Raw genomic sequence first — 56,467 nt, 5'->3', positions numbered from 1 at the left:
CGATGGAGGAGATCCCCGTGCCATCGAACACGTACGACCTGGCCTATTCCTATAACGTTGTTGAACATGTCGTCAATGAGACTTCGTTTCTCGCCAAAACGATCGAGGTGCTCAAACCCGGCGGCGTGTATTGGTCTATGTCGCCTAACGCGAGGCACCCTTTCACTGTCATCGTGCGGATCATGCAGGCACTTGGGATAAAGTATCTCTACCGTCGGTCAATCGCCCCTCAGGCAAACGATTATCCCGCCTATTACCGGCTTTGCAACGCTGCAAAAGTGCTAAAAGCAATCGAAAAGCTCGATCTTCCGGTATCGAAAATCGACTTCTTTCTGATCCCAAACGTCCAATGGGATACGTTTTTTCCGCGTCGACTTCGCTTCATTGCCCACTTGATAGACCGCGTCGTTGTTCTTAACGCGCCTTCGATGTCAAACATTTTCATGTTTCGCGTGGAGAAAATGGATGCCGGGCCGCGCGAAGTGGGGTCGATATGACCCGCTCCTGTTCCATGACTTCTACGATTCGCCCCTCCCTCACGCATATCACCGGGTCCGCGGCATCGAAGAACCGGTCGTCGTGCGACACGGCGATCACCGTCTTGCCGGGGCGCTTGAGCGCCGGCAGGAACTCCCGATAGTTGTCCGCCCGCAAGCGATATTCAGACGGCGCACTTCGAACGTCGTGTGCCATGGTCTGCGCGCAGAGCGGCCCGCTCAAGGCACCAGGCTTCCGTATGGTTTTGGCCGGGCGCAGTGTTGTACACCGCAAGCGAGGCGGCACTGCGCGGCTTCAAGGTCGTGGTCCCGACCGATGGCATGTCGAGCAAGGACCCGTTCGGTGAACTCCCGGCTGCGTGGATTCTCGCCAATGCGCCGGGAAGCGTGTCCAGAAACGTTACGCTGACCCGCTCGGGCATGATCAAAGTTCCGCAGTAGGCGATTCTTCATCGGCAAGCGTAGCGAGCGCGAGGCGCAGGGATGACGTGAGTTGTGCCTCCGTCTGAGCGGACTGCCGAACTTTCGGCGCGCCGCAACGAGCCTGATCTCGACGGTTGCGTTTCTACCGTTTACCGACGAGCGTTGCGGGGCCGTTTATTTATATTCGCCGCGCATGGTTCCGATTTATTTTTCGAAAGCGACAGGCTGATTTCTGATAGAAAGGTATACGTAAGGATTGAGCGAAGCCGCCACCTTCAATGGAGCCTCGACCCATGAATCTTCCGAAACGTATGCTCGTTGCCAATGTCGCCTGGGCGCAGGAAATCGCCCGGCGCGATCCGCAATTCTTCAGCACGCTTGCCACAGGGCAAAAGCCCCAGGTGCTCTGGATCGGCTGCTCCGACAGCCGCGTACCCGCCGAAAGCGTCACGCACTGCGCGCCCGGAGATTTGTTCGTTCACCGCAATATCGCGAACCTTTTCCATCCCGACGACGACAACAACATGAGCGTGCTCGAATACGCGGTGCATGTGCTGCGGGTCGTGCACATCATCGTTTGCGGGCACTACGGATGCGGCGGCGTACGCGCCTCGCTGCTGCCGCCCGCCGACGCCCTGCCCCACGTGAACCGTCGCATCAAGCCGCTTTGCGCGCTCGCGCAAACGCACCGCTCGACGCTGGCGCGCCTGCCGTCGGAAGAGGCGCGCGTCAACCGCCTGGCCGAACTGAACGTGATCGAACAGGTGCGCCTGCTGCGCGAGCATCCCCTCGTGCGCAACGCCGCAACTGTGCCGCTCGTGCACGGGTGGATCTTTTCGCTCAACGACGGCCAACTGCGCGAACTCGCGTCGGGCTACGACGTTGAAACAGCGAAGGCCACCGTCGCGGCCTGAGCAAATCCATTCTGCATTGTGCAGCCCACGCACGCTTGAGGCGCAGGCCTCAAGTCGCGCGTCAGGACCGCCGCCATCGAATCCTCTACCTTCCTTTTCTACCCGCATCCATCATGACTTCGAGAGCTTCCCTGTCCGCGCTCGCGCGTGACCTCGCCGCCGGCACCGTCGTCTTTCTCGTCGCACTGCCGCTATGCCTCGGCATTACAAGGGCTTCCGGCGCGGAGCCGTTGGCCGGGCTCGTTTCCGGCATTGTCGGCGGCATCGTCGTCGCCGCGCTCAGCGGCTCGCGCCTGAGCGTGAGCGGCCCCGCCGCCGGGCTCGTCGTGATCGTCGTGGATGGCATCGCGCGCCTCGGCAGTTTCTCTGCATTCCTGATTGCCGTGCTGCTGTCGGGTGTGCTGCAGTTCGGTTTCGGCATGCTCAAAGCCGGTCGCCTCGCCTCGTATGTGCCCACGCCCGTCATCAAGGGCATGCTCGCCGCAATCGGCCTGCTGCTGGTCATCAAGCAGGTTCCGCTCGCACTCGGACTGACCTCGGGCAACGGGACCGGGTCTCTGACCCACGCGCTTGAGTCGATCTCACCCGTCGTATGCGCGGTCACCGCGATCTCGCTCGCCATTCTTGCGGGTTGGGAAACGCGCGCATTGCGACGCTTCGCGCTTGTCCGGCTCGTGCCCGCACCGCTCGTCGTCGTGCTAGCGGGCGTGAGCGCGACGCTGGTCTGTGGCTCGCCCGGCACGGCGTTCGCATTGCCGGTCGAACAACGCGTGGCACTACCTGCTATCGAATCGTTCGCGGCTCTGGGCAACGCCCTGCAGTTCGGCGAGTTCGAGCTGAGCTTCGCCCGCCTGGTCGACCCGGAGATCTGGATCGTCGCCCTGACGCTCGCCGTCGTGGCCAGTCTCGAGACGCTGCTGAGCCTCGAAGCCGTCGAGCAGATCGACCCGCAGCGGCGCGCCGCGCCGCCCAACCGCGAACTCAAGGCGCAAGGGGTCGGCAATATCGTCGCCGGCGCCATCGGCGGCCTGCCCATCACTTCGGTCATCGTGCGCAGCTCGGCAAACGTGCACGCCGGCGCGCAAAGCCGGCTCTCCGCGATCGTGCACGGCGTGCTGCTGCTCGTCAGCGTGTTTGCGCTCACCGACGCGATCAACATGATTCCGCTCGCGAGTCTTGCGGCCATCCTCATTCACACCGGCATCAAGCTCGCCAAACCTTCCTTGTTCATCGCGCTCGCGAAGCAGGGCGCGGCACCGTTCGCGCCATTCATCGTTACGATCGCCAGCGTGCTCGCCACCGACCTGCTCACCGGAATCATGCTCGGCGTGCTGTGCAGCGCGGGGCTCGCGCTGTGGGCGAATCTGCATCGGCCGATCGCGCTCGCGCGGCACGACGATCATTTCCTGGTTTCCTTTCGCAAGGATGTGTCATTCCTCGGCAAGGTGCCGCTCAAGCAGATGCTCGCTCACATCCCGGATCGCGCGACGGTGATCGTCGACACCTCGCGCGCCGACTACATCGATCACGACGTGCGTGAACTGCTCGATCGTTTCATCGCCGATGCGCCGCTGCGGTCGATCGCGGTGGAGGTACGTCATGCAGCCGCCGTGCTACCGCCGGCAACTCGCGCAGGCGCCTGAGCGCTCGCCCGGTCAGCCTCTACCAGAGGTGCCACCCGATCGCGCCGCAAGGCGGCAAGCGCTGGCCGATGCGAAACGCGCGAGTCGGCTGCCGGCCATGAAGCGCCAGTCACAGAAGGGTCCGGCCGGACCTTCAAACGTCGGCCGCCGACGGGAACGGCCACCCATCCGCCCTTGCCGACCTGGCACGGAATAGTCCATCGATCCCCCGCCGGACAAGACATTGCGCCTTTTTGTTACGTTTTTGCGACAGTCTATTTTTTTTCGTTTCTTGAGTTTGCAGGAGGTGCCGTATCCTCCGGCGCGCAGTAACAGATAAACCAATCCAAAAGATACTCAGGGACACTGAATTACAGATGAAGAACAGCACCATCAAGGCAACGGTTATCGCTGTTGCCGCTTTCGCCGCATCCTCGGCAGCAATGGCACAGTCGTCGGTCACCCTGTACGGCATGCTGGACGCAGGTATCAGCTACACCTCGAACGTTAATGGCCACTCGCTGGTCGCCCTCGTTGGCGGTGCCTCTGGTTCGAACAAGTGGGGCCTCCAGGGTCAGGAAGACCTCGGCGGCGGCCTCAAGGCGGTCTTCAAGCTCGAAAATGGTTTCAACATTGCCAACGGCGGCATCGGCGGCCAGGGCCCCATTGGCTCCTCGCGTTCGCTGTTCAACCGCCAGGCCTACGTAGGCCTCACGTCGGACCAGTACGGTACCCTGCGTATGGGTCGCCAGATCGACGCCGTGACGGAAATGGTTCAGGGCTTGACGGGCGACGCCGTTTCGGCGTCGACGTTCTCGACCCCGGGCGACGTGGACAACAACGACAACACGACGAACCAGAACAACGCCGTCAAGTACATTTCGCCGATTTTCCACGGCTTCCAGGCTGAAGGCGCGTACTCGTTCGGCGGCGTTGCCGGTGCGATGGGTTCGGGTCAATCGTGGTCGGTGGCTGCAGACTACGCTCAAGGTGGTCTGACGGTCGCCGGCGGCTACTTCCATGCCGCAAACCAGGGTGAGAACGGCTGGCAGAACGCAACGGCGCAACCGTCGTTCGGCGGTGCGCTGGGCTATCCGAGTTCGGGTTACTACGGTGGCAATGCGTTCAAGAGCGCGGGCATCGCTCAAATCGCCGGCCAATACCAGTTCGGTCCGTACACGGCCGGCCTGCGCTACTCGAACGCTCAATATGAAGGCAACGACGGCCAGGAATCGATCCACTTCAACGTAGTGGGTGCCCTTCTGCAGTACCAGGCAACCCCGGCGCTGTCGCTGGCTGCTGGATACACGTACGTCTACGGCTCGGCAGCCACGCCTGCACAAGCCGCTGAGGGCCGCACGATGGCTTCGATCAACCAGGCGTCGCTGGGTGCTACGTACGCGCTGTCGAAGCTCACCTCGGTATACGTGATGGGTGCCTACGTTCACGCGCAGGGCGCTCAGGCTTCGGCTGCAGACTTCGGCAACACGGCATCGGGCGGCAACCAGGTTCAAGCCAACATCGGCATGTACCACCGGTTCTAATAGCAGGTTCAGAAGCCCGGGGGAATGGATGCATTACCCCGGGCCAGGAAAAGCCGCGCTAGTAAATTGCACCCCAAATATTGGACATTGATCCAGTCTTTGGGGTGTTTTTCATTAACCGTCTGGGTTTCCTGGACACGTCGCTTTGTTAGTGTCCGGCCTTTCATGAGCTTTCGGCCGTCGGCCGAAGGCTGTATGGTCGGGAAGACTCGCCCGGAGTCAAGCCGGGAGCACCGCCTGCAACAGGTCCAGCGAACGCTGCATTGTCCCGATTCGAATGACAGAACCGTCTACCGGGTCGCGGCAAAGTTTTTCTTCTTGTCACTGAAACTTTATCTCCTTTGTCGGCGCACAGGAAAACGTGAAGAATGACGTGAGCGCGAGAACAATCTTCACCGCCCCTTCATGACATGACTGCGATGGGCTCTCGCGCATGTGACACATATGTTCACTTTCCACGTTGAATTTTGGACGTAGCCATGCGAACCCCTCGTATCGCCGTCGTCGGAGGCGGCCTGAGCGGCCTCTACGCGGCGTTCCTCCTGCAACAGCAAGGCATCGGTGACTATGTCCTCTTCGAGGCGCGCGAGACGACCGGAGGCCGCATCCTCTCCACTGCTGGTCAGGAGACTGCCGCGAATGGAAGCATCAACGGCCTGGACCGCTTCGACCTCGGTCCGACCTGGTTCTGGCCTGATATTCAGCCTGAACTCGATAGCGTGATCCGCGACCTCGGTATCGCCCGCTTCGAGCAGTACCAGACTGGTGACATGCTGGTAGAGCGCTCGCACGACCAGGCTCCCGTGCGCGTGCACGGCTACACGAATGAGCCGGTCTCGATGCGTCTTGTCGGCGGCATGGCGGCATTGACGGACGCACTCGCAGCCGAACTAGATGAAAAATCAGTCATCACTGGCGAGGCAGTGCGTGGTCTCCGGCTTGGCGCACACGATATCGAGGTTCACAGCGAGGACTCCGCAGGCCTTGCCAGAACAACCTGCGTTGACCATGTGCTGCTGGCGTTGCCCCCGCGTCTGGCCGAGGCCACCGTCAGGTTCGAGCCGCCCCTGCCTGCGGCGGTCGCGCAGCAATGGGGCGGAACGCCCACCTGGATGGCACCTCACGCAAAGTATGTTGCAACCTACGCAGCCCCGTTCTGGCGCGAAATGGGGCTTTCAGGCGAGGCCCGAAGCGCCCGTGGACCGCTCGGCGAGATACATGATGCGTCCATGGAGGGAGGCAGCGCCGCGCTCTTCGGATTCTTCGGCGTGCCCGCCAATATCCGCGGGAATGTGCCAGAGGCTGTCTTGCGCGCTCATTGCCGCTCGCAGCTGGCGCGGCTCTTCGGGCCGCTCGCAGCAACGCCTGAGGCGGAATTCATCAAGGACTGGACACGCGACTCTTACACCGCTACGGGCGACGACTTCGATGGCTCATCGCCGCATCTCGGTGTAGCGCCGGTCAATGCCCCACCGGGCCCCTGGCAAGATTATGTGACCGGCATCGCGAGCGAATGGTCCCGGCAATTCCCTGGATACGTCGCAGGTGCCATCGAGGCGGCGCGCTTCGGCGTCGAAGCCCTGGCTGCGCGATATCACCGAACTTTCAAGTAACGAAGGCGGGTTCCGGTTAGACCGTCGCGCTCTCGCGATACGTCTATCTGCTGTCCGGAAAACCCAACGGACCTGGAGAAGCCATCATGAAAGCTGTCTATCGTGCGGTTCAAATCACGCGGCCGGGTGTACTGGAACTGGTCGAGCGGAAGACCCCTGTTCCGGGCGATGGCCAGGTGTTGATCGCTGTCGAGGCATGTGGTGTCTGCGGTGCGGACGCGCGCGACATCGAGAACGCGAGCGCGACTTCGCCGCACCCGCGAGTACCGGGGCATGAAGTCGTCGGCCGCATCGTCGCGATGGGAGCAAACACGCCTTCCATCTGGCAACCAGGCCAGCGTGTGGGAGTGGGTCGACTTGGTGGTCACTGCAACGAGTGCCCGCAGTGCCGTCAGGGCAATTTCCAGCTCTGCCAGAACCAACCGGTTTTGGGCGCGACCTGCGATGGCGGTTATGCCGAGATGATGCTGGCACGTAGTACCGGCCTGGTATCCATTCCAGACGAGCTTGCCTCGGAGGAAGCCGCGCCCATACTGTGCGCCGGCATTGCCACCTTCAATGCGCTCAAAAAGTGTGGCGCAGAGGCCGGCGATACAGTCGCCATCCTCGGCATCGGGGGCCTTGGACACATGGCATTGCAGTACGCGCGCCGCATGGGATTCAAGGTCGTCGCAGTCGGGCGCGGCACCGGGATTGCAGAGGATGCCAAATCATTGGGTGCACACATCTACATCGACAACAATGAGGAAGATGCCGCGGCAGGACTCATGTCCATGGGCGGAGCGCGCGCTATCGTCACCACGGTCAGTCACGCCGATACCGTTTCGAAATTGTGCGGGGGCCTGGCGCCCCGGGGCCGCCTGGTTTTGCTGGGCGCAGGCAAAGACCCGTTGCCGGTATCGACCGCCTCGTTCGTAGGCGGCGAGCGCAGCGTGATGGGTTCACTTACCGGCTCGCCTTATGAAAGTGAGAAGGCGCTCGATTTCAGCGTGCTAACCGGGGCTCGTCCGATGATCGAAGTCATGCCGCTCGAAAGGGCCAATGAGGCCTATCAACGGATGCGGTCTGGCGACGTCAAATTCCGGATGGTGCTCACGATGTCGCGTTGAAGCGCCGCGTCAGGCGCGGATGTTTCGTCCGACGTTGACGCCCATTTCCTGTGCCAATGCCAGGAAGCCGGCAATATACGCGACATCTTCTTCGCCTCGGCGGACCCCAAGATTGATGCTCTTGGTGATGCCGCGCTCTCCGAGTCGCACCGTCCGGATGGGAAGACCCTCGCCCTCCTCTACGACGAGCCAGTCGGGGAGTACGGCAATGCCGCGCCCGGCAGCAACAAGTTGCAGCATCAGATCGGTTTGTTCAGCCGTCCGGTGAAACTTCGGCTTGCAATGAGCGGGCACGAGAAACCGTGTGTACACATCGAGCCGCTCCTTGCTCACGGGAACGGTGATGAGTTCCTCTTCGAGCAGGTCCTTTGGCAAGGCATAGTCGCGCGTAGCCAGCGGGTGCGCTTGCGGCAGAACCAGCACCAACTCGTAGTCAATTACCGGAGAAAAGACGATGTCCGGCACGTCGATGGGGTCGGGCGTAATCAACAGGTCGATTTCGAAACCAAGAAGCGCAGCAACACCGTCAAATCGAAATGCCGTGCGCACGTCGAAATCGACATCGGGCCAGGCGGCGAGATAGTGGGGAGTCAGTCTCGCCAACCACTTCTGGCACGGATGGCATTCCATGCCTACGCGCAACGCCCCCTGCCTGCCTTCGGCAAAATCAACGAGTGTGCGCTCCGCGTGCTCCATCTGGGGTAGCACGCGTTCCGCGAGGGCAAGCAGATATTCGCCCGCATGGGTAAAGCGCAGACCCCGGCCGTTCTTCGTCCACAACTTGACGCCGTGCCGCTCTTCGAACTTCCGGACCATGTGGGAGAGCGCCGATTGCGTGACGTTCAACCGTTCCGCGGCGGCAGTCACACTGCCAAGACGCTCCACTTCCATGACGATCGAGAGGTATTGGAGGTCCAACATCGCCTGTCTCCATTCTCCAGACGCGTGCGGTTCGTACAGAGCACCGCCACGTCGAGTGCATCACTTCGCTTACTGCGACAAACTGGTGCTTCGCGATGTCAGCGCAAAGGCGGCCAAACCAAACATCGGCCCCGGCACGAGAAGCCAGGTCGCATCGAGCCCGGCGCGCTCTAACAGGGTCGTCGTTGCTGCAATCGATACCACCGTAATGGCAAAGCCGATCGAATTCTGTATGGCGAGCGCGCTTCCCACAAGGACCGGCGGGCAGGCTCTCGCGGCGAGCGCTGAAAATTGGGGCGAGTCAGCAATAACGGAAGCGCCCCACACCATGAGCACCACAACGATGACCTCTGGAGACAGGTAGCGCCAACCCAGGGCGAAGGTCAGCCCGCAGAGCCCCGAAATGGCGAGTGCCCCGATGGCCACCCGCGCGCTGCCAATGTGTCGCGACAGGACGCCGCCAATCAGGGAGCCCAACGCGCCAATGCCGATCACGATGAACGACATGCCGGAAACGCCGACGCCCGGAAAATGCGCATGTAGCGACGTTCTGGCAACCAGCAGTGGAACCGCAGTCCAAAACGCATACAACTCCCACATGTGACCGAAGTATCCGAGCGTTGCGGCTCGAAACCGTCGAATCCGGAATGCCTCAAGGACGCCAGGCTGATGCGTTCCGCCTGCATCGGTTGTGCTCGCGTGGCGAGGCCTGAAGGCAGCGTGTGGACCGTCTCCCAGTGCACCGATAATCAATGCCCCGCCGAGCGCCAATATCGACGAGGCGGAAATGATGAGTGGCCACGGAAAGCCCGTTCCCATCACACGCATGGCATGAGGCAGCGCCGTGCCGAGCGTGAGCATCGCAACCAGTTGCGCCAGTGCCTGCCCCGTGCGGTCCGGCGCCCACCCCACGATCAGCTTCATTCCCATCGGGTAGATACCGGCCAGGCAGACGCCTACGCCGAACCGGAAGATGGCTCCGCTAACGAGGCCGGTTGACAGCCATGCAAAGCAGAAGTTAAACAGCGCGCCCGATATTGCGCTGCAAACGAAAATCCTGCTCGCACGAAAGCGGTCTGCCGCCCCGCTCAACGAGATGAAGAGCGTGCCGAGAATGAATCCACCTTGCACGGCATTCGTCAGCCAACCGATATCGGCCGCACTGGCGTGCCAGACTCGCATCAGGTCGGCCGCGGTGCTGTTGGCGCTGAACCACAGCGCGGTTCCGAAGAGTTGTGCGATGGAGATTGCCGCAACCGGACCTACGCCATCGACGAGGAGTCTTCGCAGCCCCGTTGTTTTCACTGATACGCTCGAACTCATTGCCCTTCCAATGTCGCGTTTGCGATTCCGACTTCAGATGCCGATTGCTCACGATCGGCACCTGTTGACTCGTCACTTACGCGGTGCAGAGCTGATTGAGCCAAAGCGTGTCTCGCGGGGACGGCCGGCGATGCAAGCGCTTGTCGAGGAGCGCGCGTGCTTTTGCGGCCTCGCCGCTACGCATCAGCGAGACTAGCAGCGTGTCTTCCACAATCTCGCGCTGGGCACCGCTTCCGCCGATGCGGACAACGTCTCCCGCAACGGGTTCGAGGATAGCCGCGCAACGCCCGTAGTCTTCCTCGGCGAATGCGAGCGCAGCGCGGCAAATCGCCGGAACGACAGACCCGGCGGGAAGGTTTCCCGCCTCGACAAGCCCGACGAGCGCATCGACGCGCCGTTCAAGCGCCACCTTGTCTCCTGTCGCGGCGGCAACCAATGCCATATGGAAATCCGCAAACGGGAATCCTGCCTGTTTGAAATACCCCGAGGCATAGGTCGCCGCGGCGTCCCACATGCCCGCCGGAACCGTGTGGCCGTACACCTGCATGCGCCAAAGGAAGGACGACGTGTCGCTGACGACATTAACAGGCACACCTAACGATACCGACGGCGCCACGTGCTCGTTATAGACTTCGAGCGCGCGGCCGGTATCGCCGCGCTCCAACGCGATGAGCGCGGCATGCCACGCAATGTGACTATGCAAAATGCCGCTCTTGTCGTATTCGGGCAACCAGCCGGTAATCACGACTTCCGCTTCGTCGTTCGCACCGGCCTCATACAGCACGTGCGCGACGGCATGCGCGGCGTTCACATTGTGGCGGCGCACTTCGAGCGAGCGCTGCGTCAGGGAGCGACCCAACTGAACGTTGCCGTTCTCGCCGTGTGCCCAACCCCGATAGTTGAGGAACCACCAGTCGTCGGCATCGAAGTGTCGCGCGTGATGCTCGCAGAGGTCGACACGCGCCTGGTTGTGATTGGCCATTCCCGAGAACGCAAAGAGACCAAATGCCCCCAGCGGCAACGACAGGATGACGATGTCGCGCGGCCACCGGTCCGTGTGCGCCAATGCCCCGGCAAGCGCCCTCGGTGCCTGCCCGTTGATCGCGAAAGACAGGACTTGTACGTGGCTGCGCTCGCGTTCCGTCCCGTTGCGAGCCACAAGGTCCATCGCCTTCGCAATCTTTGCGCGCGCCTCGGTCACTTCCGCACGAATGGCGTGTAAACGCGCCCGTGCGGCATAGGCGAGTGCGAAATCCTGGTCGGCGGCAATCGCCTCATCGAGCGTCTGCGCGGCGCCGGGCCACAACGACAGAAGAAGGTCGATACCAGCCTGATAGCGCTCGGCCGCAAGGTCGGAGGTCGTCGAGAGCGGCAGGCTGTAGCGGTCGAGGCGAGACATAGAACGGGTGACTCCAGTGGCAATCGCGAGCTTCCGGGCGCAGGCAGCCTGATGCGGCGCCGGCTCGGTGCTCCGGTACGGGGAAACACAATTAGATCAATTTTTCCCGTGTCGGTATCTCGATGAATCGACAAGATGTATAGAATATCTGTCAACCGGAAGTTCTGATATGCCTTGGGAAACAATCGAAGCCCCTGCTGGTGTCACGCCCCCGGCGCCGCTGAAAGTGCGCGCCCAGTCCATCCCTGCACGCCATTTCTTTCCCGAGCATTCGCACCAGTGGCATCAAATGGTCTATGCGATATCCGGGGCGCTAACGGTGATATCGGAGGCCGGTTCGCTGGTCATTTCGCCGGAACAGGCCGTATGGTTGCCGACCGGCCTGCGCCATCGAGTCGGTTCGCTGCTTGGCGCCGAGTTTCGCAGTCTGTGGATCGCCGATGACACCGGGGGAGCCCTGTCGGCAGGCGGTCCACGCGTCTTCGCGGTTTCGCCGCTGCTGAAAGCCCTCATCATGGAGGCGACAGAGATAGAGGGGCAGGCGGACGATGATGGATACGCGGGCCGCATCACTCGTCTCATTCTTGACCAGCTTCGACGCGCTCGCCCGCTCCCTGCAGCGCTGCCGTGGCCGCGCGACGGCGCGTTGACGATAGTTTGCGAAGCGCTTTACACCGACCCGGCGGACGAGCGCGGCCCGGAAGAATGGGGGCAAGTTTTGGGGATGTCGGCGCGCACGCTTGCGCGGCACTTTGCTGCGGAAACCGGCATGAGCCTGCGCTCGTGGCGGCGGCGGATGCGCTTGTTCAGGGCGATTGAATTGCTGAGCTCAGGGATGGGCGTGACGCGAACGGCGATGGAACTCGGCTATGGTTCGACGTCCGCGTTCGTGTACGCGTTTCGCCTCGAGATGGGGAGCAGCCCGCAGCTCTATATGCGTGGCCGCAATGACGAGTTGGCCGGTCGGGATTCGCCTTAAGCGGGCGTTTCCGTGAAATGCAAAAAAGGAACGGTTTGCCACAGTATTCTGTGGCACACCGCCCTTGCCTCATCAAGCAGGCATATCCTTCGGTTCGCTGCCTTCGACCACGACGCTGGCACGGGTTGCGTCCTTCCTCACATAGAACTTGTAGGCGACAAAGACGACGAAGACCCATACCGCCGACACGACCAGCGAAATTCGCATGTCAGGCAGGATTGCGATCCCAATCAATACGGCAGCGAGAAAAGTCAGCGCGATGTAATTGCTGTAGGGATAGAAAGGCATCTTGTACGTAATCTGGCTCTCCTCCCCTTTGCGCATCTTGCTCTTACGGAAGCCCATATGGCTGATCACGATTGAGCCCCACGCACAGACGAGCGCAAACACGGTCACCGAGGAGAACAGTTCGAAGGCCTGCTCCGGCATGATGTAGTTCAGCAGTACGCCTGCGAACATCGTTGCGAAGACCATCAGAATGGCGCGATGCGGAACCTTGCGGCTATTCGTGACACCCAGAAACGCCGGCGCATTCTTCTGCAGGGAAAGGTTGTAGAAGGTCCGGCTGTTGGTAAACACGCTCGCATTGACTGCAGACAGCACCGCCATGATGACGACCAGGTTCATGATGCTCGCCGCCGCGGGAATCCCGATTTTCGTGAACACTTCGACGAACGGACTCCCCTTGGTGGTCAACGAGGTCCACGGAAAAACCATCAGCAAAACAGCGATGGCCCCGACATAGAAAATCAGCAGACGCCAGAACGTTGCATTGACGGCCTTGGGCATCGTCGTTTTGACGTCTTTCGCTTCCCCCGCGGCAAGGCCCAGATTCTCGACCCCACCGAACGCAAAGGCGACCATCACGATTGCCAGAAACGTTCCCCCTGCCCCCTTCGGAAAGAAGCCGCCGTGATCCACGAGGTTACGGTAGCCGATCGGGACCCCATGATTGCCGATGCCGAAGGCGACCATGCCCACGCCGAAAACAATCATCGCCACGATGGCCACAACCTTGACCAGCGCGAACCAGAATTCGGCCTCGCCATATATTTTCACGCCGATGATGTTGACCAGAAACATCAGCGATACCGCGGCACCCGCCGTCACCCAGATGGGTATCGCCGGGAACCAGAAGTGCACATAATTCCCGAGCGCATTCAGATCCGCCGCGCTCGTTGCGAGCAGAAAAATAAACGCATTCCAGCCGTTGAGAAACCCTGCAAACCGATGGATGTAGCGGTTCGAGTAGGAGACGTACGAACCGGACACCGGCTCCTCCACCGCCATCTCGCCGAGTGCCCGCATCACGAAGTAGATCGCAATGGCCGCCAGCAGGTACACCAGGAGAATTGCCGGACCTGCCGTCTTGATTGCCCACGAAGACCCGTAAAACAACCCGGTCCCAATGGCGCCTCCGATGGCAATCATCTGAATATGCCGGTTTTTCAGGTCTCTTTTCAGGTCTTCCTGCTCGTATGTCTGCATCCTGTTTTCGTTGCTCATGTCGTCTCCAGTAAGTGAGCGTATGTTTTTATTGTTAGGAGTGGGTAAACCGTTCGGCATGTCGCCAGCAGGCGCAGACCATCGTGCTCCTGCGCGCGCTCTTTTTCGTTTATCAATTCGTATTACTGATCATATAGAGGACGGAGACCAAAACAGCTCACCGGCCTACCTCTGAATATTCAGAGCCCGCTCAATGCGTTGGTCAAGCGGCGGATTGCCTCATCAATGGTAGAACGCGGGCAACCGAGGTTCGCGCGCATATACCCATGCCCTTCGATGCCGAACTTCTGGCCTTTGTCGAACCAGAGCCGGGCTTCGGTCAGCATGAATTTGTTCAACACGTCCGCGTCCATGCCCAGCCCGCGGCAGTCCATCCACGCGAGGTAGAGCGAGTCGGCCGGAAGGACTTCGATCTTCGAAGTGATGCTATGCACCGCGTTGCGAAAGTGGGCATGGTTTTCGCGAAGGTAGACCAGCAACTCCTCCAGCCATGCTTCGCCATGGGAATAGGCGGCTTCCGCCGCAACCATTCCGAGCGTATTCACCGACTGGTACATGTTCCTGTCAAACTGTCGACGCAGCGCTTCGCGCCGGCCGCGGTTGGGAACGACCAGATTTGCGCTTTGCAGGCCCGGCAAATTAAAAGTTTTGCTCGGTGCCGTGCAGGTGATGCTGTTGTCAGCGAACGCTTCACCAAGAGAGGCGAACGGGATATGCTTCTTGAGAGGATTGGTGACGAGGTCCTGGTGAATCTCGTCGGCAACGACGAGAACGTCATGGCGCCGACAAATTTCCCCCATCGCCCGCAGTTCACCTTCCGACCAGACATTGCCTGTCGGGTTATGCGGGTTGCTCAGAATGAAAAGCCGCGTATTGTCCTTGATCGCGGCTTCGAATGCAGTCTCGTTGAAGCGGTAGGCCGTTCCCGCGCGCTCGAGTGGCGCATAGGCGAGATGCCGCCCATTCAGCAGGACATCTTCATGGAAGTGAGCGTAGACCGGTGGCTGAATCAGCACCGTGTCGCCTGGTGACGAGAATGCCTGAATGGCATTCTTGAGCGCCGTAATGATGCCGCTAGACTGCAGCACCCAATCCGCGGGGACTTCCCAGCCAAAGCGTCTTGCCTGCCAGCTGGTTACAGCGTTGACGTAGCTCTCAGTCGCTCCGCAGGAGTAGCCGAACACACCAAACTCGACGGCTTCGTGAAGCGCGTCGACAACGGCTTGAGGGGCTCTGAAATCCATATCGGCCACCCACATTGGCAACGGGTTCGCCGCGTACTCATCGGCCGCAAGGAGCCGCTCCCCGAACGCCCATTTGAGTGAGTTCGATTGCTTCCGGTCGACGATCTCGTCGAAGATCGACCGGGTCCTCCCTGCTGACGCACCGCTGCCCGGCAACTCCTGATGAATCTTCATGGTAGCTTCCACTCGCAATAGAACGGCGCAGACCGACGCCGTGATTTCGTATTGCGAGTAGAGTAGCAGCGCGAAATTATGAGCAACAATGGTATGTTCTCATGGAGCCGTGAGCACAGCTCATGGATGCCGCGGCACGTGGCCGGGTCATGAGTTTCAGACTCCGAGCGCCACGAGGAAGCGAGAAACCATGTTGTATGCAGCGACCGTGGCGACTGCCTCCACCGTCTTCGTCTCGCCCAGACGCGCCTTTAAGTCCTCGATGATGTCGGCGTCAACCGTTACGTCGCGGGTGGACCGGTCGGTGAGATTGATCAGGGCCAACTCGGTTTCGCTGAACAACATGCGGTCAACCACCAGTGCCTTGACCGCCTCGCTTTTCTCATGAGTGCCGCCTGCCGCCAGATAGGCCGGGTAGTGCACGCCCCATTCGAATTCGGCACCATTGAGAACCGCCACCCGAAGCATGATCAGTTCGCGATAGTGCAGTTCGAGAGCGAATTCGGCCCGGACCCTACGAAGGAGCTCATTCCAGCCCGTCGCGAGCGGGACGCTTTTCAGAAGCACTCGATCAATACCGATTAGCTCACGGGTAGGCCGACGCGCGCGCATGGCCGCAACCAACTCGTCGGGGGCTGAGTCCCCGTCCTGCCATGGCACAACACGGACACTGCTACTCATAGACATCTCCTGCGAAGAATACGCACTAGCCTGCTAAACCCAACCCCGGCTACGTCGAAAACGTTGTGGCCTCGCGCAGACAGGTCGTGTCGAGGCCAGATACCCGCCCCTGTCCCAGGTAGACGGGACGATCGGGGCGCATGTCGCGGGGATTGTTGGCTATGCAGTCGCTCGGTACAACTGCTTTATTCTTTTCAGGAGGCAAAGAAAATCTTTCAAGAAGCCCGAGTGCTTCAATCAGCGATTCGATCAAGAGGCTTGCAAAAGAACGCGCGTTACCCGCAGCAGAGCTAGATAACAAGCAGCATTCGTCAACTCCGGAGCATGCTCCAACACGATCAGGCGCGCACCTCGATCCGGTTGACCACACCTCCCACGGTGTCCAGACACCACGCATCCATCTCTGCCTGGCGCCTCTCCGCTTCGGTCGCTACACACCCCGCGAGCGTGATCCGCTTGCCCTGCACGTCGATTGTGATTTGTTCAGCGTGAACGCGCGGATCGGATTCGAGCACGAGAGCAAGGGCCTCGTGAATCTCTTCGTCGCCGTCCGCTTCGGCCGGCACCAATTCCAGCAGATTCGCCACGTCCCGGCACCCGCCGACCCACCACGCGATCACACTTGCGAGCCGTCGATGCGACAGGCTCATCACCTGGCCCGTCAACGTCACGACGCCACCTTCCACGGTCACCTCCACAACGCCGCCGCCCTCCTCGCCGGCCTGGTCCATGGTGCCACGCAGCATTTCGAGCTGGTCTTTCACGCGCGCGCATATCACGCAGTTGCGGAACTCCACCGTCTGCAGAATCCGTTCGCAGATTCGCGTGCGCAACTCGCCGTCGCCAATCGGCGGCACAGCGCTGACGCGCAACTGGTCAATGAGCGCTTCGCCGTCGCTGTAAGTCCGGGCCAGCTGAATCAGCCGCTTCTTGGACGCAACGTCCGGCACTTCGCCTGCAACCGTCAAGGCACCGCTCTCGCGGCTGATATGAATGGGGGAATTGTGGAGCTTCAGGTGCGATTCGTGTTCGAACGCCGCCATCACCTGCTTGAGGATCGCATCAGGGCGTTGCATGATCTGCCTCGCGCAAAGGGGGACGAAGCAGCACTCTCCCTGCCCCGCAGTCTAAAACGTGTCACGCGAGGCGGGCGCTGCCCAGTTCATTATAGTTATTGCGCCCCCCCTTCCCCTCAGCGTTGCACGGCTGATCAAACGTCGAAGTAGAAATAAAACTCCCACGGATGCGGGCGCAGCCTGATCGCGTCGATCTCACGCTTGCGCTTGTACTCGAGCCACGTGTCGATGACATCTTCAGTGAAGACATCGCCTCTGCGCAGAAACTCGTTGTCGGCCTCGAGCGCATTCAGCGATTCGTCGAGCGAACCCGGCACCTGACGGACGTCCTTCGCTTTCTCGGGCGGCAGGTCGTAAATATTGACGTCAAGCGGATCGCCCGGGTCTGTCCTGTTTTCGATGCCGTCGAGCCCGGCCATCAGCATTGCTGAGAAGGCGAGGTACGCATTGGCCGACGGATCGGGACACCGGAACTCGACGCGCCGCGCGTTCGGCGAATCGGAGTACATCGGAATGCGCGCGGCCGCCGAGCGGTTGCGTTGCGACATCGCCAGATTCACCGGCGCTTCATATCCGGGCACGAGACGCTTGTAGGAGTTCGTAGTCGGCGCGCAGAACGCCATCAGCGCTGGCGCATGCTTCAGCAGGCCGCCGATATACCATCGACACATGGCAGACGTGAGCGCCCAGCCATGCGCATCGTAGAACAGATTCTCGTCGTCCTTCCACAGGCTTTGGTGGCAGTGCATGCCGCTCGCGTTGTCGGCGAAGAGCGGCTTCGGCATAAACGTCGCTACCTTGCCGTGCTGGCGCGCGACGTTCTTGCAGATGTACTTATAGATCATGACGTTGTCGGCCATCCTCGTAAGCGTGGAAAACCGCATGTCGATTTCGTTCTGTCCCGCTGTCGCCACCTCGTGGTGATGCACTTCCACCTGCACGCCGGCCTGCTGAAGCAACAACACGATCGTCGAGCGGATATCCTGCAGGGTATCGTGCGGCGGCGCCGGAAAATACCCTTCCTTGAAGCGAGGCTTGTAACCGAGGTTGCCGCCGCCATACGCTCCTTCGTCGCGGCCCGAATTCCAGTCCCCTTCGGCAGATTCGACATAGAAGTAGCCGCTATGGGCATCCTGGCCAAAGCGGATCGAATCGAATATGAAGAACTCGAGCTCGGGCCCGAAGTAGCATGTCGTCGCAATGCCGGTCTGCTTCAGGTAGGCCTCGGCCTTCTTCGCGATGTAGCGCGGGTCGCGCGAGTACGGCTGATGCAGCACGGGATCGATCACGTCGCAGATCATCGAGAGTGTGGGCGTTTCGCTCACAGGATCGATGAACGTGGTCGTGGGATCCGGCTTGAGAAGCATGTCGGATTCCTGAATTTCCTGAAATCCGCGAATCGACGAACCGTCGAAGCCGATCCCGTTGGCAAAGAGGTCTTCGTGCACCTCGGGCAGCGTGATCGAAAAGTGCTGCCAGAGACCGGGCAGATCCGTGAATTTGAGGTCGACGATCTGAATCCCGTGTTCGCGCAGTAGCTCGATAACCTGCTGCGGGTTATCAGGCCGCGCGACACGATAACTGCCGGGGTCGACGGATACGTCGAACGCCGATCCACCTCGTGGACTGGCCATGGGGACTCTCCCTGCGCAGCTACTGATCGTGTGCGAGCGCTTCGAGACGGGCGTAGCCTGCGTCTTTCGCCGCGCGCTCCGTGGCGAAGGGTTCTTCGGCGACGAGCGAGCGCCGCACTTCGCGCGCATCGAAGTCGACGAGCGAGATAACCCACACCCAGCCGCCGATCTGTTCGGCCGTCTGCACGAATGCGCGCACGTTGCCTTTGTCCTTGGTGTTCATTTGACCTCCTCAAGAGATAAACCCAAAAGGGAACATGGGTGACGCCAGGCGTGAGGGGCTGCCTACGCCGGGACCAGGCCCCTTTGCTTCAGCCAGTCCAGATTGAAAAGGCGGGAGCGGTACAACTCGCCGCCGTCGCACAGCAGTGTGACGATCGTATGCCCCGGCCCCATCTCCCGGGCAAGCCTGACGGCAGCCGCGACGTTGATGCCAGTCGAACCGCCGACATAGAGCCCTTCTTCGCGCAACAAGCGGTAGACCATGGTGACGCATGACTGGTCATCGACCTGGTAAGCGTCATCGATCGGCGTGCCTTCGAGGTTCGCAGTCAGGCGGCTGGAGCCGATCCCTTCGGTAATCGAGTTGCCTTCCGCGTGAATCTCGCCCGTCTTCACGTAGCTGTACAAACCGCTGCCGTACGGGTCGGCGAGCACGATCCACACATCCCGGTTCTTCTCCTTCAGGAAGCGGGCCACCCCGGCGAGGGTGCCGCCAGTCCCGGTGGCGCTGACGAACGCATCGACCGTGCCAGCGGTATCGCGCCAGATTTCAGGGCCGGTGGTTTCGTAGTGAGCCTTGCGATTGGCGAGGTTGTCGAACTGGTTCGCCCAGATCGCGTCGCCCAGTTCCTGCGCGAGCCTTCCCGCGATCTTCTGGTAGTTGTTCGGGTCCTTGTATGGGGCAGCCGGTACCGGGTGGACTTCCGCGCCCAGGACGCGCAACAGTTCCATTTTCGCGGGAGACTGCGTCTCGGGAATAACGATGACGCAGTGATAGCCGCGCGCCGCGCAAATATGGGCAAGGCCAATGCCGGTATTGCCCGCAGTGCCCTCCACCACCGTGCCGCCGGGCCGGAGTTCGCCACGCTGCTCGGCGTCCTGAATAATGGACAGCGCGGCCCGGTCCTTCACCGAACCACCCGGGTTCATGAATTCGGCCTTGCCGAGAATCTCGCAGCCGGTTTCGTCGCTGAGCCGCGCGAGCCTGATGAGCGGCGTGTCGCCTACGCACCCGACAAAACCCGTCCGAACATGCATACCTCCCCCCGTAATCGCAGGCCTGGCAACAGGCCACTCTCACACTGGAAGGATAGGCAAAGATCCGACGCACTTCCCGAGGTTTGATCCGCAGTCGGTGAAGGTGACCTTGAAGTGGATACACAGGCTCACCTGCAAGAAGCTTGCCAATATTTTGGGCGCGCCGATCACCGCCCGGTCAGCAGTCGAAGGATTTTCTGCACGATGCGTTCGTGCAACTCGAGCGCCTCACCGAGCGTGCTTGCGCCAAAGCTCTCGTTGTCTTTTCGCGCTTCCATTCCGGCGATGCGCGTCACGAAGAGCGCGGGCTCGCCAGCCCGTGCGTCAGCCACACCGCGAAATCGCGTCGTGACCGTCACGCCCGACGCTTCGAGCAGCGTGCGGCGAAAGATCAATTCGTTCTCGGCCATCCAGCGCGACCACTCGCTGCGGTCGCACATCTCAACAGGCCTGTTCTTCGCATCGAGGATGTAGAAGCGTTCGCACTGGGGCGGGACCGGGCGGGATCTCATCTATTCTGATCCGGAGGGTGTGAGCAGAAAGTCGATCGCCTCCCGCCACCAGCTAGCGTCGACGTGGCCAGGCCAGTCGTTATGCTCGGCCGCCTGCACGATCCACAGTCGCTTCGGACCGGGCAGCGCGTCGTAGAGCGCTTCGCCCAGGCGTGGCGGTACGATGCTGTCGCGTTCGGCAACCACGACGAGAACCGGGCGGCCGAAGCCGGCCAGGTGGGCCACGCTGTCGTATCGGTCATGCATCAGCCACTTCACGGGCGCCCATGAGTAGTGAAAAGCGGCGACGTGCAGGAGCGTATCCCACGGTGTGATGAGCATCAGGCCGGCGATCGTGTCGCGTTCGCGCGCGCCGGCGGCGGCGGCGGCCACGCCTGCCCCGAGCGATTCCCCGATGACCAGCACAGGCGCGCCGTAGAGGCGATGCGCAAGCTCGATGGTCTCTTGCGCATCGGCGACCAGGCGTTGTTCATCGGGCGTGCCCTCGCGTGGCCCATAGCCCGGATATTCGGCGAGGATCGTGCGCAGTCCCAGCCGGTTGAGCGCGGCGGCGTAGAAGGCGCGGTGTCCTGCGTGCCCCGCGTTGCCGTGAAAAACAATGGCGGTGCCGCTCGCGGTTCCGGGCGGTTCGGCGGCGAGCCCCCGCAACGCCTCCATCGTCGGCCAGGCCGCGAGTCGATCGGAAACGACGTCCTCGACTACGGCCTTCTCGGGAAAGTAGAGAAAACGTTCCTGCAACATGGCGAAGCCTGTCAAAAGGTTCGGCGCGCGAAGGCGCGCCTCAGCACGATTCCCGTGAACGATGCGCCGGTCAGGGTCTGGCCGCAAGCCGGACTGCCCGATCGTTCGTCTGGAGCACGTGGATCAGGCGATGCGCCGTGAAGCGGCCCCATGCGGCATACTCGAGTCCACGATACCCAAAGGCCCAAAGACATGGTTGCCGACCTCGCACACTCCTGGTTGACGTTCAGCGCGCCTGTAAGCGCTGCCAAGGCCGCCGGCCGCCCGCTTGTCGCGCTGGAATCGAGCATCATCGCTCACGGCATGCCCTATCCGGAGAATATTCGCACTGCGCGCGAAGTGGAGGCGCTGGTCCGCGCGATGGGAGCTGAACCGGCAACGATCGCACTGATCGGGGGGCGAATCCACATCGGGCTCGCTGACGACGAGCTGGAACGGCTTGGCCGCTCGGACCATGTGCACAAGGTCAGCCGCCGCGACCTGCCGGCCGTACTGGCCGGCGGCGGGCTCGGCGCCACGACGGTGGCTGGCACGATGATATGTGCCGCGCTGGCCGGCATCGAGGTCTTCGTCACCGGAGGCATTGGCGGCGTGCACCGGGGCGCGCAGGAAACCTTCGACATCTCGGCCGACCTGCAGGAATTAGCAAAGACCTCGGTGGCGGTGGTTTGTGCCGGTGCGAAGTCCGTCCTGGACATCGGGCTCACACTGGAATACCTGGAAACTTACGGCGTGCCGGTGCTCAGTAGCGAGCAGGACAATTTCGCGGCCTTCTACACGCGCGACAGCGGCTTTCGTGCGGACTTCCGGCTGGACGACGCGGCGGACCAGGCGCGCTTCATCCGCACCAAGTGGAACCTGGGCCTCGAGGGCGGCGTCCTGCTGAGCACGCCGGTGCCAGAAGGATCTGCGATGCCGTCCGCAGAGATCGACGCGCTGACTCAGCAGGCGCTTGCTGAGGCCACGGCACAAGGCATCACAGGCAAGGCCGTGACGCCCTTCCTTCTGTCTCGCATCACGACACTCACGGGTGGACGCAGTCTGGCGACGAACATCGCGATCGTGAAACACAACGCCGAGGTCGGGGCACGACTGGCGTTGGCGTTGGCACACACAGCGCGCGAGACAGGCTCGGCGTAGCCGCCGGAACGCCCATCCTCCACAGCACTTCCGGCAACCGCCCGCCTGCACCAGGCACGGGCGGGCACATCCGAGCGCGGCCTGTCTTGCCCGCATGCCGTTCGTGAAGTAGATTTTCTAATCATGTGTCCGAGGCGGGAGAGACTGCCATGGAACTGAGTGTGGAACGGGTCGAGGTTTGGGCAGCGACCATCGACGACAAACCGGGCGGCCTCGCAAAGGTATTAGGCGCCTTGCGAGATGCGGGTGTCGACTTGCAGTTTATCGTGGCGCGTCGCACGCCGGAGGCATCAGGCAAGGGGGTCGTGTTCGTCGCTCCGATCGAGGGCGACAGCGCGATCGGTGCTGCCAGACAGGCGGGGTTTAGCGCCACCCCGAGCCTTCATTCCGTCCGTGTAATGGGTCTGGACCAACTGGGGATCATCGCGCAATTGACCCAGATGCTGGCGGACGGGGGCATCAGCTTCCGCGGCGTCTCCGCGGCGGTACTTGGCACGCAGTTCATTGCTTATCTCGCGCTCGACTCATTGGACGACGCCGAAAAGGCAATCGACATTCTGCAAAGGGCCTGAAGCGCCCGCGTCGAGCGCGATGAAAACGCCGACGTCCAGAAGGCGGGTAATTTGGGCGCTTTCGCTTTGCACGATTACCACCTGCGCGGCGGTTGGCGCGGTATTGCTGTTCGAACTGTCGGTGATCGGCCATGCCGTGAGCGATCTGCGCCGGGACGAGGCAATAGCGCACGCAGGCACCGCGCGGGGCGAGCCGGCTGCGCTCGAGGCACGCATCGATCCGCCCTGGCTGAAGCAGTACGGGCTGGACCGCAGCCTGTACAAGGACGTGCACGGAAACTTTTCGCCAACCGGTGCTGACTGGCGGCATTGGGGGTTGCGAACCAAGGTCGCAGCCACCGTGATGTGGCTGGGCCACGATCCACCGGGAACGTGGTGGACCTACGTACAGATCAAGTGCGTCGACCGGTTTCCTCAAGCTCACGCGGACAGCGAACCGATCGTCGATGTTGCCGACGCTTGCCTCGGCGAACCGCATTGATCGGCGCCCCGTCTAGGGCGACTGAGGATAGTGAGGAATCGCCTGACTCAGGCAAACCCACGGTTGGGCACTGGATGTCCAGATATCCAGCATCGGCTGAAACTCCGACGGATTGTCCAGCGTAGGGAAACGAATGGACATCACTTCGGGTGCCGCCTCGCCCTGGGTGAACAAAGGAGAGCCGCAATCGGCACAAAAGCTGCGAGTCGCGAGCCTGCCACTGCCGGCACGAACCGAGTATGTGTTCGGCGTGCCGGTGATCGTCACGTCCGACACGCGGACGATGAAGCCGGAGGCAAAAGGAGCACCACTCGAGCGCTGGCAGTCGAGGCAATGGCAATTTAGCGTCGCAACTGGCACGCGCGAGCATACATAACGGATCGCTCCGCATGCACACCCGCCGGAAAATGGCACTGTCACGTCGCTGTTTCCTCCTGCCGCTGAACCCGGTTTTACTGGCATCTGCCGAATGCCCCGCTGGAAGCCCGCTACCTGGCGCTTCCTCATCGCCCGCGCAGTGTAGCGCTGGGCGACATCACAAGGCAACGGGCTGGATTCACACGCCACGAGCAATCTTGATCACATCAGCGCCGCCCGCTTCTCTCCGACCCGAAGTCGAACGATCAAGTCGTCGGTGACCCTGCGGGCCCTCGATAAATCGCGTCGCAACCGTCCGAAGGCAACCATGCACCATGGCACGGCAATGACGATGACAACGCATCCCATGCCGGTAAGCATCGCTGCAATCGTCCGGTTTTCGAGCGTACCGGTATGCGGCAACCTGTGGCGCAGCCACACAAATGCCGGTTCAATCCCAACGTCGAAAGTCATCGCCAAAAGCAGGATCAAAGCGACGTGCAATGCCAGCTTCATTTCGAGGAAAACCATCGCGCGGTCATTGCCTTGGTGGATGAGCGCGATCATCCGGACAGCAATCGCAAGCGTAGCCAGCGTTAAAGCGCAAAAACAGCTCAATTCGAACATGGTGATTTGGTCGTCCCAGGTATTGCGTTCCATCTCGCAGGGTCAGTCGGGCCGGCGCTCGCTGGCGAGCCACGCTCGCCATCCGCCGAATTCGGAGATATCGGTTCCCGACAGCACGCCATAGGGTTCGCACAGGAAGCCGATCACCCACGAGCCGTCCGATAGTTCGACTTTCCCCAGCACCAGCGGAGACGGCACGGTTGCCAGGAACGAGCCCAACTCGGCGCTCGGCATTTCCCAGACTTCGACCGCAATCCCGGAGCCGTTCTCCGCCACTCGCCACAAGCCCGGGCGTCGGGTGCCGTCCGCGGAAGCCGGCAGCGCGGCCAGCCGATACTGGGCCGCCGTATGCGTTACCTGCATGCGTTGCGCGCCTCGCGAAACCAGGTCCTTGTTCAGCGGCAGCCCTTGCATGTGAGCACCGCACACTGCGATGCGGATCCGGTCGTTGGCCGCTATTCGCCGCGCGCCAGGCTCCGGGCGGCTTCCGCCAACACATTCGATGCCACTCGCCGTCTGCAACACATCGGCGACACCCAGCAGATACTGGTCGGTGAACGCGCGGCCGAAGACCGTTACGCCCCACGGGAGTCCGTTCTTCATGAACGCTGTTGGCGTGGCGACGGCCGCGTAATCCAGCAGATTCATGAAGTTCGTGTAGTAGCCGAGCAATGAGTTCGGCCCAATCGGGTCGTCTTCCAGTTCAGCGAGCGTCACAGGGCGCGGATACGTCGGCGTCAGCACGAAGTCCAATGAATCGACCACCGCATCGCAGGCTGCCTTCAACGCCTGCAGGCGATACTGCGCGCGAAACAGTTCGACCGCCGTTGCACCCGGCGCCTTGGCCAGCACGTCCCGAATGACGGGAAGCACGGCGTCCGGCGTCGCTGACATCAACTCGCCAACCACGCTGTAGCGCTCCGCAACCCAAGGACCCTGATAAAGGAGATTCGCGGCCTCGACAAAGGGCTCGAAATCAATCTCCACGGCCTCGCCGCCTGCTGCTTCCAGGCGCGCACGCGCCCTTGCGAACAGTTCCGGGCTCTCGGCGCATCCCGCGAATTCAAGGCGCGCCGGCACGCCGAACCGGAACGACGAGGGCTTGCCGAACGCGCTTGCCGCGTTCCACTGCGCGTTTTTGCGGCTGTATGCATCGCGAGCGTCTTTTTGCGCGGTCAATGAGAGAAGCTCACTGGCCTCGCCAGCCGTGGCCGTGAAAAACGTCACGCAATCGAGCGTGCGGCAAGCCGGGACGACACCCGCCGTCGACAGGATGCCTTTGGTCGGCTTGAGTCCGATGAGATTGTTCAGGCCGGCAGGCACGCGACCCGACCCCGCCGTGTCGGTACCGAGCGCGAAACTCGCCACGCCCAACGCAACGGCAAGCGATGAACCCGCGCTGGACCCACCCGACGGGTAGTCAGGATGCACGCTGTTGCGGCATTTGCCGTATGGCGAACGCGTGCCGTTCAGACCCGTAGCGAACTGGTCGAGATTGGTCTTCCCGATCGGGATTGCGCCAAGCGAAATCAGTCGGCTGACGAGCGTCGCGGACTCCTCCGGCATGTACGCAAAGTCGGGGCAAGCGGCAGTCGTTTGGACTCCTGCAAGGTCGATGTTGTCCTTGATTGCGAACGGCACGCCGTACAACGGCAGACGCTCGAAGTCCTGCTTCTCGAGCCAGTCGAGGTACGGCGCGACTTCGCTTGCGGTCAGAAGATGAATGAAGAGATTGAACTCCGGGTTCAGCGCGTTCGCTTTTCCGAGCAGTTCAGCCACGAGCTTGCGCGGCGTGAGGCGCCCGTCGCGAAACGCGCTACGGAGCGTGGAAAGTCGCAGATCGAATGTCGGCATGGTTCCTTGTCCTTGTAGTTAGTGGCGTTCAATGACTGCGACTCGCTGCCCTGCGCGCACGGGCGAGCCAGGGGCCACGTAGATTTCGCCGACTGTCCCCGCACACGAGGCAAATACCGAGATCTCCATCTTCATCGACTCGATAATCAGCAGTACGTCGCCGGCGGCAACGACGTCGCCCGTCTTCACCTTCACCTGCCAAAGGCTGCCGGCGATTTCACAATCCACGGCGACCTGGCCGTCCTCCAGGGGAGCCAATTGGGCGTCCTCCGCGTCCGGAGCCTCGATTGCCTCTTCCGGGGTGCCCGCTTCGCGCCAACGCTCGCGTTCGGCCTGGAAGGCCGCCTGCTGTCGCGAACGAAACTTGCCGATGCTGTCAGCTTCGCTGTCGAGAAACGCTTGATAATCCGGCAGCGAGAGCTCCGACTCCTCGATCTTCAACGGATAACGCCCAAGCGGAAAATCGGCGCGGATGCGAAGCAGTTCGTCGGCCGACACTTCGTAGAAGCGGATCTGGTCGAAAAAGCGCAGCAAATAGTGCTGACCGGCGAAATCCGCGACCTTGCGATAGCGATTCCACATCTGCAGCGTGCGCCCGACGAATTGATAGCCGCCGGGCCCTTCCATGCCGTACACACAGAGATACGCGCCGCCGATGCCGACCGAGTTCTCCGCGGTCCACGTACGGGCCGGGTTGTATTTCGTCGTCACGAGGCGATGACGCGGGTCCAGCGGTGTCGCAACGGGCGCACCCAGGTAGACGTCGCCGAGACCCATCACGAGATAGCTCGCGTCGAAGACGACCTGTTTTACGGCATCGATCGACTCGAGGTCGTTGATCCGGCGAATGAACTCCAGGTTGCTCGGGCACCACGGCGCGTCTTTGCGCACCGTGGTCATGTATTTTTCAATCGCGAGCTGGCACGCCGGGTCGTCCCAGGAGAGCGGAATGTGCACGACTCGCGACGGCACACGCAGATCCTTTTTCAGCAAGACCTGCTCCCACGTCTGGCGCACGACATCGAGTAGTGCTGCGAGCGCCAGTTGCTCCGGTCGATAGTGAATCTGGAGGGAACGGATGCCAGGCGTCAGATCGACGACGCCGGCAAGCGCCATGGCCTCGAGAGACTGCATGAGCGCATGCCCACGAAAGCGCGAGACGAGGTCCAGCTCAGCGGGCCCAATTTCGAGCAGCAGATGCGTGTCGCCGGACACGCGCGCAACGAGCCGCTCGCCGCCCGAACCCATGTCGAGCACGATGGGCGATGTCAGGAACGACCGTCTGCGAGTCGGCGCGTTCGACTCGACCTCGAGACTCTCAAGTTCGCGGGCGCGTTGGCGTGCGGCTTCACGCGCTTCTTCCACTTCCACCGGCACGAAGCGGATCTTGTCGCCCGCCTTCAGTTGCCCGATATGCCAGAGGTCGGCCTCGACGATGGTCACCGGGCAGACGAAGCCGCCGAGACTTGGCCCATCGGGGCCGAGAATCACCGGCATGTCGCCGGTGAAATCGATGGCGCCGACCGCATAGGGATTGTCGTGAATGTTCGACGGATGCAGCCCCGCCTCGCCGCCGTCTTCGCGTGCCCATTCCGGCTTCGGCCCGATCAGGCGCACACCGGTACGGCTCGAGTTGAAGTGAACTTCCCAGTCGGTGTCGAGGAAGCGTTCGATGTAGCGGGAGCTGAAGTACTCGGGCGCGCCATGCGGACCATAGATCACACGGATGTGCCGCACGTCGTCGAGCTTCGGCACGGCATTCAGCGCCTTTCCCGCTTGCGGATTTTCGAGCGCATGGAGGTGAAGCACGTCGCCCGCGCGTAGTGCGCGCCCGCCATGCCCGCCGAACTGACCGAGCGTGAAGGTGCTACGGCTGCCCAGATACACACCGACGTCCAGGCCGCCGCGTACGCACAGATAAGCGCGTGCGCCGGCGCCGCGAATGGTGCCGAGCGACAACGTCGAACCGGCCGGGACAAAGAGGCTCGTATTCAACGGTTGCCTGACGTCGTCGAGCAGCACGGGAATGTCTGCCCCCGTGATGGCGACTACCGCGTCCGTATTGAAACGCAGCGTCGGGCCGCTCATCGTGATTTCGAGCGCGGCGGCATCGGAGGCATTGCCAAGCAGGCGATTGCCCAGCCGCATGGCGCGGTCATCCATCGGCCCCGAAGGCGGAATGCCGACCGCCCAGTAGCCCAGACGGCCGGGGAAGTCCTGCACCGTCGTCTGCGTACCGCCGCTGACGACTTCGACCGTACTGGCCTGATACTTGAGTCCTTCGAGGCACCGCGTCCATGGTTCGCCCGATGCAAATGGCTCGTCGTCCAGGATCTGGCGCAGATAGTCGCGGTTCGTCTCCACGCCGTAAATGCGCGTGTTTTCGAGCGCGTCCTTGAGCGCGCTGCGCGCCTCGTCGCGAGTCGGCGACCAGGCGATCACCTTGGCGAGCATGGGGTCGAAGTACGGTGGCACTTCGCAGCCGGCTTCAATCCACGTGTCGATGCGTAGCGCGCGACCGTCGGCTTGCGGGAACGCAACGTCGGTCAACAGGCCGGGGCTCGGCTTGAAGTCGCGACCGGGGTCTTCTGCGTAGAGCCGCGCCTGAATCGCATGGCCGCGCGGCGTCAGGTTCGCTGCGAGTTCCTGCAACGGCTCGAGCGTGCCCGCCGCCAGTTCGATCATCCAGCGCACGAGGTCGACGCCCCACACCTGCTCGGTTACGCCGTGCTCCACCTGCAGGCGCGTGTTGACTTCGAGGAAGTAGAACTGCTCCGCCGCGCTGTCGTACACGAACTCGACGGTGCCGGCGGAACGATAGTCCACCGCCTTCGCCAGCCTCACGGCAGCCGCACAGAGTGCCTCGGAAATCCCTTCCGGCAGGCACGGCGCGGGCGTTTCCTCGAGCACTTTCTGGTTGCGCCGCTGCACCGAGCAGTCGCGCACGCCGAGTGCGATCGCATCGCCCTTACCGTCGCCGAAGACCTGCACTTCCAGGTGTCGCGCCCGCTCGATGTACTTTTCGAGGAAAACGCCGGAGTCGCTGAAATTGTTTTCACCGAGTCGTTTCACGGCATCGAAATGCGCACTGAGTTCGGCCGCGTTCCAGCACACACGCATGCCGATACCGCCGCCGCCAGCCGTGCTCTTCAACATCACCGGATAGCCGATGACTTCCGCCGCTTCCAGCCCCGCCATCAGGTCAGCGAGCAAGCCGGTCCCCCTGAGCATCGGCACGCCTTCCTTCTCCGCGATTTCGCGCGCCGTGTGCTTCAGGCCGAAGGCGCGCAGCTGCGCGGGCGTGGGCCCGATGAACGCAATCCCTGCCGCTTCGCAAGCCTCGCCGAAGGCGGCGTTCTCGGAGAGGAACCCGTACCCGGGATGAATCGCCTGCACGCCCTCGCGGCGAGCGATCTCGAGGATTTTTTCCGTGTCGAGATAGGTCAGCGCCGCGGCGCCATCGCCCAGGCAATGCGCGATGGGCGCCTCGTTCACATGACGGCTCGCTCTATCCGCCTCGGCAAAAACGGACACTCCGGTGACATCGAGTTCGCGCAGCGTTCTCAGAATCCGGCACGCGATAGCGCCACGATTGGCGATAAGAATCTTCTCGAACATGGAAGGAAACTTGATTCAGAGGCGGGCCGTCCCGCCGTGGGAGAGGCGAGCCGCGGTCGTCCACGGCCGTATTCGCGTCAGCGATCTGCCTGGGTCATTGCTTCGCGCGTGAGCGTGAAATGACGTCCCGAGCGCACGAGCATGAGAAACCAGCACCAGCTACGGATACGCTTCAGTCCCATATCAGCAACTCCGCTGGCGTCGGGTTGTAGGCGTTGCACGGATTGTTCAGCTGGGGGCAGTTGGAAATCAGCACGATGACGTCCATCTCGGCGCGCAGTTCGACGTACTTCCCCGGTGCGGAAATGCCGTCTTCGAAGGTGAGCCCCCCTTCCGCCGTCACGGGCACGTTCATGAAGAAGTTGATGTTCGCGCCGATGTCCTGCTTCGAGAGGCGGCCGTCATGTGCGCAAGCGCGCAGGAAGTTGTCGCGGCAGCTGTGCATATAGCGCTTTCCCAGCGCATAGCGCACGGTGTTGCTCTCCTGTGCGCAGGCGCCGCCGAGCGTATCGTGGCGTCCACAGGTATCGGCAACGACGGTCAGCATGGGATTGCCGAGATTCGAGTACAACACCGAGCCCGCCGTCAGGTAGAGCCGCTTCTGCCGACGCAGCGTGCGTTGTGGGTCGAAACGCTCGCGCGGGTCGGCGAGACTGTAGAACAGCGTATCGACCGCCTGGTTGCCTTCCAGATCGACGATGCGCAGTGTCTGGCCCGCCTTCACTTCGTGAAGCCAGGGCTCACCCGCCGCCACCGTCTCGCGGTAGACCGCGCTCTCGGGCTGTTTGTCGCTGACGACAAGCGTGCTCATCATGAAGTGGCCTCCGCTCAAAGAAAGAATCGCTCTGTGTTGATAAAGCCGCGCACGTTTTCCTCGCATGCGGTACGGCACACTTCAGCCACGCCGGGCAGTGCCTCGCTCAATTCGAATTTCACCGCTTTGGGCGCATATTCAGGGTTCGGGTCGAGCGGGTGCTGAATCGCGGTGAGCACGACAAGCGTGTTCATTGGCGCATACAGTTCGACGTAGTCGCCGGGCTTCGAGTTGTGGCTCACGAAATTCAGCTCTCCTTCGCTCGTGACATCGACGCGGCTGAAAAGGTTGAGTGTCATCAGCAGGTCTGAGATCTCGAGGCCCCACTTGCCCATCTCGACGAGCAAGTTGTCCGTGCCGTTCCGGTAGAACGCGTTGCGCAGTTCCTGATAGCGGCCGGCGCCATACCGCGCCGTGACCTCTTCGGCGTTCGAGACGCCGCCGATGCTGTCGTGCCACCCGCACGTGTCGTCGACGATGGCGGCGAGAACACGCCCCATATCGGAGTACAGGCAGTGACCCGTCGTGAGCTTTGCGGTGTGCTGGCACTTCAGCGAATCCGGGAGGTTCAGCCGCTCGCTCTTCTCCGATGCATTGACCATCATGACGCTGACGTTGGCGCCGCCGTGCAGGTCGGTCACGCGCAACGATTGCCCGCGCTTCACGATGAGCGAGGTATGGCCGCCGCCCGGTACGGTTTCTTCAAGCAATAACTTCATGTTCGAATTCCCTTCATGAAACCACTTCGATGCTGGACGCGCCTTGAACCGCCGCGCGCGCCAGATGCACCGCGGACACCGATTCGCGGCTGCGGTCGAGTGGAATGTTGTAGGTGATGCGGGCTCCATAGGCGCCCGGCGCGTGGGGGTCCACGCGTACCTTGTCGAAAACCAGCACACGGCTTCCCAACGTGAAGCCTTCCTTCAGGTCATGCGTCACCATGAAAATGGTCAGCTTCGCTTCGCGCCACAGGTCCGAGAGCAGCGCGTGCATGTCCTTGCGGATACCGGGATCGAGTGCGCCGAACGGCTCGTCGAGCAGCAGGACGCGCGGCTTCATCATCAAGGCCTGCGCAATGGCGAGGCGTTGTTGCATGCCACCGGAGAGTTGCTGCGGGTATTTGTTCAAGGCCGCACCGAGTCCCACCCGCTCGAGCATGGCGGCGGCCTCGTCTCGCGCGGCGCGCCGCTGCGCCCCGAAGAGTCTGCCCGTGAGCTTCGCTTTCGGAAGCTCCAGTCCCAGCATCACGTTGCGCAATACGCTCAGGTGCTCGAACACCGAGTAGCGTTGAAACACCACGCCACGATGGGCATCCGGTTCGCCGGGCAGCGGTTGACCGTCGAGCAGGATCTCGCCGCGCGTCACTTGCTCCTGACCCAGCAGCAGGCGCAGAAATGTCGATTTTCCGCAGCCGGAAGCGCCGACCATGGAACAGAACTCGCCCTCCCGGATCGTCAGATTCAATCGCTCCAGAACCACCTGGCTGCCGTACTCTTTCCATACATTGCGGACTTCGATCATCGCCCACCTCCGCCGTACCAGGGGAACGACCACTGCGTGATGCGGCGAAGCAGTTCATCGGTGAGCCACGCGAGCAGCGTGATCCAGGCGACGTACGGCAGAATCAGATCCATGGAGAGGTAGCGGCGCACGAGGAAGATGCGGTAGCCCAGACCATCCGTCGAGGCGATCGCTTCAGCGGCGATGAGAAACAGCCATGCAGCACCGAGCGAGAGCCGCATCGCCACCAGCAGACGCGGCAGGAGTTGGGGCAACACCAGACGCAGAATCACCGTCCAGCTCGTAGCCCCCAGGGTCTGCGCCTTGACCCACAGCTCGGCGGGAATCTCGCGGGCGCGGGCATGCAGGTCCCGAATGATCATGGGAGTAATGCCGAAAACGATGAGCACGACCTTGGATAGCTCATCGAGCCCGAAGACGATGAACAGAATCGGCAGCACCGCCAGCGGCGGCACCATCGAGACGACGGTGATGAATGGCGAGAGCGTTGCGCTGACGAGCGGAAACGAGCCGGTCGCGATGGCGGCCACCAGTGCGATCACGGCGCTCACGACGAGGCCGATACCCAGCCGTCGCAAGCTCGACAGGGTGTCGTCCCACAACAGATATTCACCCGTGCGCTTGTCTTCGGTGAATGCGACCGACTTCACGGCATCGCTCATTTGCGCCGCGCTGGGGAGCAGCTTGTCATCGGGATTGAGCTTGAGCCGCGCCGCAGATCCCGTGAAATACACGGCAAACAGCACGACGAACGGCAGCAGGAGCAGCATCATGCTGCCGATCCGGCTCGGATGTCGATTGATGAGTCGCATGGTGACCGCCTGGTTGTGGCTTCGAAATCAGTCTCAGAGCTTGCCCGCGGCCGCCATCTCGACATAGCTCGGGTCGAAACGCAGCTTGACGTTGTTCTTGTCGCCGACGATCACGTTCTTGTCGAATGCCATGCCCACGGAATCCGCACTTTTGGCATCCTGGCCGAGCAGACCGTGGTCGAAGGAGAACTTCGCGACGCGCGTCATGATCTTCGGCATGTCCGGGCTCGTGACGAAAGCGACGGCCGCCTGAGGCGTGTAGAAGAGCGCGGTGGTCGACAGCTGCCCCTTGAAGTTCGCCAGGTCGGTACCAGAGGCCTTCGCCATCGACGTCAGCGCGCTGGTGCTCGCCGCCGAATTGCTGTGCATCAGCGCGACCATCTCGAACCATGCGCCCGTCAGTGCCTTGCCGAGTGCCGGGTTCTCCTGCAGCGTCTTCGTGTTGACGACCATCATGTCCATGATTTCGCCGGGAATCTTGCTCGAATCGAAGACTTCGGTGACGTTCGGCTGCGCTTTCAGATCGGCGAGCATCGGGTTCCATGTCACCGCGTTGTGAACAGTCGGGGTCGCGAATGCGCCGGAGATATCGGCGTCGGAGGTGTTCACGACCTTGAGATCGCGCTCGCTCATATGGGCGCTTTCCAAAGCGCGTGCGAGCAGGTAGTGGGAGACCGAGAACTGCACGAGGTTGACCTGCTGGCCCTTCAGGTCGGCGATCTGCTTGCCTTTGCCCTTCATGAGCACGCCGTCGTTGCCGTTCGAGTAGTCGCTCACGATCAGGGCCGTCGAATCGACGCCACCCGAGGCCGGGATGGTGAGCGCATCCATGTTGGTCATCGCGCAGCCGTCGAACTTGCCGGCCGTGTACTGATTGATCGATTCAACGTAGTCGTTCAGCTGGACGACATCGATCTTGATGCCGTACTTCGTGGCCCACTTCGAGATGATGCCCTGGGTTTTTGCCTGCCCCCACGGCATCCAGCCGGCGTAGATGGTCCAGCAAACCTTGAAGTCGCTGCGGCCCGCGGCGAACGCGGCACTTGAAGCGAAGGTGGCGAGGGAGACGGCGGCGATGCCAAGACAGCGAACGAGCTTGCGCATGAGGTTGACCTCGAAGGGGACGGTTAGCAACGGCAGGGAGCAGCGCGAACATCGCGTTCTCTCCCGGGCTTTTATCCCGCCGTGTAACCTCGCCTGAGGTCGCCAGCTCTCGGACCAGCGCCTGCGAGAAGCAGGCCGGAACCCTAGCTGTCCATTTCCAGATTGTCTGAACCGGATGCTGCACCGGCTCCTTGCCCACTCCTTAAAGCGAGAAGTGTGCCAATGAACCAAGGCACGACTTCGTGGCGTGGAAGGCGTTTCTCCGCCCTGCGCCGGTAACAAGATGCACTAATAAGAGTCGCGGCGCACCCGTTTCGGGCACTGCGATGGGCTGGCGCCTCCACTGCAATGAATCGCAGGCGATGCCGTAACCTCTGATCCAGGTCAAACGAACTGCGGCCGAGTGCGGTCCAATCAGCATCAGGCGCGCATGGCGTGCACGAGGCGAGGAGACCATGATGAAGTTGACGTTTCTGGGCGCAGCGCAAACCGTCACGGGATCGCGATACCTGCTGGAGGCGGCGGGCAAGCGGGTGCTGATCGACTGTGGACTGTTCCAGGGCACCAAAAACCTCCGCTTGCGCAACTGGGATCCGTTGCCCTTCCCCGCCGACTCGCTCGACGCCGTGATCCTCACGCACGCCCACCTCGATCACTGCGGCTACTTGCCGGTCCTCGCGCGCAACGGTTATCGCGGACCCGTCTTCTGCACGCCTGGCACCGCGGGCCTGTGCGAAGTCATGCTGCGCGACAGCGCAAGGCTCCAGGAGGAAGACGCCGCGTTCGCGAATCGCCACGGTTATTCGAAGCACCACCCGGCCTTGCCGCTCTATACGCTGCAAGACGCCGAACAGGCATTGCGGCTCATTGGGCCGCGCGAAGTCGACACGTCCGTCGCGCTGGCGCCGCAGTTGAGCTTCCGGCTGCTTCCCGCCGGTCATATCCTCGGCGCGGCGAGCGTCGTGCTCTGTTGCGGGCACACGATCGTCGCGTTCTCCGGAGACCTCGGTCGTCCCGACGACCCGATCGTGCGCGCACCCTCACCGCCGGCACACGCCGATTACCTGGTGGTCGAATCGACCTACGGCGACCGGCTCCACGATGCCGGCAATCCCGAGGACGAACTCGCCGACGTCTTCGCACGCACCTTCGCGCGCGGCGGCGTCGTGGTGATGCCGTGCTTCGCAGTGGGGCGCGCGCAGGAAGTCCTTTATTACATCGCGAGGCTCAAGGAGACGGGACGCATGCCCAACGTTCCCGTCTATCTCGACAGCCCGATGGCGATCAGCGTGACCGACCTGTATCGCCACCACATGCGCGAGCATCGATTGACGGTCTCGCAACTGCATGCCATCGATCACGCGGCATTCATGACGCGAACTGTCGACGAATCGAAGGCCATCGCTTCGCGCCACGGTCCGATGATCATCATCGCAGGCAGCGGCATGGCGACTGGCGGGCGCGTGCTGCACCACCTGAACCTCTATGCGCCCGACCCGCGCAACACGATCGCACTGGTCGGCTACCAGGCGCCCGGCACGCGCGGCGCAGCGCTCGAAGCCCACGCGCCCACCATCAAGTTGCATGGCGACTACGTGCGCGTGCGCGCCGAAGTTGCCTCGATCTCCTCGCTCTCGGCACACGCCGATTACCGGGAAACGCTGCGCTGGCTCGCCGGCATGACGTGCCCGCCCCTGCGCACGTTCGTCACCCATGGCGAGCCCGCCGCTGCCGATGCGTTGCGCCGGCGTATCGCCGAAACGCTGCACTGGGAGTGCTGCGTGCCCGAATTCGGCGAGTCGGTCGAACTGGCGGAGGACACCGTGCGCGTGTGCGCGCCGCGCGAACCGGAAACGCCGGCCTGAGCGGTCGTGACGCATCTGTTTCGGCGACACCCGGCGTGCCCGATTATTTCGTTACGCCTTCCTGTGTCACTCATACAATGGCGGCAGGCCCCCGTGCGACGGCAGACACCGGGTCTCCCTGCATCGAAGTCGATACTTCATACGCAAATGGCTCATGCACCGGTTCCGCGCAAGCGATTCGCCCCGGACAGTCCCCATGGGCACGGGCGCTAACCCTCTGGCAAGCGTCGCCCGAGGCGCGGCGACCCTCCTTGTCGCGGGCACCGCGGCTGCCGCCGCATGCGCGCTCCTGGTTCCTCGCCTCATCCGCCCGAACGCAACGCCTTCGAAAGCAGGCAGTGCGCCGGCGCTCGACGATGCGCGCATGATGGCAATCATCCGTTCGTCGATGGAGGCGATCATTACCGTCGACGAAGCACAGCGGGTCGTCATCTTCAATCCCGCTGCCGAGTTCGCATTCGGCCTGGCGTCTGCCGAGGCGATCGGCTCCCCTTTGTCTCGCTTCATTCCCGAGCGATTCCGCGAGGCGCACGCGCAGCACGTGAACCGGTTCGGCGCGACCGGCGTGACCGAACGGCAGATGGGCCAGCAGCAGCGCGTCCTCTACGGACTGCGTGCCAACGGCGAGGAATTTCCGATCGAGGCGTCCATCTCCCAGGTCCGCGATCCGTCCGGCAAACTCTATACGGTCATGCTCCGCGACATCACGGAGCGCCTGCGCGCCGAAAATGCGCTCAAGCGATCGCGCGAGGAACTGCGCGAACTGTCGGCCAATTTGCAGAACGTCCGTGAGGCCGAAAAGACGCGTATTGCGCGGGAGCTCCACGACGACCTTGGCCAGCAACTCACTGCGCTCAAGCTCGATCTTGCCGCACTCGCGCATGGACTCGGCGATGACGCCACGCCGGAGACCGCCTCACGCCTGACCGGCATGAGCAAGCTGATCGACTCGACCGTCGCGGCCGTGCGACGCATCGCAGCCGACCTGCGGCCCGTCATGCTCGACGACCTCGGCCTCGTGCCGGCCATCGAATGGCTCGCGAACGATTTCACGAGCCGCTACGGTATCGCAGTCGAGCGGCACGTCGAAACCGGCGGCACGGAATTTTCAGGTGCGGCTGCCTCGACGCTGTTTCGTATCGTTCAGGAAGCCCTGACCAACGTCGCCCGACACGCCGAAGCCACTCGCGTCGTGCTCACCCTGACGGTAGACGGACGACGCTGCGTCCTGCGCATCGCAGACGACGGCCTCGGCGCGCGCAGCGATGCTGCTGACACACAACGCCGCGGCCCGCGGGACAAAACGTTTGGTCTACTTGGTATCCGCGAACGCGCGCATATGTTCAACGGCACCGTTTCGATCGACACGGCGCCTCGCGAGGGCTTCGCCATGACCGTCACGTTTGCGGTCGATGCCCTCCAGTCCGAAGAGGCCGGCTCATGATCAAGGTGATCCTCGCCGACGATCACACGCTCGTGCGGGAGGGCTTGCGGCGCATTCTCGAAAGCGCGCGCGAGTTCGAGGTCGTAGGCGAAGGCCGCGATGGTCCGTCGACACTCTCATTGGTGCGCGAACGCGACGCCCAGGTACTGGTACTGGATCTCTCGATGCCGGGGCGAAGCGGTGTGGATCTGATCAAGCAGATCAAGGAGGAGAAGCCCGCGCTGCGCATCCTCGTGCTGACCATGCATGGGGAGCAGCAATATGCCGTGCGCGCCTTCAAGGCCGGCGCTTCGGGCTATCTCACCAAGGAGAGCGCCAGCGCGGAACTGGTGAATGCCGTGACGAAGATTGCCGCCGGCGGCGTTTTCGTCAGCATGGCGATGGCCGAGCGCTTCGCCCAAAGTCTGCACGAACCCGCCGAAACCCTGCCGCACCAGCGGCTCTCGGATCGCGAGTTCGAAGTCTTCCGGCGAATTGCGGCCGGGCAGACCATCACGGAGATCGCCCAGACGCTTTGCGTGAGCGCCAAAACCGTGAGCACCTATAAAGTGCGCATTCTTGAAAAGATGCAGATGCCGCATGAGGCCGCGCTGGTCCGTTATGCCGTGCGTCACAAGCTTCTCGATGACCCGGACGAACCCTGAGCGCGTAGTTGCCGCGACCGTTCGTCACATGATTGTAGGAATCGCCCTACAACCCTTCCGTTCCGCGTACGCGAATTTCAACCACCGCCGATATTTTTTCGAGATCGCACCGCCAATACTGGCTACATGAACGCCAGTGCGAATCGCCGGCGCCTGTGAAACAGCGCGCCCGCTCCGCGCGCTGAACCGGAGACGATCATGTACGCTGCACCCACCTGCGACACTTCCCGGACCGTACCGCCCACGCCGCTGCCCGTGTGGCCTTTGCAGCGGAGCATGCGCGAGGCGGAACCCCGCAGTCCGGCCACGCGCTGCTCGACCTGTTCGCTGCGCGCAGTCTGCATGCCGCACGATCTCACCTCCAGCGAACTGCGGCAGCTCGACAGCATCGTCCACACCACGCGCCATGTCCGGCGCGGCGAAGCCCTGTTCCGTGCGTTCAGTCCGTTCCAGAGCCTCTACGCCGTGCGTACCGGCTCATTCAAGACGATCGTGATGCATCGTGAAGGCGCCGAACAGGTCACCGGCTTCCAGATACCGGGTGAATCGCTCGGACTCGACGGCGTGTGTTCCGGCACGCATACCTGCGAGGCCATCGCGCTCGAGGACAGCACGGTCTGCATCATTCCGTTCGGACAACTCGAAATGCTTTGCCGCGAGAGCCCGCGTATGCAGCGCCATCTGTACGCCCTGATGAGCGGGGAAATCGTGCGCGAATCGAGTCTGATGATGTTGCTCGGCACGATGACCGCCGAGCAACGCCTCGCCACGTTCCTGCTCGACCTGGCGGCGCGCTTTCGGGCTCGCGGCTACTCCGGCGTGCAGTTTCATCTGAAGATGAGCCGCGAAGAGATCGGCTGCTTTCTCGGCATCAAGCTCGAAACGGTGAGCCGGATGTTTTCGCGCTTTCAAAGGGAAGGTCTGGTCGAACCGAACGGCAAACAAATCCGCATCATCGACCCCGAGGGACTTGCGCGCATCTGACGTGAGACGTACGCGAACACCGCATTCGCGGAGGCAACCAATGCCACGCGCCCGCCTCGCCGAACGCATGGACTAGTTACCCGAACGCACACGACGCTGCCCGGCCGCATGGGCGATTGGGGCCGACCTCAGTTCGCGCTCCGCGGCATCGAACGCCGCACGCATGGCGGCTATCGGATCTTCGTTCTCGCAATGAGCGATCGGCTTGAACTCGCACGAGACCGACAGGAGTTCGAGCCGGACGTCGTATGCGGGCGCGCTGCCACTGGCGCCCAACTGCTCGACCGCGAGATGGCAGCCCGACAGCATGCCGCTGAACCGGTCGAGGCGCAGCAACTGCACGCCGGCTTCTGCATCGAGCGCAGACGAACCCGCAAAACCCAGATAAACGATTTGCATCCCGAGTCCCATCGTCAGGCCTCCGTGTCGCCTTTGCCGGATCCGCTCGCGGGTCGCTTGCCAGCGGGACTAGACATCGAATGCGTGACGGCACTTGAGATCTACCCACACCACGCCCTCACGCAAGCCCTCCAGCACCGCCGCAACCTCGCTCTCGAAGATGCGATGATGGGGAAACGCGTGGTTGAAATGCCGATCTGGCGAACCGTGCGCAACGTTGATCAGGCAACAGAAGCCGCCCTGCTCAGCGGGTGAAGTTTCTGCCTCGACGCGCCACACGCCCGAGTCGACAGTGCCTTTCAATGTCATGATTTCACTCTCCGTTTTGCGGGTGAAACGGGCGCCCCGCGAATCCAGGGCGCAGCGTCACTGGCTCCACGCCCCTCCTGCTTCGCCTTCACGCACTTATTCGATCTGCAGCCGCTTTTGCTCCGCGGCCGCCTTTTTCGGCAGCGTGAGCGAAAGCACGCCGTCCTGGTACTGCGCGCTGGCCGCACTCTCGTCGATATCGCTCGCCAGCGAGAACGTGCGCCCGAACGCGCCGCTGTAGCGCTCGCGGCGAATCACGCGCTCCCCGTCCTTCTGCTCGGTACTACGCTCGATCTTTGCGTGAATGGACACGACGTTGCCGTCGATCTTCACATCGATGTCCTTCTTTTCCACGCCCGGCATCTCCGCCTTGACCATGTAGGCACTGCCGCTCTCGGTCACGTCGATCTTCATCGCCGGGACTCCGCCTTCGTCGGCCGCGAGCATGCCTCGCAGCGGCCGGAACATCCCCTGGAACAAGTCGGACACCGGCTCCATCGCAAACGGGTCATAACGCGTCAGATTGCTCATTGCCTTGCCTCCTTTCAGCCGTTGGTGTGCGCCACGCCATGCGGCACGTACCGTTTTCAATCTAGCCAGGCAGGGCGTTTTCCGATTGATCTGCCTCAATGACTCCTTTTTCCGGAATCCATGCGCGCCGTCCACGCATACAAAAAATAGCTGATTCAGATCAAACTTCTGGCGCCCCTCGTCTTTAGACTGGCATCACGTTGTGAGCGTCGAAACGCAGGTCAACCCTTCGCTGGAGATCGCAATGAGCTACAAGACCATCATGGTTCACATGGACACGAGCGCCTGCGCCAATGCGCGGCTCGCGCTCGCACTGAGGCTGGCCCGCAAGTTCGGCGCACATCTGGAAGGACTGTTCGCGCGGTTCGAACCCAACCCGCGCGAGTTCCACGTGATGGGTGGCACAGCCGAGTATTACGAGACGCATCGCACGCTACGCATGGAGCAGCGCGGCGCGATTGAACGGCTCTTCCGCGCAGAAGTGTCTCGTGCGCAGATCGACGGCGCCTGGGTTGTGCCGGATGGCGATCCAGTGTCTGCAATCATGCAACGCAGCCGCACCGCGGATCTCGCGATTCTCGGACAAGCCAATCCGGACGATCCGGAGTCCTGGCTTGCGGACGGATTCCCGGAGAGTGTTCTGCTGGGAGCGGGAGGCCCGGTGCTGCTGGTGCCCTATACCGGCCGATTCGAGTCGTTCGGCGATCGCGTGCTGATTGGCTGGAACGCGAGCCGCGAAGCCGCCCGCGCGGTTCACGACGCGCTGCCGTTCATCCTGCGGGCGGCGCACGTGAGGATCCTGACGCCCGAGCAGTCGCACGCATCGTGCGAAGAGCTCGCCGCCATGCTTGCGCGCCACGGCGCCAAGTCAGTAGACATCGCCATGCTTGACCATCACGCGGCTGAGTCCACGGGCGATACGCTGCTGAACCATGCGGCCGACGGCGCGTACGACCTGCTCGTCATGGGAGCGTATGGCCATGCGCGATTCCAGGAGCTGGTTCTGGGCGGCGCCACGCGATCCATACTCTCCACGATGACGCTGCCGGTACTGATGTCTCATTGACCGGCTGCCCGCAGCGCGACGACCCAGCGAGGCCCCGCAAGATCCCCGGCGCAAGAGAAAGGCACCGGGGACAAGACGCCCTTACATCGGCGTGAACACGACCGGATACCCGAGGTGGTCTTCGACTCCCTTGACGCCGGTGACACGCTCCGCGGAGACGAGTATCGCCTTGCGCTCCTCTTCCGAGCTCACCGTGCCCCAGAGATGGACCACCCCCTCCGTGACGACGACGTTCTCTGCAGCCATCGCCCAGCGGCGCCCGTCCAGTGCACGCAGCACGTCGCGCTGGATCGCCTCATCCGAAGCGACTGCCGCCGGATCGGGCTGCGTCGCGCTCGCCAACGCGCGTATCAGGTTGGCACGGCTCACGATGCCCACGAGCCTGCCCTGCTCCAGCACGGGCACGCGCTTGATGTGGTGGCGCTCCAGCAGGTCGGCGATCTCGCCCAGTTCCGCTTCCGGCGAGACGTAGATGACATTGCTCGTCATGATGTCGCCGACCTTCACGGCATTCTCCTTCAGGTACTCGCTTGCGAGCCTGCGAGTCGAGTGGAGCCATTCACCCAGCCAGCTGCGCTGCGGCTTGCCTGTCCCTGTTTCCACGCGATGCAGCAGATCGCCCTCGCTGAGAATGCCGACGACGGCGCCGGTGTCGTCGACGACCGGGACGCCGCTCACGTGATGCTCGGTGAGCAATGTCGCGGCCTCGAAGACCGACGCGTCAGGGCGCAGGCTGACGACGTCCGTGGTCATGATGTCCGAAGCTTGCATGAGTTCCTCCGTTAGCGGCTAAGACCGCACTGGAACCCAATTTAGAGATCGGTTGCGCACGCGCATTGATTTAAATCAATGAATCTGACGCCGGCCGATATGACCTTTCGTCGCCCGGTATGACGTGCTGCTTTTGCGACTGGCGTGGCTCCCGGCCTTCAACGCGGCCACAGCGAACCTATGGCTTCAGCACGGCCTTGACGATGCCGCCGACGGCTTCTTTGGCGCTGGCCGCCGCGTTCTCGTCGTATCCGATGGTTGTCCCGCGCTCGATGCACGAATCGCCATAACTAAACGGTTGCTTCGTTGTGGCGTCGACGAGCAGTCCGTTTTCGACCTCGACCGTCCGGCAGTTTCGTGTGGTCTGCGCCTGCGCTAGCTGCTGAGGCTGCCTGAGCGCTCGCGCGTCGAAGAAGTGACTGGCGCCGGCATACTCGGTCAGCTGGACGTCATGCAGTTTCGTTTTCAGACGCTCCACATAGGCACGGCATGGAGCGACAGGATTGTAGTTGTCCGCAGTCCCCTGGAAAATACGCACAGGTTTGCCAACGACATCCTCGTCTTCGAGATAGGTGGAAGTACAGTCGGGATAGAACGCGACGAACGCCGCGAACTGGGTGCCGGGTTGGGCGTGCATCTTCTGGAACCGGCTCAGGCTCGCGTAAAGCGCGTTTTGCCCGCCTCGCGAGAATCCCATGAGCATGATCCGGTTCGGGTCGATTCTCGGGTGCTTCGACAGCGTCGCAATCGCGCGATAGGCGTCCTCGGTCTGTGCCAGGCGGCCGAGTTGCGCTTGATCGTTGATCGTGTTGACGATACCTCGGCCGGAGAAACTGTCGATCACAAACGTCGCGACACCGAGCGAAAGAAAGTACTCCTCCCAGTCGGTGATGCTGCCGCCGATCCCGCCCGACGCATGCAGCAGAATGACGAGCGGAAGCCGGTCAGTACCGCTTCGCGGAAGCCGAAGTTCGCCAGCCACCGTAACAGGTTTGCCATCCTCGCGCCCGCTCAGGAATTCCTGGTCGGTGAGCGTCACGGACGAAATCGGGATGACCTCCATGCGCGTCACCTGCGCGCGTGAGGCGTTCGCGAGGCAGCTGCACATGCAGATCAATGCGATGCGGACGAGCAGATTTTTGCTTGTTCTCGACATGACGCGCCTCTTCTTCGGTACTGGTTCGCGTGACTGACTTACGAAGTCCAGTATAGGCAGACGTAGTGCGAGAGCGGGAGATCAGTCAGGCAACGGCGGCAACGCTTCGAAGCGTGGGTCACGCCTGGCCTGCCAGCCTGCGATGGCTGCGGACAGGTCCGCGGTATCGAATATGGCGCTCTGAAGCAGCGCCATGTGTTGCAGCGACTCCGCGGTTGCGTGGTCGCGGGCGAAGTTCAGCGCCGTCTTGCTCCCTGCCACGGCCAGCGGCGATTTCGATGCGATGCTGCGCGCCAACTCCATCGCATGGTGCTGGAGCGCATCGGCGTCGGGCAGCACGGCATTGACGAGCCCCACGGCGAGCGCCCGTTCGGCGCTCAAACGCTCGCTGGTGTACGCCATCTGGCGCGCGACGCCCGCAGGAATGAGTTTGGGCAGGCGTTGCAGCACGCCCAGATCGGCCACCATGCCGATCTGCGTTTCCTGCAGGCAGAAGAAGGCGTCCGCCGTGCAGACGCGAATGTCGCAAGCAGCGGCAAGGTCGAGGCCGCCTCCGATGCACCCGCCCTGCACGGCGCAGATGACAGGGAAACGTGCCTTGTCGAGCACGTCGAAGCAATCCATCAGACCTGCCAGGGCGCGCTGAAAACCGAGGCGCTTGCGCGGACTGCGGGTGTCGAAGTCGTTCGCGATGTTGGCGAACACCTCGAAATCCATGCCGGCCGAAAAGTGCTTGCCCGTCGAACTGATGACCAGCACGCGAACCTCGCCACTCGCATCGAGCGCCTGCACGATTTCGCGCAGGCCCGCATAAAACGCAAGGTCCATCACATTGAGCCGGTCGGGACGGTTCAATTGAAGATGCGCGATGCCGGCTTCGGTACTGAGGCGAAAGTATTTGTCGTTCATGGATTGCTCGCGGCCTTATATGCGGGGAGAACATGAGCCAGACGTGCGCCCATCTCGGCGCCCAATACCTGCAATGCATTGAACGGCCGGATCATCACTTCGAATTCGACGATGCGACCCGTCTCGTCGAAGCGGATCATGTCGATGCCTTTGAGCTGCTTGTCCTGCACGGTCGCGCTGAATTCGAGCACGACGCTCAGGCCGTCGGCGCTGCCGAACTGCCGATGATAGGTAAAGTCCCCGAAAATGGTGATCACCGTACGCAGCGCCATCAGCAAGGCGGGCGCGGGACCGTAGGGCTTGAACGCCATCGGCGAGCGAAAAACGGCCTCTGGATGCACGATGGACTCCAGCCGGCTGAGATCCTTGCTGGCCACGAGCTCATGCCAGATCGCGAGGGAGCGCGCGACAGCGGTAGGCAGGTTGAGCATGGCGTCGGTCATATGAGGTCCGTTTTCAGGTCGAGAGAAAACGCAGCGCGCTCATAACGCGGCTGCGAGCGTAGTGCCCTCGTGGATGGCCCGCTTGGCGTCGAGTTCGACCGCCTCGGCGGCACCGCCGATCACGTGCACCTTGCGGCCGGCGGCCAGCAACTGGTCGGCCAGTTCGCGCAGCGGCTCCTGTCCTGCGCAGACCACGACGTTGTCGACGGCGAGGGTTTGCGGCACACCGTCGATGCTCACGTGCAGCCCATCGTCGTCGACGCGCTGGTATTCCACCGAGGACGACATGCCGACACCGCGCGCCTTCAAGGCCGTTCGGTGAATCCACCCCGTCGTCTTGCCGAGGCTTTCGCCAACCTTCGAGCGCCTGCGTTGCAGCAGATGCACGCTGCGTGCCGCCGGACCCACCACCGCGCGACGCAATCCGCCGCGTTCGGCGTAGTTCGTATCGACGCCCCATTCGGCGAAGAATTTTTGCGGATCGAGGCTCGCGGACTCGCCTTCATGCACGAGGTACTCGGCCACGTCGAAGCCGATGCCGCCAGCCCCCACGATGGCGACGTCCGAGCCCACCGGCTTGCCGTCGCGCAGCACGTCCAGATAGCCGAGCACCTTGGCATGGTCGGCGCCTTCGATGCGCAGCTCGCGCGGCAGGACGCCGGTCGCCACGACCACCTCATCGAAGCCCTCCTGCATCAGCGCTTCGGCACTCGCGCGCGTGCCGAGGCGAAGCTCGACGCCCGTCAATTCGATCTGGCGGCGGAAGTAGCGCAGCGTTTCATTGAACTCTTCCTTGCCCGGTACCTTTTTGGCGATATTGAACTGCCCGCCGATCTCGGTGCTGGACTCGAAGAGCGTAACGGCATGCCCGCGGCTGGCCGCCGTCACCGCGCAGGCGAGACCGGCCGGCCCTGCGCCCACGATCGCCACGCGCTTTGGCTGCGCGGCAGGCCGGATGACGATTTCCGTCTCGTGACAGGCGCGCGGATTGACGAGGCAGGACGTGACCTTGCCGGCGAACGTATGGTCGAGACAAGCCTGATTGCAGCCGATGCAAGTATTGATCTCGTCAGCGCGACCCTCGCGAGCCTTGCGTACGAATTCGGCATCGGCGAGGAATGGACGCGCCATCGACACCATGTCGCACGCGCCGCCAGCGAGCAGCTGCTCGGCGAGCTCGGGCGTGTTGATGCGATTGGTGGCGACGAGCGGCACCGAGACCTTGCCCATCAGTTGCTGCGTGACCCAGGCCCAGGCGCCGCGCGGCACCTTGGTGGCGATGGTCGGGATACGCGCCTCGTGCCAGCCGATGCCCGTATTGATGATGGTGGCGCCCGCCTGCTCGATTGCCTGCGCGAGCTGGATGACTTCCTCGAGTGTCGAGCCGCCCTCGACCAGATCGAGCATCGAAAGCCGGTAGATGATGATGAAATCGCGGCCAACGCGCTCGCGCACGCGGCGCACGATCTCCACCGCGAAACGTATGCGGTTCTCGTAACTGCCGCCCCAGCGATCAGTGCGATGATTGGTACGCATCGCAATGAACTCGTTGATGAGGTAGCCCTCGGAGCCCATGATCTCCACGCCGTCGTAGCCGGCATGTTGCGCGAGGGCTGCGCAGCGGACGAAATCGTCGATGGTTTCTTCGACTTCGTCGTCACTCAGTTCGTGAGGTGTGAACGGATTGATGGGGGCTTGCAGCGCACTGGGCGCGACCAGCATCGGCTGATACGAGTAGCGGCCGAAATGCAGGATCTGCATCGCGATCTTGCCGCCTTCCGCGTGGACGGCGCGCGTAATCGTACGGTGCCGCCCGGCTTCCTCCTCCGTGGTCAACATCGCGCCGCCATGCATGGGGCGCGCCCGTTCGTTCGGCGCGATGCCGCCGGTCACGATCAACCCAACTTCGCCACGCGCGCGCTCCGCATAGAATGCGGCCATACGTTCGAAGCCATTCGGCACTTCCTCCAGACCGACGTGCATGGAGCCCATCAGCACGCGGTTCTTCAAGGTCGTGAAGCCCAGATCGAGTGGGCGCAGGAGGTGGGGATAGCGATTTGTCATGTTCATGCAACTGGTTGTATGACGGCGAAGTCGATAATGCAACCAGTTGCATAGAGAAATCAAGCGAATGCGCGGATTTCGAAAACCTCCTCTACAGCATCGCTTTGATCAGACGTGACTCCCGCACGCCTAGCGCGCCGCGATCCCCTGGGCTCCAGGCGGTACGCCGGTCACGGAACCCACCGGTTCGAGCGTGCCGTCGGGCATCACGCGAAATCCGGTTACGGCGCCGTTGCCCTCCCGCACATAGAGGAATTTGCTGCGACTGCTGAGCGCCATGTCGAGCGGCGCGCTGAGCGTACCCGCAGCGGGATTGAGCAGGCTTATCTTCCCGTCCGCGGCAATGCGCAGACTGCTGATCGTGCCGCTACCGGCATTGGCGGTATAGGCGAAGCGTCCGTCGCCAGTTGTGACGAGCCAGCAAGGAGCGGACTGGCCCAGCGGGATCGCCGCGCTGATCGAATCGAGATGTTTGCCGTCTTCGACTTCGTATGAGGAAACCGAACCGGACCCGGCCTCGGAGACGATGGCATAACCGCGTGTCGTGACGGAAAAGCCGAATGGCGTTACGCCGTTCGAGGCATGCGGGGTCGATGTCGAGGCGTAGCCGGTAAAGCCGACAGAATAGGTGTCAATGAGCTGCGTACCCTTTTCGGTCACGAGCAATTCGTTGCCTTCCGGTGCGAACCTGACTTGCGCCGGCTGGGCGGAGGTACCGCCAGCGAGTGACCGTTGCGAGCCGGGTAACGCGACGAGGCGCTTGCCGAACGCGTCGACAAAATAGCCGCTAATGTTCGGCGTGCCGCCGGCATTGAGCACATACGCGATCGCCCCCTTGACCGTCACGCTGACGGGCATCTGACCGCCCGACGGCTTTCTGTCGAGCAGCGTCAGCTTGCTGCCGTCGATTGCGAAAAGCGAAACGTCATTGCTGCCTGCATTCACGGCGAGCAGAAAGCCCGAGTCCAACGTCAGCGCGCCCTGCGAGCCTAGCGGATCGGCGCCCGTGCCCGTTCCTTTTCCGCCGGTTTGATAGGTAGCCGCGTAGGCCAGTGTTCCGTTCGTGGCTCGAGCATAGACGAGAACCGAGTTTCCGGAAGGCTGGTTCGACATGACGTAGACCGCCCCGGGCGGATCGACCTCGGAAGCGGTTTGCGCAAAGCTGCTTGAAGCGAATCCCAGCGCTGCGGCGAACGCGATGGTCCGCAAAGGAAACGATGAAGCGTACGTGACAAATGACATGACGAACTCCTTGCCTGGTAGACACGACTTCGTTAGGGGAACTGCCACTGCACTGCGCACTCCTTCTGCTCTCGTAGCGTCGCTTGCGAATATAGGAAGCACACCTCATTAATGACAACGGAGAGACCTGATGACGTCATCCCTGGCGGCTCAAGGCGCGCCGTTGGTCACTCGTGCCGCGCCGATGATCGCCCCATCCGGCGACTGGATCAGGATTGCCGCCTGTTCACCAGCCGGCGACGCCGGTTCGAGCTTCAATGGCGCGCCGGTCCATTCGCCGACGGCCTGTATCGAGCGAACGACATTGGACTCCCTGAGCGTGCGCCCCGTGTTTTCGCCTCGCCCGACCTCGGTCACGTGCGCGGTGTCATAGCCAACCAGCAAGACCCGACCGTGGCCGGTGCCGCGCCCCACCATGACTGATAACGTCCCGCCGCGGCGCACGCCACTCACCTCCACCCCTGCCTCGTCCGCTTTCTGCGCGATCGCGATCGCCGCCTCGGCTGCACGTCGATTCGAACCCACCAGTCCCTTCTGGCCGTCGATCACCATTTCCGGGGTGTAGGCGCTCTGACCAAAACGGGCGCTGTACTCGGCCTGGCGCTGTGTGGCGGCTTCCAGCGAATAAGGGTCGCGCCAGCCCAGGCCGTCCCAGTACGTCACGTGAAACGCGAGGGGAAGCACGTCCTGACGCTCACGCGATAGCTCAGACAGGTAGGCATCCGCGGGAGGACACGAGGAGCACCCTTCCGAGGTGAACAGCTCGACCACGACCGGCCTCGCTGACGCCACGACGGGCGCGACGAGAAAAAAGAACGCCAAAGCAACGAGCCGAACGGACATGATCGGTCTCCAGGACGACAGGACTGCCTCTTAATTCGTTCGGTTACGCATTCCGGTTACAGCCGGAAGGAATTTGTTTCGTCGGGCCTGGCCAACCTTACGGATTGACGCCGTCCGCAGCGCCGGGATCGAGAAAACGGGGAAGCGCTGCAATGGCAGGCTGTGGCAGCGGCACGCTGTAGAGAAAGCCCTGCGCAATCTCGCAACCATGCGCGTCGAGAAAGGCGGCCTGCTCCATGGTTTCGACGCCTTCGGCAACGACCCGCTGCCCGAGGCAACGGGCGATGGAAAGGATCGCCTTCACGAGTTCGGCATGGCGCCGGTCCGTCGTGACTCGCTGCACGAACGTACGATCGATCTTGAGCGTATCAATCGGGAATCGGGTCAAATAGCTGAGTGCGGAATAGCCGGTGCCGAAATCATCGATCGCAATCGACAGGCCCATGCTTTCAAATTCGAGGAGCGCGCTCAGAACCGAGTCGTCTTCTTCCAGCAGCAGACTTTCGGTAATCTCGAACTCCAGCCACTCCGGTCGACAGCCGGTTTCATCGAGCACATCCTTGACCGTCAGCGCGAGGTCGCGCGACTGAAACTGTCGTGCGGAAAGATTGATCGACACCCTGTGGCGCGCGGCACGCCCGGTATTCCATTCGACGGCCGAGCGACAAGCTTCGCGAAGCACCCACCGCCCAAGCTCGACGATCAGGCCGGTTTCCTCCGCGAGCGGCACGAACTGATCCGGGCGAATGAAGCCCTCTCCGGGGCGATTCCATCTCAACAAGGCTTCCGAACCGATGACTTCCGCGCCGCGCAGCGTCACCTGAGGCTGGTAATACAGCTCGAACTCGCCCAGATCGACTGCACGCCGCAGCTCCGACTCGAGCGAAAGACGCGCCGTGGCCTCGACGGTCAGGTCCTTCGTATAAAAGCGAAAGCCGCGACGCCCTGAGCGCTTCGCGAGGTACATCGCAGAGTCGGCGTATCTCAACAAGTCTTTCGCGTCGGTGCTGTCGAGCGGATGCAGCGCGATCCCGACGCTGCACGATATGAACACTTCTCTTCCGTCGAGCAGGAAAGGCTCGTCGAGCCGCCGGATGATTCTCGCGGAGATCTCCTCGAGGATGTCGCGATCGGCGATCCCGGGCAGCAGCACGGCGAACTCGTCCCCACCGAAGCGGGCAACCGTGTCTCCCATACGCACGCATGAAACCAACCGATGCGCGGCCTCGCGCAGCAGCTCGTCACCGACCGCATGACCCATCGTGTCGTTGACACCCTTGAAGCGGTCCATGTCGATCATCATGACGGCCGTATAGTGGCCGTGCTTGCTGTTCGAGATTGCCTGACGCAATTGCTCGTTGAACAGGACGCGATTCGGCAGCGCGGTCAACGCGTCGAAATACGCCATCCGATGGATCTTCCCTCTGGAAGCGTGCAGTTCCGAGATATCCCGCCCTACGGCAAGGACGGTTTCCACCTTGCCGTCCTCGCCCAGTTCCGCTGTCAAGCGGATCAGCTGGCATAGTTCCCGGTTCTCGTCAGGCCCCCAGACCAATTCGAATTCCCTGTCGCTTGCCGTTGCGAATACTTCCCTGAGTCGCTGCTCATAGAGGACGGACCCTGGCCCGCCCGGATATTCGGCCGGCGTCCTGCCCAGCAGCGCTTGTGCCCCTCCACTGGCCAGCGCGGCGAAGGTTGGATTGACGTAGAGGCGTCGGCAATCCCGTCCGTAACGGGCGACCGTATCGGGCGAGTTCTCGACGAGGGTTCGAAACTCGCGTTCCCGGCGGGCCAGTTTTTCCTCGAAACGGCGCCGTTCACTCATGTCGCGTGCCACGCCGAGGACGCCCGCCACCGTCTCCCCTGCGCCGAACACCGGCAGGCGTCGGGTTTCGAGCAAGGTCCGTTCACGGGTCGCCGGAGCGACCACCCAATCGTCGTTCACGCAAACATGCAGCGCATCGATTGCTGCCTTGTCGCGCTCCCGGAAGTAGTCCGCCAGCTCGGCATCGAAAATGTCGTAGTCGGTTTTCCCGAGAATTTCTGCTTTCGGCTTGCCGACAAATTGCTCGAAGCTGTAATTGCAAAGCAGAAAATTGCCAGCGGTGTCCTTCAGCCACACCAAATCGGGGATGGTATGGAGCACGGTCATCAACTGTGCGCGCGCGTCGGACAGTTGACGCGCCTTGTCTTCGAGGCGTCCGTTGAGTTGCAGGATCCTCTCGTATTGGGCCCGCTGCTCGGACTCCGCCTGCTTACGTTCGGTGATGTCCAGAATCGCACCGATCAAGCCGGCCTGGCGGCCGTCATCGTCGTGGAAAACCGCCTTGCTGAATTCCACGTCGCGCACCGCTTTCCTTGCGTTCTGGACCTTGAATTCGTAGCGCTGGATGCCGCCTTTCGCGAACAGCGCCTCGTCCATGGCGAAATAGGTTTGCGCCAGCTCGGGCGGACTCGTCTCAAAGACGGTCTTGCCGATGAAGCGCTCCTTGGGGACGCCAAGAAATTCTTCGAAAGCCCGATTGAGATGAAGGTACCGCCCTTCCCTGTCTTTCGAAAAGACCGGAATGGGCATGGTATCGAGCAACGATTCGAGAAATGACTCGCGTTCACGGAGCTTGGCCTCCGCACGTTTGCGCGCAGTGATGTTGAAATAGATCGCCAGCACCGCAGGAGCCGCGTCCGGTGTCGGATGGCTTACGAACTGCACGAGGTAGTGCTCACCCGGCGTTTGCGGCAGGCCGTCGAACGTCAGCTCCAGCTCGCGCGCAACGCCCGTGATCGCGACTTCGCGAATGGTATCGAGGTACTGCTGCAGTGTCTGGGGTGAAAACATCCGCGCTTCGGCATGCGTCGCGCAGGCGCTTTCGGATGCTGCCCTCAACATCGCCAATGCCGCGCTATTCAGGTAGCGCCGTTGGCCCTGCGCGTCGTAACGGACGACCGGCATAGGCAGGTTGCCGAGCGGCTCGCCGTACTCGCTTTCTGCGTCCATTCCAGGGTTTGTCATGCTGTCAAAGAGAATGTGTGCTCGTACAACGCCATCTACGCACGCGTTCCCGGAATCGGCAACTTCAACAACGCGCAACACGGCATGCCATCCATGCGCTAACGGCAGGATACGGGAATTCTGAAGAGCGTAAAAATGGGCGCCGATGGATTTCCGGCAAGCACATCGCGGGTATTGCGTGCGAATTCATTCAACGCTTGCGTGTGTTATCGATCACGCCTCACTCTGGCATCGCGCTCGACGACATCGATATGTTATATAGGCGCAGTGCCTACTCTCGCCGAACCTGCATGCCGCTCTTCGATCTGCGCACGGTCATCCTGATGTCTTCGGTCATGCCGGGACTCATGGCAATCGCGTTGTTCTCACTGGCCCGAAGCTTTCCTCAGAACATACGCGGGGTTCGTCATTGGGCATCGGGTGCGCTCGTGGTCAGCGTATCGGTTCTTCTCCTCGCGTTTCGAGGCAGCGTGCCGGACTGGCTTTCGATTCTGGTTGCGAACTGCGGCATCGTTTTTGGCGCGGGGCTGGGACTCATTGGCACCCAACTCCTCTATGGGTGCCAACCCAGCTGGCGCTTCGTCTCGCTGCTCGTCTTCGTCGCCGCGGCCGGCATGACCTGGCTGTGGCTGGTCCATCCATCGGTTGCGGGCCGCACGATCGTAATCACCGGGGTGCTCGCGGTACTCTACGGCACGCACGGCGTGGTGATGCTCCACCTTGGCCGACCCAGCCGCACGGCGCTTGCCGTTGGCGCACTGCTGCTTGCCGAATGCGCAGTGGCGGGCGCACGCAGCATCTCCGTTGCGCTTGCGACGAGGGGCCTGCCCGATCTCTTCCATCCGGAGTGGATGCAGACGCTCTATCTCACCGCGGGCGCCGCATTTTCCCTGCTCGTGACCGTGGGCCTGCTGCTGATTGCCATGGAGCGCTTGCGCATCCGGCTCGAGCGGCAGTCGTACCGCGATCCGCTGACCGGTTTGCTGAACCGCCGCGCGCTCGCGCTCGCATTCGAAGAGGAACGTGAACTGGCGAAGCGCAACGGGGCCGTGCTCTCCATGCTCCTGATCGACCTCGACCACTTCAAGCGGGTCAACGACGAGCACGGGCACGATATGGGCGACAACGTCCTGATCGACTTCGCGGAGCGCGCCAGTGCGGCAATACCGGCCTCAGCGTATCTCGCGCGCTGGGGAGGAGAAGAGTTCGCCGTGTTGCTGCCGGCACTCTCCCTGCAACAGGCTAACGATCTGGCCGAAGTGGTCCGCACGCGAATCGCTCAGCCCGGCTTCACTGCGCCCGTGATTCGATACACATGCAGCATCGGCGTGGCCTGCCTCGCCGCCGCGGAAGCGACGATCCAGCAGCTGGCGCGCGATGCCGACACGGCGCTTTATCACGCCAAGCATCTCGGCCGCAACCGCGTCGAGATCTGCGACCGCGCATTTGCCGCCTGAAACAGACAGGCAGGCTGGTACGCGACGAAATCAGTTCTTCACCGGGAAATACCAGAGATTGCGGTCGGTATAGCCGAACTGCCTGATGATCGATCCCAGCGTGCCGTCGGCGCGAATTTCGTCGAGCGTTCGCGACACCGCGTTGTTCAGATCGACGTCGCCTTTGCGCAACGCGTAGCGCGCGTAGCCGTACTCCTGCGGCAGCGGCCGGTAGTCCGCCACCATTTGCATGGCGGCAGAGGGATGCTGCTTCAGGAATTGCCCGATCTTGATGTCGTCTTCCATCGCAACGTCGATGCGCCCCGCGATCAGATCGGAGAACTCCGCCTCGTTGCTCGTGTAGAGCTTGAGCTCCTTGAGGTCCTTGCGCCCTTCGAGCAACTGGTGATTGAAGCTCCCGCGCACCGTGCCGACGGTATGCCCGGCAAACTCGTCCCACCCATGAATCTTCGACGGATTGCCGCGCTGTACCGCGATGCCCGATCCGTACCAGTATGCCGGGCTCGTGAATGCCACGACGCGCAGCCGCTGCTCGTTCTCGTGCAGGTTGTCGACGATGACGTCGGCGCGGCCGGCGAGCAGTGCCGGAATCATCGCGTCGAACGGCACGATATCCCACGTGACCTTCGTGATCTTGAGCCGCTTCGTGATTTCGCGGAAGATGCGCACGTCCGCGCCGTCGAACGTGTGAGTTTTTTCGTCCCGGAAGGTCGACGGCGGGTCGGCGGCGATCACGAGCGTGATGCCGTTCCTGATTGCCCGCGCGTACGAGCCGTCTCCGCCATCGAAGTGCGCGTCGCCGATTGCGCTGCTATCGGCCGCATCGGCATTGGACAGCAAGGTTGCAACACCCATCAATATCGATGCAAACGCCAGCGTAGCTTTGCGCATGAAACACCCCGAATTGGTTAGTTATCCAGATGTGACGAATCGATCGCGTCATTCGCCTTGCTGCCTTACGTACGAGCGCGACGGTCATCGTGGACGCACTGCGGCGTTCGCCGGCCGCGCGGTGCCCATCTTGCGCTCGAGCCAGTGCACGACCAGGGCGCTCGGCCAGGAAAACGCCAGATAGAGCGCGCCGACCAGCGTGAAGATCGTGACGTACTGGAAGTTGGTCGACGAAATGATCTGGCCGGTGAACATCAGTTCCTTGACCGTCACGATCGACACGAGCGAGGTGTCCTTGAAGAGCGAAATCGCATAGTTGCCGAGCGGCGGCACGACGATGCGGATGGCCTGGGGAAGCACGATCAGGCGCAGCGTCTGGCGGCCGGACATGCCGAGCGCCTTCGCGGCTTGCGTCTGGCTCTTCGGCACGGCTTCGATGCCCGCGCGATACACCTCGGCGAGGTACGCTGAATAATTGATCGACAGCCCGATGACACCCGCCGTGAACGGCGCGAAGCGAATTCCGAACGAGGGCAGCACGAAGTAGATGTAGAACAGTTGCAGCAGCGCGGGCGTGCCGCGTATGACCTCGATATAAACCGATGCAATGGCTCTCGGCAGCCGCGCGCGGCTGATTCTGGCGATGGCGAGCAGCAGGCCGAACGGCAGGCTGAGCGCCAGGATGCTGAAGGTCAGCTCGATGCTCGTGAGCGCCCCTTTGAGCAGATCGGGCAGATAGCTGTTCGCGTCGTGCAGATCGAACAGATCGAAAAAGGTGGTCAGCATGAGGTCCTCGCCCCGTCGCGGGGGCACCAGTGATCCGCCGGGAGATGCGTGCTAGCTCGCCGCGCCGCGTTACGCGCCAACCTGCGCGCCGAGCATCCGGCTGATGCGTTCTGCATGGTTGCGCAGCGTGCGCCCCAGCGCGTGCAGGTCGTCGTCGTCCAGTCCGTTCTTGAGCGTCGTCACGCTGATCGCAGCCACGCCTTCGCCGTCGCGGTTCGTAATGGCCGCGCCGACGCAAACCACGCCCAGATTGTCTTCTTCGTCGTCGAATGCGTAGCCGCGCTCGGCGACGAGGATCAGATCCTTCATCAGTTCCGCGGGCGTCAGGCGGGTGTACTCGGTGCGGCGCGGCATGCCGGTATGGGCGAGCAGCTTGACGACGCGCGCGGGCGGCAATAGCGCGAGCAGGGATTTGCCGAGCGCCGAGCAATGCGGGAGCTCGCGTTGTCCGAGCGCGGACGCGATCCGCACGATGCCGGGCGCCTCGACGCGGCTGATTGCGACGGCGTAGCCGTTGTCGTCGAGCACCGCAAGCCGGGACGTGAGACCGGTCGTGTCGGTCAGCTCGCGCAGAACCGGCATCGCAAGCTGGGAGATGCCGACGTCCGCCGCCGCCCGGTCGCCGAGATGCACGAGCGCAAAGCCGAGCCGATAGCGTCGTGAGCCGCCAAGGCGTACATCGGTGACGTAATGACGGGCGAGCAAGGTCTGCAACAACTCGAACGCCGTGCTCTTCGACACGCCGATTGCCGTCGCAATTTCGGCAACCGTAAGCCCCTCGTTATCGCCGGCCCCCAGCGTCTCCAGGACATCGAGCGCCCGGCTGACGCTGCGAAGCGCATTGCGCTCCCCAATGGTTTGGTCCGTTTGTGTCATTTGTATTTCGTCTTTTATCCGCTAGCGGGCAGTCGAGCGTTTTAGCCAGCTTAGCGCTGCCAATATTGACAGTCATCAAGGTGGAAACTACCATAAATAAGCCGCCGAACGACGTTCGGTCTAGCCGAACAAAATATCTATTCGGCATACAGGACGCCTGATTCGTGGCGTGGCTTACCCAGGTAAATGACAACAGGAGGCCGCAGGGCCGGTGGTGCGCTCGGGGCATGCATGCGCGGCGCCATATTCCGACGGCAAATAAAGATGGGAACAGTGTCAGAAAGGGGTTTGGACGGGGGCGGGCAACCAAGAAAGTCGGGCGCCTGGTCGTCGCAAGTCGCTCACAGCGACATCCTGCACATTAAATCCGTGATTCAGCGATTGTCTGCAGAGGACCTGAACGAGTCGCGTTTGCCGCCGGCTTATTGGCGAAAGCGCTTGCAGGAAATCATGCAAAGCCATCAATTGTCGAAAAGCCAGTTTGACGAAATCGACCGGCTACTCGCGACATTGAAGGAGTAATGGCGCACGGCATCGGCGATGGCTCGACAGCCATCGTGCGAACGACTAGCAGGCAAACAGCGAATTCGCGGCGCGCACCGATTTACGGTCAACCGCCTGCAAGCGCCACTGCCATGCTGTTTCGTTGCACGCACTGCTGTCCGGCCAGCTCGCATCGCCATGCCCGGAATGGACTTCCTGCCG

General features: G+C 62.3%; 53 protein-coding genes, 1 pseudogene and 1 riboswitch (2 of these 55 running past the window's edge). Of the genes and pseudogenes, 18 read left to right on the top strand and 36 right to left on the bottom strand.

Translation table 11 applies throughout. The features are described from left to right. The 7 genes from AB4Y35_RS23030 to AB4Y35_RS23000 all read left to right on the top strand — a co-directional run. A protein-coding gene (locus AB4Y35_RS23030; RefSeq protein ID WP_368706070.1) for a class I SAM-dependent methyltransferase crosses the window boundary here: on the top strand, positions 1 to 497 show its 3' portion. Its footprint begins 268 nt before the window's first position; 497 of the gene's 765 nt are visible here — the last part of the coding sequence; its start codon lies off the left edge, out of view; it ends in the stop codon at positions 495 to 497. A gap of 258 nt (positions 498 to 755) precedes the next feature. Continuing rightward, positions 756 to 938 carry a hypothetical protein gene (locus AB4Y35_RS23025; protein ID WP_368706069.1) on the top strand — a complete coding sequence of 61 codons (183 nt, stop codon included), beginning with the start codon at positions 756 to 758 and terminating at the stop codon, positions 936 to 938. A gap of 275 nt (positions 939 to 1,213) precedes the next feature. Then, positions 1,214 to 1,834, top strand: a complete 621-nt coding sequence (locus AB4Y35_RS23020) for a carbonic anhydrase (protein ID WP_368706068.1) — start codon at positions 1,214 to 1,216, stop codon at positions 1,832 to 1,834. Between the two features lie 113 nt (positions 1,835 to 1,947). Next, entirely contained in the window at positions 1,948 to 3,477 is a 1,530-nt protein-coding gene (locus AB4Y35_RS23015) for a SulP family inorganic anion transporter (protein ID WP_368706067.1), read from the top strand. A 356-nt stretch (positions 3,478 to 3,833) separates the two neighbouring features. Beyond that, positions 3,834 to 5,000 (top strand): porin, encoded by a 1,167-nt coding sequence (locus AB4Y35_RS23010; RefSeq protein WP_342921619.1) that lies wholly within the window; start codon positions 3,834 to 3,836, stop codon positions 4,998 to 5,000. Between the two features lie 479 nt (positions 5,001 to 5,479). Then, on the top strand, positions 5,480 to 6,613 hold the full coding sequence (locus AB4Y35_RS23005; RefSeq protein ID WP_368706066.1) for a flavin monoamine oxidase family protein: 1,134 nt from the start codon (positions 5,480 to 5,482) through the stop codon (positions 6,611 to 6,613). 86 nt (positions 6,614 to 6,699) lie between these two features. Beyond that, entirely contained in the window at positions 6,700 to 7,722 is a 1,023-nt protein-coding gene (locus tag AB4Y35_RS23000) for an alcohol dehydrogenase (RefSeq protein WP_368706065.1), read from the top strand. A 9-nt stretch (positions 7,723 to 7,731) separates the two neighbouring features. Here AB4Y35_RS23000 and AB4Y35_RS22995 read toward each other — a convergent pair whose 3' ends face one another. The 3 genes from AB4Y35_RS22995 to AB4Y35_RS22985 form a co-directional block, all read right to left on the bottom strand. After that, the gene (locus AB4Y35_RS22995) at positions 7,732 to 8,643 is read right to left on the bottom strand and encodes a LysR family transcriptional regulator (protein WP_368706064.1); all 912 of its coding nucleotides are present in this window, start codon (positions 8,641 to 8,643) and stop codon (positions 7,732 to 7,734) included. 69 nt (positions 8,644 to 8,712) lie between these two features. Then, on the bottom strand, positions 8,713 to 9,966 hold the full coding sequence (locus AB4Y35_RS22990; RefSeq protein ID WP_368706063.1) for an MFS transporter: 1,254 nt from the start codon (positions 9,964 to 9,966) through the stop codon (positions 8,713 to 8,715). 76 nt (positions 9,967 to 10,042) lie between these two features. Beyond that, positions 10,043 to 11,365, bottom strand: coding sequence for a tetratricopeptide repeat protein (locus AB4Y35_RS22985; RefSeq protein ID WP_368706062.1), 1,323 nt, complete (start codon positions 11,363 to 11,365; stop codon positions 10,043 to 10,045). A 169-nt stretch (positions 11,366 to 11,534) separates the two neighbouring features. Here AB4Y35_RS22985 and AB4Y35_RS22980 point away from each other — a divergent pair, with 169 nt between their 5' ends. Further along, entirely contained in the window at positions 11,535 to 12,344 is an 810-nt protein-coding gene (locus tag AB4Y35_RS22980) for a helix-turn-helix transcriptional regulator (protein ID WP_368706061.1), read from the top strand. A gap of 72 nt (positions 12,345 to 12,416) precedes the next feature. On the opposite strand, the gene AB4Y35_RS22975 is transcribed toward AB4Y35_RS22980, so the two are convergent. The 9 genes from AB4Y35_RS22975 to AB4Y35_RS22935 all read right to left on the bottom strand — a co-directional run bounded on the left by AB4Y35_RS22975 (position 12,417) and on the right by AB4Y35_RS22935 (position 21,172). After that, positions 12,417 to 13,850 carry an amino acid permease gene (locus AB4Y35_RS22975; RefSeq protein WP_368706060.1) on the bottom strand — a complete coding sequence of 478 codons (1,434 nt, stop codon included), beginning with the start codon at positions 13,848 to 13,850 and terminating at the stop codon, positions 12,417 to 12,419. Positions 13,851 to 14,029: 179 nt separating this feature from the next. Continuing rightward, positions 14,030 to 15,268 carry a MalY/PatB family protein gene (locus AB4Y35_RS22970; protein WP_368706059.1) on the bottom strand — a complete coding sequence of 413 codons (1,239 nt, stop codon included), beginning with the start codon at positions 15,266 to 15,268 and terminating at the stop codon, positions 14,030 to 14,032. A gap of 156 nt (positions 15,269 to 15,424) precedes the next feature. Beyond that, a complete protein-coding gene (locus AB4Y35_RS22965) occupies positions 15,425 to 15,949 on the bottom strand; it encodes a carboxymuconolactone decarboxylase family protein (RefSeq protein WP_368706058.1) in 525 nt (174 codons plus the stop codon). 338 nt (positions 15,950 to 16,287) lie between these two features. Further along, positions 16,288 to 17,025, bottom strand: coding sequence for a BON domain-containing protein (locus tag AB4Y35_RS22960; RefSeq protein WP_368706057.1), 738 nt, complete (start codon positions 17,023 to 17,025; stop codon positions 16,288 to 16,290). 134 nt (positions 17,026 to 17,159) lie between these two features. Beyond that, the gene (glnA, locus tag AB4Y35_RS22955; RefSeq protein ID WP_368706056.1) at positions 17,160 to 18,659 is read right to left on the bottom strand and encodes a type I glutamate--ammonia ligase; all 1,500 of its coding nucleotides are present in this window, start codon (positions 18,657 to 18,659) and stop codon (positions 17,160 to 17,162) included. A 19-nt stretch (positions 18,660 to 18,678) separates the two neighbouring features. Then, positions 18,679 to 18,882 (bottom strand): hypothetical protein, encoded by a 204-nt coding sequence (locus AB4Y35_RS22950; RefSeq protein ID WP_342921622.1) that lies wholly within the window; start codon positions 18,880 to 18,882, stop codon positions 18,679 to 18,681. 62 nt (positions 18,883 to 18,944) lie between these two features. Continuing rightward, on the bottom strand, positions 18,945 to 19,919 hold the full coding sequence (locus AB4Y35_RS22945) for a cysteine synthase A (RefSeq protein WP_368706055.1): 975 nt from the start codon (positions 19,917 to 19,919) through the stop codon (positions 18,945 to 18,947). A 167-nt stretch (positions 19,920 to 20,086) separates the two neighbouring features. After that, entirely contained in the window at positions 20,087 to 20,431 is a 345-nt protein-coding gene (locus tag AB4Y35_RS22940; RefSeq protein WP_368706054.1) for a hypothetical protein, read from the bottom strand. Next, on the bottom strand, positions 20,432 to 21,172 hold the full coding sequence (locus AB4Y35_RS22935; protein ID WP_368706053.1) for an alpha/beta hydrolase: 741 nt from the start codon (positions 21,170 to 21,172) through the stop codon (positions 20,432 to 20,434). 192 nt (positions 21,173 to 21,364) lie between these two features. Between AB4Y35_RS22935 and AB4Y35_RS22930 the strand changes: the two genes are divergently transcribed. The 3 genes from AB4Y35_RS22930 to AB4Y35_RS22920 all read left to right on the top strand — a co-directional run bounded on the left by AB4Y35_RS22930 (position 21,365) and on the right by AB4Y35_RS22920 (position 23,365). Next, on the top strand, positions 21,365 to 22,312 hold the full coding sequence (locus tag AB4Y35_RS22930) for a pseudouridine-5'-phosphate glycosidase (RefSeq protein ID WP_368706052.1): 948 nt from the start codon (positions 21,365 to 21,367) through the stop codon (positions 22,310 to 22,312). Between the two features lie 149 nt (positions 22,313 to 22,461). Continuing rightward, on the top strand, positions 22,462 to 22,884 hold the full coding sequence (locus tag AB4Y35_RS22925; protein WP_368706051.1) for an ACT domain-containing protein: 423 nt from the start codon (positions 22,462 to 22,464) through the stop codon (positions 22,882 to 22,884). Between the two features lie 19 nt (positions 22,885 to 22,903). Further along, entirely contained in the window at positions 22,904 to 23,365 is a 462-nt protein-coding gene (locus AB4Y35_RS22920; RefSeq protein ID WP_368706050.1) for a hypothetical protein, read from the top strand. Between the two features lie 12 nt (positions 23,366 to 23,377). Here AB4Y35_RS22920 and AB4Y35_RS22915 read toward each other — a convergent pair whose 3' ends face one another. From AB4Y35_RS22915 to AB4Y35_RS22875, 9 genes are all read right to left on the bottom strand, one after another. Next, a complete protein-coding gene (locus AB4Y35_RS22915) occupies positions 23,378 to 23,827 on the bottom strand; it encodes a GFA family protein (RefSeq protein ID WP_368706143.1) in 450 nt (149 codons plus the stop codon). A 117-nt stretch (positions 23,828 to 23,944) separates the two neighbouring features. Then, positions 23,945 to 24,382 (bottom strand): hypothetical protein, encoded by a 438-nt coding sequence (locus AB4Y35_RS22910; protein ID WP_368706049.1) that lies wholly within the window; start codon positions 24,380 to 24,382, stop codon positions 23,945 to 23,947. A 9-nt stretch (positions 24,383 to 24,391) separates the two neighbouring features. Beyond that, positions 24,392 to 26,203 (bottom strand): allophanate hydrolase, encoded by a 1,812-nt coding sequence (gene atzF, locus AB4Y35_RS22905; RefSeq protein WP_368706048.1) that lies wholly within the window; start codon positions 26,201 to 26,203, stop codon positions 24,392 to 24,394. Positions 26,204 to 26,221: 18 nt separating this feature from the next. Next, on the bottom strand, positions 26,222 to 29,821 hold the full coding sequence (gene uca, locus AB4Y35_RS22900) for an urea carboxylase (RefSeq protein WP_368706047.1): 3,600 nt from the start codon (positions 29,819 to 29,821) through the stop codon (positions 26,222 to 26,224). Positions 29,822 to 29,993: 172 nt separating this feature from the next. Further along, positions 29,994 to 30,635, bottom strand: coding sequence for an urea amidolyase associated protein UAAP2 (locus AB4Y35_RS22895; RefSeq protein WP_368706046.1), 642 nt, complete (start codon positions 30,633 to 30,635; stop codon positions 29,994 to 29,996). A gap of 14 nt (positions 30,636 to 30,649) precedes the next feature. Continuing rightward, positions 30,650 to 31,354: an urea amidolyase associated protein UAAP1 gene (locus AB4Y35_RS22890; RefSeq protein WP_368706045.1), complete on the bottom strand. Its 705-nt coding sequence runs from the start codon at positions 31,352 to 31,354 to the stop codon at positions 30,650 to 30,652. 13 nt (positions 31,355 to 31,367) lie between these two features. Continuing rightward, positions 31,368 to 32,156, bottom strand: coding sequence for an ABC transporter ATP-binding protein (locus AB4Y35_RS22885; protein WP_368706044.1), 789 nt, complete (start codon positions 32,154 to 32,156; stop codon positions 31,368 to 31,370). Continuing rightward, positions 32,153 to 32,968, bottom strand: coding sequence for an ABC transporter permease (locus tag AB4Y35_RS22880; protein ID WP_368706043.1), 816 nt, complete (start codon positions 32,966 to 32,968; stop codon positions 32,153 to 32,155). The genes AB4Y35_RS22885 and AB4Y35_RS22880 overlap by 4 nt, the downstream gene beginning before the upstream one ends. 33 nt (positions 32,969 to 33,001) lie before the next feature. Beyond that, positions 33,002 to 34,072, bottom strand: coding sequence for a putative urea ABC transporter substrate-binding protein (locus AB4Y35_RS22875; RefSeq protein ID WP_368706042.1), 1,071 nt, complete (start codon positions 34,070 to 34,072; stop codon positions 33,002 to 33,004). Positions 34,073 to 34,130: 58 nt separating this feature from the next. Beyond that, a riboswitch (guanidine-I (ykkC/yxkD leader) is annotated at positions 34,131 to 34,230 on the bottom strand. 300 nt (positions 34,231 to 34,530) lie between these two features. Here AB4Y35_RS22875 and AB4Y35_RS22870 point away from each other — a divergent pair. The 4 genes and pseudogenes from AB4Y35_RS22870 (at position 34,531) to AB4Y35_RS22855 (ending at position 39,009) form a co-directional block, all read left to right on the top strand. Next, entirely contained in the window at positions 34,531 to 35,937 is a 1,407-nt protein-coding gene (locus AB4Y35_RS22870) for an MBL fold metallo-hydrolase RNA specificity domain-containing protein (protein WP_368706142.1), read from the top strand. Between the two features lie 214 nt (positions 35,938 to 36,151). Continuing rightward, positions 36,152 to 37,381, top strand: a pseudogene (locus AB4Y35_RS22865) (PAS domain S-box protein); the annotation flags it as partial. Continuing rightward, on the top strand, positions 37,378 to 38,025 hold the full coding sequence (locus AB4Y35_RS22860; protein WP_368706041.1) for a response regulator: 648 nt from the start codon (positions 37,378 to 37,380) through the stop codon (positions 38,023 to 38,025). The pseudogene AB4Y35_RS22865 and the gene AB4Y35_RS22860, both read left to right, overlap by 4 nt. Before the next feature lie 276 nt (positions 38,026 to 38,301). Beyond that, entirely contained in the window at positions 38,302 to 39,009 is a 708-nt protein-coding gene (locus AB4Y35_RS22855; protein WP_368706141.1) for a helix-turn-helix domain-containing protein, read from the top strand. A 72-nt stretch (positions 39,010 to 39,081) separates the two neighbouring features. On the opposite strand, the gene AB4Y35_RS22850 is transcribed toward AB4Y35_RS22855, so the two are convergent. The 3 genes from AB4Y35_RS22850 to AB4Y35_RS22840 all read right to left on the bottom strand — a co-directional run bounded on the left by AB4Y35_RS22850 (position 39,082) and on the right by AB4Y35_RS22840 (position 40,248). Continuing rightward, complete coding sequence (locus AB4Y35_RS22850; RefSeq protein ID WP_368706040.1) at positions 39,082 to 39,408, bottom strand: hypothetical protein; 327 nt, start codon at positions 39,406 to 39,408, stop codon at positions 39,082 to 39,084. Between the two features lie 69 nt (positions 39,409 to 39,477). Then, on the bottom strand, positions 39,478 to 39,717 hold the full coding sequence (locus AB4Y35_RS22845) for a hypothetical protein (RefSeq protein WP_324160659.1): 240 nt from the start codon (positions 39,715 to 39,717) through the stop codon (positions 39,478 to 39,480). Between the two features lie 96 nt (positions 39,718 to 39,813). Beyond that, positions 39,814 to 40,248, bottom strand: a complete 435-nt coding sequence (locus AB4Y35_RS22840; protein WP_368706039.1) for an Hsp20/alpha crystallin family protein — start codon at positions 40,246 to 40,248, stop codon at positions 39,814 to 39,816. Between the two features lie 244 nt (positions 40,249 to 40,492). Between AB4Y35_RS22840 and AB4Y35_RS22835 the strand changes: the two genes are divergently transcribed. Further along, the gene (locus tag AB4Y35_RS22835) at positions 40,493 to 41,314 is read left to right on the top strand and encodes a universal stress protein (protein WP_368706038.1); all 822 of its coding nucleotides are present in this window, start codon (positions 40,493 to 40,495) and stop codon (positions 41,312 to 41,314) included. A gap of 81 nt (positions 41,315 to 41,395) precedes the next feature. Here the strand turns inward: AB4Y35_RS22835 and AB4Y35_RS22830 are convergent, their stop codons facing one another. After that, on the bottom strand, positions 41,396 to 42,085 hold the full coding sequence (locus AB4Y35_RS22830) for a CBS domain-containing protein (protein ID WP_368706037.1): 690 nt from the start codon (positions 42,083 to 42,085) through the stop codon (positions 41,396 to 41,398). A gap of 178 nt (positions 42,086 to 42,263) precedes the next feature. Further along, a complete protein-coding gene (locus AB4Y35_RS22825; RefSeq protein ID WP_368706036.1) occupies positions 42,264 to 43,148 on the bottom strand; it encodes a dienelactone hydrolase family protein in 885 nt (294 codons plus the stop codon). On the opposite strand from AB4Y35_RS22825, the gene AB4Y35_RS22820 reads away from it, so the two are divergent. Further along, positions 43,138 to 43,278, top strand: coding sequence for a hypothetical protein (locus tag AB4Y35_RS22820; RefSeq protein WP_368706035.1), 141 nt, complete (start codon positions 43,138 to 43,140; stop codon positions 43,276 to 43,278). The genes AB4Y35_RS22825 and AB4Y35_RS22820 overlap by 11 nt on opposite strands. Positions 43,279 to 43,322: 44 nt before the next feature. Here AB4Y35_RS22820 and AB4Y35_RS22815 read toward each other — a convergent pair whose 3' ends face one another. The 6 genes from AB4Y35_RS22815 to AB4Y35_RS22790 form a co-directional block, all read right to left on the bottom strand. Further along, a complete protein-coding gene (locus tag AB4Y35_RS22815; RefSeq protein ID WP_368706034.1) occupies positions 43,323 to 44,150 on the bottom strand; it encodes an enoyl-CoA hydratase-related protein in 828 nt (275 codons plus the stop codon). Then, positions 44,147 to 44,593, bottom strand: coding sequence for a nuclear transport factor 2 family protein (locus AB4Y35_RS22810; RefSeq protein ID WP_368706033.1), 447 nt, complete (start codon positions 44,591 to 44,593; stop codon positions 44,147 to 44,149). The genes AB4Y35_RS22815 and AB4Y35_RS22810 overlap by 4 nt, the downstream gene beginning before the upstream one ends. Before the next feature lie 39 nt (positions 44,594 to 44,632). After that, complete coding sequence (locus AB4Y35_RS22805; RefSeq protein WP_368706140.1) at positions 44,633 to 46,657, bottom strand: FAD-dependent oxidoreductase; 2,025 nt, start codon at positions 46,655 to 46,657, stop codon at positions 44,633 to 44,635. 129 nt (positions 46,658 to 46,786) lie between these two features. Then, positions 46,787 to 47,899 carry a lactonase family protein gene (locus AB4Y35_RS22800; RefSeq protein ID WP_368706032.1) on the bottom strand — a complete coding sequence of 371 codons (1,113 nt, stop codon included), beginning with the start codon at positions 47,897 to 47,899 and terminating at the stop codon, positions 46,787 to 46,789. 150 nt (positions 47,900 to 48,049) lie between these two features. After that, positions 48,050 to 48,742, bottom strand: coding sequence for a DUF1223 domain-containing protein (locus AB4Y35_RS22795; RefSeq protein WP_368706031.1), 693 nt, complete (start codon positions 48,740 to 48,742; stop codon positions 48,050 to 48,052). 97 nt (positions 48,743 to 48,839) lie between these two features. Next, positions 48,840 to 51,737 (bottom strand): EAL domain-containing protein, encoded by a 2,898-nt coding sequence (locus tag AB4Y35_RS22790; protein WP_368706030.1) that lies wholly within the window; start codon positions 51,735 to 51,737, stop codon positions 48,840 to 48,842. A 32-nt stretch (positions 51,738 to 51,769) separates the two neighbouring features. Here AB4Y35_RS22790 and AB4Y35_RS22785 point away from each other — a divergent pair, with 32 nt between their 5' ends. Continuing rightward, positions 51,770 to 53,209 (top strand): GGDEF domain-containing protein, encoded by a 1,440-nt coding sequence (locus AB4Y35_RS22785; protein WP_368706029.1) that lies wholly within the window; start codon positions 51,770 to 51,772, stop codon positions 53,207 to 53,209. 30 nt (positions 53,210 to 53,239) lie between these two features. On the opposite strand, the gene AB4Y35_RS22780 is transcribed toward AB4Y35_RS22785, so the two are convergent. From AB4Y35_RS22780 to AB4Y35_RS22765, 4 genes are all read right to left on the bottom strand, one after another. Next, positions 53,240 to 54,100, bottom strand: coding sequence for a substrate-binding periplasmic protein (locus AB4Y35_RS22780; RefSeq protein ID WP_368706028.1), 861 nt, complete (start codon positions 54,098 to 54,100; stop codon positions 53,240 to 53,242). An 84-nt stretch (positions 54,101 to 54,184) separates the two neighbouring features. Further along, complete coding sequence (gene ehuD, locus AB4Y35_RS22775; protein WP_368694880.1) at positions 54,185 to 54,886, bottom strand: ectoine/hydroxyectoine ABC transporter permease subunit EhuD; 702 nt, start codon at positions 54,884 to 54,886, stop codon at positions 54,185 to 54,187. Positions 54,887 to 54,955: 69 nt separating this feature from the next. Beyond that, a complete protein-coding gene (locus AB4Y35_RS22770; RefSeq protein ID WP_368706027.1) occupies positions 54,956 to 55,762 on the bottom strand; it encodes an IclR family transcriptional regulator in 807 nt (268 codons plus the stop codon). Between the two features lie 567 nt (positions 55,763 to 56,329). Beyond that, a protein-coding gene (locus AB4Y35_RS22765; protein WP_368706026.1) for a DUF3564 family protein crosses the window boundary here: on the bottom strand, positions 56,330 to 56,467 show its end. Its footprint extends 222 nt past the window's final position; the window shows 138 of its 360 coding nt (coding positions 223–360); its start codon lies off the right edge, out of view; it ends in the stop codon at positions 56,330 to 56,332.

It is taken from the genome of Paraburkholderia sp. EG286A, assembly GCF_040965375.1.
Taxonomy (GTDB): domain Bacteria; phylum Pseudomonadota; class Gammaproteobacteria; order Burkholderiales; family Burkholderiaceae; genus Paraburkholderia.
The sequence above is the reverse complement of the archived record's forward strand: the minus strand, read 5'-3'. Positions and strand labels throughout refer to the sequence as shown.

Bases quoted from the DNA above. Each gene is read 5' to 3' on its own strand.
- AB4Y35_RS22885 (WP_368706044.1), bottom strand. From the start codon at position 32,156: ATGATCGAAGTCCGCAATGTATGGAAAGAGTACGGCAGCCAGGTGGTT.
- AB4Y35_RS22945 (WP_368706055.1), bottom strand. From the start codon at position 19,919: ATGCATGTTCGGACGGGTTTTGTCGGGTGCGTAGGCGACACGCCGCTC.
- AB4Y35_RS23015 (WP_368706067.1), top strand. From the start codon at position 1,948: ATGACTTCGAGAGCTTCCCTGTCCGCGCTCGCGCGTGACCTCGCCGCC.
- AB4Y35_RS22870 (WP_368706142.1), top strand. From the start codon at position 34,531: ATGAAGTTGACGTTTCTGGGCGCAGCGCAAACCGTCACGGGATCGCGA.
- AB4Y35_RS22800 (WP_368706032.1), bottom strand. From the start codon at position 47,899: ATGTCATTTGTCACGTACGCTTCATCGTTTCCTTTGCGGACCATCGCG.
- ehuD (WP_368694880.1), bottom strand. From the start codon at position 54,886: ATGCTGACCACCTTTTTCGATCTGTTCGATCTGCACGACGCGAACAGC.
- glnA (WP_368706056.1), bottom strand. From the start codon at position 18,659: ATGGCCAGTCCACGAGGTGGATCGGCGTTCGACGTATCCGTCGACCCC.
- AB4Y35_RS23000 (WP_368706065.1), top strand. From the start codon at position 6,700: ATGAAAGCTGTCTATCGTGCGGTTCAAATCACGCGGCCGGGTGTACTG.
- AB4Y35_RS23020 (WP_368706068.1), top strand. From the start codon at position 1,214: ATGAATCTTCCGAAACGTATGCTCGTTGCCAATGTCGCCTGGGCGCAG.
- AB4Y35_RS23005 (WP_368706066.1), top strand. From the start codon at position 5,480: ATGCGAACCCCTCGTATCGCCGTCGTCGGAGGCGGCCTGAGCGGCCTC.
- AB4Y35_RS22825 (WP_368706036.1), bottom strand. From the start codon at position 43,148: ATGGAGGTCATCCCGATTTCGTCCGTGACGCTCACCGACCAGGAATTC.
- AB4Y35_RS22820 (WP_368706035.1), top strand. From the start codon at position 43,138: ATGACCTCCATGCGCGTCACCTGCGCGCGTGAGGCGTTCGCGAGGCAG.
- AB4Y35_RS22965 (WP_368706058.1), bottom strand. From the start codon at position 15,949: ATGAGTAGCAGTGTCCGTGTTGTGCCATGGCAGGACGGGGACTCAGCC.
- AB4Y35_RS22850 (WP_368706040.1), bottom strand. From the start codon at position 39,408: ATGCAAATCGTTTATCTGGGTTTTGCGGGTTCGTCTGCGCTCGATGCA.
- AB4Y35_RS22960 (WP_368706057.1), bottom strand. From the start codon at position 17,025: ATGCAACGCCCTGATGCGATCCTCAAGCAGGTGATGGCGGCGTTCGAA.
- AB4Y35_RS23010 (WP_342921619.1), top strand. From the start codon at position 3,834: ATGAAGAACAGCACCATCAAGGCAACGGTTATCGCTGTTGCCGCTTTC.
- AB4Y35_RS22810 (WP_368706033.1), bottom strand. From the start codon at position 44,593: ATGACCGACGCCATGCTCAACCTGCCTACCGCTGTCGCGCGCTCCCTC.
- AB4Y35_RS22780 (WP_368706028.1), bottom strand. From the start codon at position 54,100: ATGCGCAAAGCTACGCTGGCGTTTGCATCGATATTGATGGGTGTTGCA.
- AB4Y35_RS22950 (WP_342921622.1), bottom strand. From the start codon at position 18,882: ATGAACACCAAGGACAAAGGCAACGTGCGCGCATTCGTGCAGACGGCC.
- AB4Y35_RS22990 (WP_368706063.1), bottom strand. From the start codon at position 9,966: ATGAGTTCGAGCGTATCAGTGAAAACAACGGGGCTGCGAAGACTCCTC.
- AB4Y35_RS22860 (WP_368706041.1), top strand. From the start codon at position 37,378: ATGATCAAGGTGATCCTCGCCGACGATCACACGCTCGTGCGGGAGGGC.
- AB4Y35_RS22815 (WP_368706034.1), bottom strand. From the start codon at position 44,150: ATGAACGACAAATACTTTCGCCTCAGTACCGAAGCCGGCATCGCGCAT.
- AB4Y35_RS22880 (WP_368706043.1), bottom strand. From the start codon at position 32,968: ATGCGACTCATCAATCGACATCCGAGCCGGATCGGCAGCATGATGCTG.
- AB4Y35_RS22790 (WP_368706030.1), bottom strand. From the start codon at position 51,737: ATGGACGCAGAAAGCGAGTACGGCGAGCCGCTCGGCAACCTGCCTATG.
- AB4Y35_RS22980 (WP_368706061.1), top strand. From the start codon at position 11,535: ATGCCTTGGGAAACAATCGAAGCCCCTGCTGGTGTCACGCCCCCGGCG.
- AB4Y35_RS22930 (WP_368706052.1), top strand. From the start codon at position 21,365: ATGGTTGCCGACCTCGCACACTCCTGGTTGACGTTCAGCGCGCCTGTA.
- AB4Y35_RS22795 (WP_368706031.1), bottom strand. From the start codon at position 48,742: ATGTCCGTTCGGCTCGTTGCTTTGGCGTTCTTTTTTCTCGTCGCGCCC.
- AB4Y35_RS22895 (WP_368706046.1), bottom strand. From the start codon at position 30,635: ATGATGAGCACGCTTGTCGTCAGCGACAAACAGCCCGAGAGCGCGGTC.
- AB4Y35_RS22805 (WP_368706140.1), bottom strand. From the start codon at position 46,657: ATGACAAATCGCTATCCCCACCTCCTGCGCCCACTCGATCTGGGCTTC.
- atzF (WP_368706048.1), bottom strand. From the start codon at position 26,203: ATGCCGACATTCGATCTGCGACTTTCCACGCTCCGTAGCGCGTTTCGC.
- AB4Y35_RS22975 (WP_368706060.1), bottom strand. From the start codon at position 13,850: ATGAGCAACGAAAACAGGATGCAGACATACGAGCAGGAAGACCTGAAA.
- AB4Y35_RS22970 (WP_368706059.1), bottom strand. From the start codon at position 15,268: ATGAAGATTCATCAGGAGTTGCCGGGCAGCGGTGCGTCAGCAGGGAGG.
- AB4Y35_RS22835 (WP_368706038.1), top strand. From the start codon at position 40,493: ATGAGCTACAAGACCATCATGGTTCACATGGACACGAGCGCCTGCGCC.
- AB4Y35_RS22770 (WP_368706027.1), bottom strand. From the start codon at position 55,762: ATGACACAAACGGACCAAACCATTGGGGAGCGCAATGCGCTTCGCAGC.
- AB4Y35_RS22985 (WP_368706062.1), bottom strand. From the start codon at position 11,365: ATGTCTCGCCTCGACCGCTACAGCCTGCCGCTCTCGACGACCTCCGAC.
- AB4Y35_RS22830 (WP_368706037.1), bottom strand. From the start codon at position 42,085: ATGCAAGCTTCGGACATCATGACCACGGACGTCGTCAGCCTGCGCCCT.
- AB4Y35_RS22940 (WP_368706054.1), bottom strand. From the start codon at position 20,431: ATGAGATCCCGCCCGGTCCCGCCCCAGTGCGAACGCTTCTACATCCTC.
- AB4Y35_RS22890 (WP_368706045.1), bottom strand. From the start codon at position 31,354: ATGAAGTTATTGCTTGAAGAAACCGTACCGGGCGGCGGCCATACCTCG.
- AB4Y35_RS22995 (WP_368706064.1), bottom strand. From the start codon at position 8,643: ATGTTGGACCTCCAATACCTCTCGATCGTCATGGAAGTGGAGCGTCTT.
- AB4Y35_RS22935 (WP_368706053.1), bottom strand. From the start codon at position 21,172: ATGTTGCAGGAACGTTTTCTCTACTTTCCCGAGAAGGCCGTAGTCGAG.
- AB4Y35_RS22915 (WP_368706143.1), bottom strand. From the start codon at position 23,827: ATGCCAGTAAAACCGGGTTCAGCGGCAGGAGGAAACAGCGACGTGACA.
- AB4Y35_RS22925 (WP_368706051.1), top strand. From the start codon at position 22,462: ATGGAACTGAGTGTGGAACGGGTCGAGGTTTGGGCAGCGACCATCGAC.
- AB4Y35_RS22920 (WP_368706050.1), top strand. From the start codon at position 22,904: ATGAAAACGCCGACGTCCAGAAGGCGGGTAATTTGGGCGCTTTCGCTT.
- AB4Y35_RS22855 (WP_368706141.1), top strand. From the start codon at position 38,302: ATGCGCGAGGCGGAACCCCGCAGTCCGGCCACGCGCTGCTCGACCTGT.
- AB4Y35_RS22840 (WP_368706039.1), bottom strand. From the start codon at position 40,248: ATGAGCAATCTGACGCGTTATGACCCGTTTGCGATGGAGCCGGTGTCC.
- AB4Y35_RS22910 (WP_368706049.1), bottom strand. From the start codon at position 24,382: ATGGAACGCAATACCTGGGACGACCAAATCACCATGTTCGAATTGAGC.
- AB4Y35_RS22845 (WP_324160659.1), bottom strand. From the start codon at position 39,717: ATGACATTGAAAGGCACTGTCGACTCGGGCGTGTGGCGCGTCGAGGCA.
- uca (WP_368706047.1), bottom strand. From the start codon at position 29,821: ATGTTCGAGAAGATTCTTATCGCCAATCGTGGCGCTATCGCGTGCCGG.
- AB4Y35_RS22875 (WP_368706042.1), bottom strand. From the start codon at position 34,072: ATGCGCAAGCTCGTTCGCTGTCTTGGCATCGCCGCCGTCTCCCTCGCC.